We start from the raw sequence: 53,364 nt of genomic DNA, 5'->3' as shown, positions 1-53,364 counted from the left end.
CGACGCGAAGGGCGACTGGGAGGACGGGGAACGGCGCACCGCGACGAAGATCGGCGAAGCCGCCGACGCCGGGCTCGGCAAGCAGTCCACGTGGGACAAGATCTTCGGCTCCGAGGCGTGGGAGACCATCGTGTCGGTGGCGAAGGTCGTCGTCGCGGTCGGCGGGATCATCGCGATGATCATCCCCGGACCGTGGACGTTGATCATCGCCGCGATCGCCCTCGTCGTGCTCGCGGACACGTTGTACAGGATGAGCAAGGGCACCGCCGACGGGTGGGACCTCGCCTTCGCACTGCTCGACTGCGTCCCCGCCGGCGGCGCCGTCGGCACGCTCCTGAAGAGCACCCGGATCGCGACGCAGATCTCACGAGTCGGATCGATCAGCATGAAGGGTGTCGCGGTCGTCGGGCGGTCGACTGGTCCGTTCAGCATGGCGTCTCGGACCGCTCGGGCGTACCTGACGAGAGTGCAACGCCCTCTCGCGAGTGCCGGGAAGGTCGTCTCGGCACCAGTGCGGCGGATCACCGACGTCGTGAACCCCACTGGTCACTCGATCTCGCGTCTCGCGTCGAACAAGGCCAAGGCCGAGTTCGGCGAGGCGCAGACGAAGGCTCTGTTCGAGTCGCACGGCTACGTTGATGTCACTGTCCCGAAGAGCGTGTTCAAGAACGGCGTGGACCACGTCTTCCACCACCCGGAGACCGGGCAGTACGTCGTGGTGGAGTCGAAGTTCTCCTCAAACGCAGGGAAGTCGGGTGTAGATCTACTCGGCATGACGAAACGGCACGGTCGTCAGATGTCTGACGGCTGGCTCAACGGCATCCTTCAAGGAGAGGCTGGCTCGCGACTCAGGGTGGGTACGCAATTCGCTCACCGTAATGCCGTAGCAAATGCGCTCGAGGACGGCACTCTCGAGCGCGCAGTTGTCAAGATCAGTCCGGACGGCTCCTGTTTGCCGCAACTGCTCGACGCAGCGGCTCGTCTACGGTGAAGAACATGATTCCGCGCGACGACCGAGTGAGTACCGCCTACTGGACCAACGCGATCGAAGTCCTGACGCGCAGTGTCGAGGAGTTCCGTCCGTTCAGCCACCGGTTCCGGGCCGAGGACGTGCGAGCTGGGATCATCCGGACCACAGCGAACTTCGACAACGCTCTCTTCCTGCTCGGCGCGCGGTACTCAGCGGGCCATCCGGCGTCCGAGCTTGCCGATGATGTCGCATCAGTTGTGACTATCTGGGAGACCTGGAACCACTACGCTGCCCAGTCAGCCGATGGCTTCCCCCTTGACCCGCTGACCTTCGACGACAAGCCGCCGTATTACTACGCACTATGGCTGTCGTCGGTGGCGCGGTGTGTCGGCGTCGATCCGGACGTGAGAGTCCGGATGATCGAGATCGTCACCGCCGGTGGCGGCGCTGATCCGGTGCTCGGGACGCTGTTGGGGATCGAGCCTGTGCGGGATTCGGTCTGGCACAAGCGGCCGTTCCAGAACCTGTTGACGGCTGCGGTGGGGGAGCCTGCTCGTGCGGAGGCGGCGTTGCTGAGGTACGTTCAGGCGTGGGAGAAGAACATCTCGTTCATCTGGTGGGCGCCCGCACTGAAGGCGGTGCAGGGGGATCAGTTCGAGACCTACTTCGGGTACTGGGCGTGGGAGGCTGCTGGGCTCGTCGTGGCCCGCGGCCTGGACGACACGGCATTGCGGGCGTCGCCGTACTACCCGGCCGACCTCGTCGACGGCATGCAGGATAGATGAGCCGACCGCCAGCACGCGTGACGACCTCGGGCCTGGCTAGGCCACAAGCGGCGCAAGGTCTTGTCGTCCGGACGCCGGAATCCGTCATGGTCGACATCAACCCGGACAATCCTGTCTCAACACCTGCTCGACGCGCCGGCCGGCTGCGCTGATCGCGATGATGCCACGTGATGACCGAGTGACTGCTGCTTACTGGGGCGACGCCTTGCGGATCCTCACGCAGGATGTCGAGGAATTTCGTCCGCTCAGTCACACTTTCCGGTCCGATGACGTCCGGGCTGGCATCATCGGAACCACTGGGTTTCTCCGAGCAGCCCGTTGAGGAACATGAAGCTGAGCGGGCGGCAGCTGAGCGACCGATGGATCGACTCGTTGGCCGGGCGAGGGACCGAGACTCGACTCGAGCAAGCCGTGAACGCGAAGCACTGTGAAGCAATTCAACGGCTACTCGAAGACGGCAAGCTCCCGCGGAGCGTGGTAGGCGTGGGTCATGACGGAGGGGCAACTCAATTCCCGGTTGACTTCGCGGGCCAGGTGCACTGAGCCGTGGCGTTCCTGCGACGGAGGACAGCGCTGCGCCCTCGGGCGCGGGAGGTCGACGAGCGGTACTGGCGAAGCGCCCTCGACGTGACCTCGACGAACTGGGAGGGGCGGAAGAGTGCGTACGCCCGTGCTGTCGAGCCGGAGCGGCGGACGAAGGGTGCCCGGGATTCGTGGCACACCGGCTTGAAGTACCTGGCGGTGCAGTACTCCGCCGGGGTCGAATTGGCCGAGATCGGTGCCGCAGTCGGCTCCGTTGCCGAGTCCTACTCGAGCTGGGTCGAGCTCGCCATTGATCTTCCGGACAGGTCCCCGAGTCTCTCGGACGGAAACGACTACTACGTGAGTGTGCTGCGTCTGCTTGGGCTCGCGGTGGGGAGCTCCAGGTCGGACAGTGCTGCAACCATCCTCGATGCCGTGTCGCGCCAGGGCAACGACGCATTGTTCGACGGACTCTCTGCCAGGCTCGGCGGACGGCACCGAACAGGTGACGTCGAAGTGTCGACCCCCCGCCTCGCACGCCCGCTCATGGCAGCCCTCGACCAACCGTCGTCGGCCCCGCAGCAGCTCCGGAAGTACCTGCAGGACTGGCCATCCCGGATGAAGCCGTTGTCCTGGATGGGGTCCTTGGACCATGTCCGACCGGGCGTCGAGTACGGCGAGGGGTTTGTCGGCTATTGGGCGTTCGAAGTGCCTGCGATCGTACGGTCGGCAGGTGTTGACCTCGATGGCGTCGAGTCGCCCTTCTTGCCGATCGATCTCCTGTGAGCTCCTGACATCTTCGCAAGCATGCTCGGTGGGAGCCGTTGGGAAGGTGTGCGCTGTCAGCGTTCGCTCCGTTGCCCAGTCAGTGGTGGGGGCAAGGCAGACCCAATGAGCGATCGCAGACGAAAGGGTGAAGGACATAGTCGACCGCCGGCATGAGTGACGGCCTCGGGGCTGAGTAGGCCACAAGCGGCGCCGGCCAACGCGGCTCACGACTTCAGATCGGCACTGCTGGGAGCACTCCTACGCTGCCGTAGATGCTCTGCTTGCGGTAACTCTCGAGTGAGTAGTGGTGAAGATCAGTCCCGATGGCACATGTCTCCCGCAGCTACTCGACGCGGCGGCACGACTACGCTGAACAGCATGATCTCGCGCGATCGACGAGTAAGTGCTGCGTACTGGGATGATGCGTTACGGATTTTGACGCGCAATGTTGAGCAGTTCCGTCCTTTCAGTCACAAATTCCGCTCAGACGACGTCCGGGCCGGAATCCTGCGGACGACTGCGAACTTCGAGGGCACATTCTTTCTGTTGGGCGCGCGGTACTCGGCGGGTGTGTCCGTGGAAGAGTTGGCGGAGGACGTCGAGTCGGGGGTGACGGTGTGGGAGACCTGGAACCGGTACGCGGCGGTGCCGGATGCGGGGTTCCCCCTCGACCCGATGGAGTTCGGCAACAAGTCGACGTACTACTACGCGTTGTGGTTGGCGTCGGTGGCGCGGTGTGTGGGGGGCGAGTCGGTTCTGATGGATCGGCTGGTCGGGGTGGTTGCTGCTGCTGGTGGTGCGGATCCCGTGTTGGGGGTGCTGCTGGGGGTGGAGCCAGTGCGGGAGTCGGTGTGGCACAAGCGGCCGTTCCAGAACCTGTTGACGGCTGCGGTGGGGAAGCCGGATCGTGCGGAGGCGGCGTTGCTGCGGTACGTGCAGGCGTGGGAGAAGAACATCTCCTTCATCTGGTGGGCGCCCGCACTGAAGGCCGTGCAGGGCGACCGCTTTGCGACGTACTTCGGGTACTGGGCGTGGGAGGCTGCGGGGCTCGTCGTCGCGCGCGGGTTGGACGACACGGCGCTGCGAGCATCGCCTTACTACCCAGCCGACCTCGTCGACAGCAAGCAGGACAGATGAATCGACCACCAGCACGAACGCGGACCTCGGGGGAGGAGCGACAGCATTCTCGGATCCCGCAAGACTTCTGGGCCGAGTTCCGATCTCCCCACGGTCGCCGCACCTGAGCGTGCCCGGGTCGGGGAAGGTTCTTCCGGGATGACCCCCTTTCTTCGACGCAAAACTGTGCTTCGGCAGCGAGCCGCCGAGTTCGATTCGCGATATTGGCAGAGCGCCATCGAGGTGACCTCGACGAATTGGGAAGGTCGCAAGGCCGCCGCGCAGCGGGCAACCGATCCGACGAAACTGCTGCGTGCCGTGCGTGGTGAGTGGCACATGGGCCTTCGTTACCTCGCCGCGCAGTATTCCGCAGGCGTTGGCCGCGACGCCATCGGAGACGTGGCGGAATCGGTGGCGGGCGCGTACTGCAGGTGGGTCGATCTGGCGTTTTCCGACCGCGGGCCGTCGCCGAGCCTCAGCGGCGGGAGCGAGTACTACATCAGTGTGTTGCGGCTTCTCGGCATCACGATGGGCTGCGGCCGGGAGCACAGTGCGAGGGCCCTCCTCGAGATGGTCGTTCGGCAGGGGGCGGACCCGCTGTTCGCGGTGCTCGCGTCTGCATCTGGGATCCACAGCCGCGGAGAGGACATGCCGTCCACGCCGCAGTTCGCGCGACCCCTGCTCACGGCGCTCGAGCAGCCAGGCGACGCCACCCGAGCAATCGAGGCGTACCTCTCGGACTGGCCCTCACGCATGAGGCCGATGGACTGGATGGGGTCGCTGGAAGCAGTCCTCCCAGGCGAAGGTTACGGTGCAGGCTTCTTCGGGTACTGGGCACTGGAACTCTCGGCGATCGCACGAGCGACCGATGTGCGGCTCGATCGCCTGAGATCGCCGTTCCTGCCGGTCGATCTCCTGTGAGGGTGTGACCCGCTCCAGGTCGGGTTGCGACGATCGGATGCGTTCCGCGTCGCGGGACGACGGTTCGCCGGTCTCGTCGCTTTCGTCGGCCGGTGTCCGGTGGGGACGACCGCGCACGCAGGTGGTCGGTCGTCCGAGTCCCGGCTGACACGGCACTCTGATCCATGGTCGTGACGATCAGCCCGGTTGGTTCCGTTGCGCTGCGACGATCCGGGGCGGCGGTCCGTCTACGGTGAAGGACGTGATCCCGCGCGACAACCGAGTGAGTGCCGCCTACTGGACCAACGCGATCAAGGTCTTGACGCGCAGTGTCGAGGAGTTCCGACCATCCAGCCATCGGTTCCAGCCGGACGACCTACGGGTCGGGATCGTCCGGACCCAGACGAACTTCGAGAGCACGTTCTTCCTGCTGGGCGCACGATATTCGGCGGGATACCCGATTGAATCGCTTGAGGATGATCTCGGGTCGGCGGTGACCGTCTGGGAGACCTGGAACCTTTATTCGGCCGTCTCTGACGCGACCCTCCCACTGGATCCGATGACGTTTGAGAACAAGTCGACGTACTACTACGCGTTGTGGTTGGCGTCGGTGGCGCGGTGTGTGGGTGTTGATCCGGCGTTGCTGGGTCGGCTGGTCAGGGTGGTTGCTGCTGCTGGTGGTGCGGATCCGGTATTGGGGGTGTTGTTGGGGGTGGAGCCAGTCCGGGATTCGGTGTGGCACAAGCGGCCCTTCCAGAACCTCTTGACGGCTGCGGAGGGGGAGCCTGCTCTTGCGGAGGCGGCGTTGCTGAGGTACGTGCAGGCGTGGGAGAAGAACATCTCCTTCATCTGGTGGGCGCCGGCACTGCAGGCAGTGCAGGGTGACCGGTTCGCGAAGTACTTCGGGTACTGGGCGTGGGAGGCTGCCGGGCTCGTCGTGGCGCGGGGGTTGGACGACACAGCCTTGCGGTCGGCGCCGTACTACCCAGTCGACCTCAGCGTTGTCCCCTAAATGTCGGCATCGTGACTGCGCCCCGAGACTTCGTCCAAGCCGGGAGATGTTGATGTTCAGATTCGGCCGAGCCGAGAAGTCGAGCACCGTCGAGGAGCCCGTGATCGAGCACGGATACCTTTACATGCAGAAGTGGAACCACTCCACTCGAACACCGGATCCGAGAGGGTTTCTGAGCGAGCAACAGTGTCGCGGGCGTTGGGACGAGCATCAGGCCGATCAGATCGACTGGTTCACTGTGGTCCCTGCCGAACCGAGCGTGGGCAGCTTCGTCAGGCGGGACGACGGCGGCTTTGCGATCGATCCCGCATCTGCCGTGCCGTCTTGGACCTTGGAGGTCACGCCTCGGGGCGGTTTTGCCGTCGACGGGCCAGCGTTCCAAGTGTTCGTTTGGGACGAAGACAATCGCAACGTGACCATTGGTACGTATTCGAATCGGTGGGGCGGGCGGTTGTTCCTCAGCGAAGTGATCTACAAGATCTTCCCCGACCCCGATGACTTCAGGCCGAAGGAACGCGCTCTGGCCAACAAGCCCCTGTTCTCCGATCAATTGCACCTGTCTCCGAACGGCGATGGGCAGCTCACGCGGGTCGATCACTTCAGGCAGACAAGAGACTTGGAGCAGTTCCACGGAGTCGACGTTGGTCCGAACTGGGTGAACACGCCAGATTTTGGTGATTGGGAAACGTTGTCCAAGAAGGTCCTCGAGGGCAATCCCCTCGTCTGATCCATCAGCTGACCCGGCGGAACGACCCATGACGTTCCTGTGGCGAAGGGCAACCTGATGGCCAGACCAGATGGATAGCTGGATAGCATCATCCGATGAGCACAGCGATGGACAGTTCTGCGTTCTGGGATGCAATCATCGCGGATGATCCGCAGGCGATCATGAGGATCGCGGCGGAAGGCTTCGAAGTGTTTTCAGCCTCACGCGCCAATGCCGACGCCCTCACGCCCCTCCACTTCGCGGCTCGGAGCGGCGCGGTGCATGCGATGCGAGCACTCCTGGACCTCGGGGTGCAGGTGGACTCGCCGGACCGTTGAAGGACGACGCCGCTGCAGCTCGCGGTGGCGAGCTCAGGCGACGGCGGACTCGATCCGGTCGCCGTCTTGCTCGACGCCGGCGCGGATCCCCGCCACGTCAACGACCTCGGGGCGACCCCACTGAGCTACGCCCGAATCCTCGGAAACGCACCCGCCGGGCTCATCACCGTGCTGCAGCAGGGTCGGGTGTTCGAGGATGACGAGTCGGGCGTATCGGCTGTGTTCGAGGCCGCTACGCATGGATCCCTCATCGACATCCAAGCAGCAATTCGTGTCGATGCGGCTCTGCTCAACTCTGCCGTGGTTGGAGAGACTCCGCTCCGACTGCTCGTTCGACGTTCTCTTCCCGTGCGACCGAATCGTTCGAACCCACATCCGGTCTCCGTGGACGACGCGGTGGCTGGCGCCAGTGCAATGCTGAGTGCCGGAGCGAAGGCCAGGTTGGTCGGAGCCGACGGCTTCACCGCTCAAGGGCTGGCACGAGCGTTCCTGGCGCCGAAGCCGTTGATCAAGGTGCTCGATCGTGCGGCGAAGCTCGAGCGGAGGCAGACAGCGTGAAGGAGCCCGAGGCGACGAAGGGCGCTGTCGCGGCGGATGCTCCTGGTCGCTCCACGAACGAAGGTGGCCTTGGATGATCGACGTCGAACTGCTCCGCACAGCGCTCGGTCCGTCCTCGATGGACGTTCTGAAGCAGGTCCGGAACGCCTTCGAGAAGGCGGCCCGGGTGAGGTCGTTCGTCATGGTTCCGGGCGGGGCTGCGCTGATCCGGGGATCGGTGTTGATCGCGGTCTACGGGGACGTTCGTCGTGCGAGTACGGCAGCGCGCGCTGCGCGTCCCTGACAAGGGTGTGTCCCACACTCAATGGACGAGGCAGCGTGGCGCATACGCGGCGGTGGCTTTCAAAGCCGCTCGCGACTCCGACTCACCGTCGGTTGCGGCACAACTGCCGGATGGATGGTCAGGGAGCCGTTGATGCAAGGGAAGGCGCTTCGGCACCACATCGGCCGGTCCGCCGAGGAACGCGAGATGGACGACTTCATGCCGGTTTCGGGGCACCTCACGGCGTTCGCATCGGACATGGTGATCCTGGCGACCATGTGGCTGTTCGGCGGCTCTGACGCGTGGCCGATCGGGCGGATCGCAACGGAGTGGGACCGCAACGCCGAAGCCGTGCGCGCGCTCCCCGGGTACTCCGACGCATGAGCCGTCGCCCCGAGGGCGACCCGCCCACAGTCAGGAGATCGACGCGTCGTCCTCGTCCGCCCGCAGCGGTTCGCTGACGGTCCGGGGCAGGGGCGCGCCGGGAGTGGCCGGCCACGGCAGTCGGGTGACGGGCCAGTCGGACGCGGAGAGCTCGCGCCGCAGAGCGTCGAACTCCTGCACGGTCTTGAGCTCGTCGTAGACCACGGCGTAGGCCGCGCGGAGGTTGTCGAAGTAGTCGTCCCACGAGTCGAACACCGTGAAGGCGACGTTCGACACGAGGTCGATCGACGCCCAGGCGTCCTCGGCGCTGAGCAGCCCCGCGACGTAGGCGCCGCGGACGGCGGCGATGGCGTTCTTCACGTCCATCGACCACAGCAGCTTCGGTGGTCGCCCGGAACCCGCCTCGAGCAGGTTCGACGCCGCCCACGGGTCCGTGCCGAGCAGGGACGACACCCGCGTCAGACGTGCCTCGCCCTCGCGCGAACGGCTCAGGGCGAGGAACTGCCACGAGGCGCTCTTCGGTCCGAGCAGGTCGACGGCGAACACCTGGGCGTCACGGCCGCTGGCGATCTTGTAGGTCTCGTCGAGTTCGCGGCGCAGGAAGGTCACGGCGGGCAGGGGGATGGTGACGAAGGGTGACGGGGTGGTGTCCTGCAGGTACTCGCCGCCGAGCTCGACCCGCGCTCCGTACGGGGCGAGCGACGTCGGCCACCAGCCGTCGTGGAAGTCCCCGAAGGACGCCAGGGCGAGCTGCTGTTGGCGACGGACCGGCAGCTCGGCGGCCCCGGTGCGCTGGCGGTAGCGCCGCTGCTCGCGGACGGGCAGGCCGATGTCCCGCAGCGAAGCGACGAAGGTCAGCACGAACCAGACCACGACGGCGATGAGCAGACAGCGCCAGGCGGCCTGGGCGCCGTAGCCGAAGTGTTCCCGGACGTCGTACGGGCCGGCGGTGGCGGCGACGAGGGCGACGAAGAACGCCACGATCGCGATCGCCATGATGACCCAGGCGGCCGACCGGTCCCGCCGACGCCCGGTCTGCTTGCGCGCTGTGGCGACCATCGCGCGGTGTCGCCATCGGGCGCGGACCGGGAACTCGCGGTCGCCGGGATGGTTCTGCAGTGCTTCCCCCATGACGGAGGAGCCTACCGACCTGGTCGGTCCTCCTCGACGGCGCCGACGAGTTCCGGCGCCGTGAGCAGTCGTGGCTCGTCCTCGATCGACGCCGGGTCGGCGATGACCTTCGACTCGTCGAGCAGTGACAGGCGTCGGGCGCTCGGCAGCACCTGCCGTTCGAGCGAGCCGACGAAGCGGTTGTAGTCGACGACGGTGGTCCGGATCGACCGGCCCAGCTTGTCGACGTGCCCGGCCATGGTCGACAGCCGTCCGTAGAGCTCGCGGGACACCTTGAAGAGCTCGTGTGCCTCTTGCGAGACGACGTCCTGCTGCCACGAGAAGGCCACGGTCTTGAGCACCGACCAGAGCGTCACCGGGGACGCGAGCGCGATCCGCTTCCGGAACGCGTGGTCGAGCAGGCCCGGGTCGGCGGCGAGGGCGCTGGAGATGAGCGACTCGGACGGGATGAACGCGATCGTCAGTTCGGGGGAGGCGTCGTACCCGGTCCAGTACTCGCGGGCGGCGAGTGCGTCGATGTGCGCACGGAGTGCCTTGACGTGCTGTGCGACGAGCTGGTCACGGCGAGCGGCCTCTGCCCCCGTGGCGGTCGCGGGGATCTCGGCGGCCTGCAGGTAGGCGCTGAACGGGACCTTCGCGTCGACGGCGATGGTCTTGCCGCCGGGCAGGTGCACGACCATGTCCGGGCGGGCGGTGCCGACGGCGGTCGTCACGGAGGACTGCACGTCGAAGTCGACGCGTTCGAGCAACCCGGCCGCCTCGACGACGTTGCGGAGCTGCGTCTCGCCCCAGACGCCGCGGGTGCTGTTCGACGACAGGGCGCCGGCGAGGACGTCGGCGGTGGCGCGGAGTCGTTCCTCGGACTCCGCGGCGGAGCGCAGCTGTGCGGAGAGTGCGCCGTACTGCTCGCTCCGGGACTGCTCGAGCTCGGCGATCTTCGCGCGCATCGCGTCGAGGGTCTGCGCCACCGGGCTGAGCGCGGAGAGCACCTTCGACTCGTTCTGGTTGCGGGCCGTGTCGGCACCGTGCATCCGCTGCACCAGGTGTTCGAGTTCGGCGGAGCGCCGCTCGAGGGAGTCGACCTGCCGCCGGTACTGGGCGTCCTGCGCGTCGAGGCGCTCCTCGGCGTCGCGGCGGACGGCGTCGAGCTGGTCGCGCAGGCCCTCGGCCGTGGCGCGGGACGCGGCCGCGTCGACGCCCGCGCGCGAGCGGGCGAGCGACCAGGCGACGACCGCACCGACGGCGACGCCGATCAGGAGTCCGATGACCAGGGCGAGGATCTGCATGACGCGACCCTGGCAGGATCCACCGACACCGCGCCTCCCGGCTCACCGGAGCTGTCGCGGAACCAGCGCGACGGCTGTCGCGTTCCATGTCATGACATTAGGGCAAACGAGGTGTACAGTCGTGGTCGTCCGCCGATGAAGCCGCACGGAAGGTCCACCGCGTCGCATGACGAACGAAGCACCCCACGCCTACGACGTGATCACGATGGGACGCGTCAGCGTCGACGTCTACCCGCAGCAGACCGGCCCGCTCGAGGACGTCTCGACCTTCTCGAAGTCCGTCGGCGGCAGCGCCACGAACGTCGCGATCGCAGCAGCCCGGCACGGAGCCGACGCCGCGGTCATCACCCGCACGGGCAACGATCCGTTCGGCCGGTACGTCGCCCGGACCCTGCCGGAGTTCGGCGTCGCGAACGCCTTCGTCGAGACGGTCGAGGGGCTGAACACCCCGGTCGCGTTCTGCGAGATCTTCCCGCCGGACGACTTCCCGCTGTACTTCTACCGGGCCCCGAAGGCGCCGGACCTGATGATCACCGCGAAGTCCCTGCCGCTGCACGAGATCGAGCGGGCGAGGATCTTCTGGACCACGGTGACGGGCCTGAGCGAGGAGCCGAGCCGCCAGGCGCACCACGTGGCGAACGAAGCGCGAAGCGCCGCCGCGTCCCCGACCGCCCGGCACACCGTGCTCGACCTCGACTACCGGTCGATGTTCTGGTCGAGCCCCGAGGCCGCGACGCGCGAGGTCGCCGTTGCGCTCGAACACGCCACGGTGGCCGTCGGCAACCGCGAGGAGTGCGAGGTCGCCGTCGGTGAGACCGACCCCGTCCGCGCCGCCGACGCCCTGCTCGACCGCGGCGTCGAGATCGCGATCGTCAAGCAGGGTCCGAGGGGCGTGCTGGCGAAGACCCGCGACGAGTTCGTCGAGTTCCGGCCGCACCACATCGACGTCGTGAACGGGCTCGGCTCGGGCGACGGCTTCGGCGGCGCGCTCGTCCACGGACTGCTGCAGGGCTGGGGCCTCGAACGGACCCTCGCGTTCTGCAACGCGGCCGGCGCGATCGTCGCCACCCGGTTCGAGTGCTCGACCGCGATGCCGACGACTGACGAGGTCGAGCAGTTCCTGCAGGACAACCCCACGGAGGAGGCCGTCGATGCCTGAGATCAGCACCGCCGACTTCGCGCGGCTGCGGGACGTCCGCGCCGGGCAGCCCGAGCTCGTGCGGGCCGTGCTCGACGCCCGGCGCAAGCGCTCCCTGCTCGCCGACGACGGCAAGCTCTTCATCGTGGCCGCCGACCACCCGGCGCGCGGTGCCCTGGCCGTCCGGGACGACGAGTCCGCCATGGCCGACCGGTACGACCTGCTCGAGCGGCTCGTCACGGCGCTCGGTCGCCCCGGGGTGGACGGGGTGCTCGGCACGCCGGACGTCCTCGAGGACCTCGCGCTCCTGGGCGCCCTCGACGACAAGGTCGTGGTCGGCTCGATGAACCGCGGGGGCCTGCGGGGCGCGACGTTCGAGATGGACGACCGCTACACGGCGTACTCGGCGCAGGCCATCAAGGACTCGGGGCTGGACTTCGCCAAGCTCCTGGTGCGCATCGCCCTGGACGACCCGCACACCGCCCCGACCCTCGAGGCCACGGCGCGGGCGGTCAGCGAGGCGGCCGCGCTCCGGCTGCCGATCATGCTCGAGCCGTTCATGTCGGCGTGGCAGGACGGCCGGGTGGTCAACGACCTGACCGCCGACGCCGTGATCACCTCGATGGCGATCGCCGCCGGGCTGGGGGAGTCGAGCGCGTACAGCTGGCTCAAGATCCCGGTCGTGGACGACATGGAGCGGGTGATGGCCGCGACGACGCTGCCGACCCTGCTGCTCGGCGGGGACCCGTCGTCCCGCCCGCTCGAGACCTACGGCAGGTGGGCCGACGCGCTGGCACTCCCCGGGGTGCGTGGCCTGGTCGTCGGACGCACGCTGCTGTACCCGCCGGACGGCGACGTCGCCGCGGCCGTCGACGTGGCCGCGGGGCTCGTCCACACCCAGGAGGCCCGTGCCGGGTCCTCCACAGGAACCCACGACCCAGCCGCTCGGCTCCACGGCACCACCACCATGGACTCGTCCGTCCCGGAAGGAAGCAACGCATGACCACCACCGAGACCGCCACCACGACCATCGGGCACTGGATCGACGGGGCACGCGTCGCGTCGACGTCCGGCAACACAGCCCCCGTGTACGACCCGGCGCTGGGCGTCGTGACGAAGCAGGTCGCCCTCGCGAACGAGGAGGAGATCCGGGCGGCGATCGCAAGCGCGAAGGCGGCGTTCCCGGCGTGGAGCAACCTGTCGCTGTCGAAGCGGCAGCAGATCCTCTTCGCGTTCCGCGAGGTCCTCAACCGCGACAAGGCGGAGCTCGCCGAGATCATCACGAGCGAGCACGGCAAGGTCATCGACGACGCCCTCGGCGAGATCGCCCGCGGGCAAGAGGTCGTCGAGCTCGCGACGAACATCCCGAGCCTCATGAAGGGCGAGTTCTCGGACCAGGTCTCGACCGGCATCGACGTCTACTCGATCCGCCAGCCGCTCGGCGTCGTCGGCATCATCAGCCCGTTCAACTTCCCCGCCATGGTGCCGCTGTGGTTCCTGCCGATCGCGATCGCCGCCGGCAACACCGTCGTGTTGAAGCCGAGCGAGAAGGACCCGAGCGCCGCGATCTGGCTCGCGTCGAAGTTCCGGGAGGCAGGGCTCCCGGACGGCGTGTTCAACGTCCTCAACGGCGACAAGCTGAGCGTCGACGGCCTCCTCACGAGCCCCGACGTCGAGTCCATCTCCTTCGTCGGCTCGACCCCGATCGCGCAGTACGTCTACGAGACCGGCACGAAGCACGGCAAGCGCGTGCAGGCCCTCGGCGGTGCGAAGAACCACATGCTCGTCCTGCCCGACGCCGACCTCGACCTCGTCGCGGACAACGCCATCAACGCCGGCTTCGGTTCGGCCGGTGAGCGCTGCATGGCGATCTCGGTCGTCGTCGCCGTCGAGCCGGTGGCCGACGAGCTCATCCAGAAGATCACGGAGCGCGCCGCGACCCTGCGCATCGGCGACGGTCGTCGCGGGTGCGACATGGGCCCGCTCGTGACGGAACAGCACCGTGACAAGGTCGCCTCGTACATCGAGGTCGCAGAGCAGGACGGTGCGGTGGTCGTGGTGGACGGCCGCACCGTCCGACCCGACGGCGACGAGAACGGCTTCTGGCTGGGCCCGACGCTGATCGACCGGGTCCCCACCACGAGCCGCGTCTACACCGAGGAGATCTTCGGTCCGGTGCTCTCGGTCGTCCGGGTCCAGTCCTACGAAGAGGGCCTCGAGCTCATCAACTCCGGCGCGTACGGCAACGGCACCGCCATCTTCACGAACGACGGCGGCGCGGCCCGACGGTTCCAGCGCGACGTGCAGGTCGGCATGATCGGCATCAACGTCCCGATCCCGGTGCCCGTCGCCTACTACTCGTTCGGTGGCTGGAAGAACTCGCTGTTCGGCGACCACAAGGCGTACGGGGCCGACGGCGTGAGCTTCTTCACCCGCCAGAAGGCGATCACGAGCCGGTGGCTCGACCCGTCGCACGGCGGCATCAACCTCGGCTTCCCGTCGAACGGCTGAGCGCTCGTGACCACCGACACCTGGTTCAACCCCGCCGGCTCCCGCCCCGAGGCCGGCTGGACGGACGTCATCGACGGCCGTGTCGCGGGGTGGGCGCACACCGGTCTGCGGACCGGCGCGCTGACCGACGGGGGCGAGCTGCGCCTCCCGGCCGACGCCGTGGAACGCATCGTCGTCCCCCTCGCCGGCAGCTTCACCGTGGCGTACGACGACACGACACAGGCCCTCGACGGACGCGCCAGCGTCTTCGAGGGACCGACCGACGTCCTGTACCTCGGTTCCGGGACGGCGGCGCGGATCACCGGATCCGGTCGGCTCGCGGTCGCCGAGGCGCCCACCGCGACCGTCAAGCCGACCACGTACGTGGCCCGGCAGGACGTGCCGGTGGAGCTCCGCGGCGCCGGGCAGTCCAGCCGGCAGGTGCACAACTTCGGCACCCCGGCGGCGCTCGACGCGGACAGGTTCATCGTGTGCGAGGTGATCACGCCGGCCGGCAACTGGTCGTCGTACCCACCGCACAAGCACGACACGTCCGTGCCCGGCGAGGAGTCGGACCTCGAGGAGATCTACTACTACGAGTCCGCGGTGGCCCGCGGTGTCCCCGCTCCGCCCACGGCAGACCCGTTCGCGCTGCACCGGACGTACGCGTCCGACGACCGTGCGATCGACGAGTTCCGACAGGTGCGGACCGGCGACATCGCCCTCGTGCCGTACGGCTGGCACGGGCCCGCGGTCGCGGCGCCGGGCTACGACATGTACTACCTCAACGTGATGGCCGGGCCCGACCCGGAGCGCGTCTGGAACATCACCGACGACCCGGCGCACGGCTGGGTCCGCCAGACGTGGGAGAGCGAGCAGCTCGACCCGCGCCTGCCCTACCGGAAGGAGTCCTCCCGATGAGCGACACGCGTCGGATGACCGTCGGTCAGGCACTCGTCGAGTTCCTGGCCGCCCAGTGGACCGTCGACGGCGACGTCCGCGAGCGCACGGTCCCGGGCATCTTCGGCATCTTCGGGCACGGCAACGTCGCCGGTGTCGGCCAGGCCGTCAAGCAGCTCCACGTCGAGCAGCCCGGGCTGCTGCCGTACCACCAGGCCCGGAACGAGCAGGCGATGGTGCACGAGGCCGTCGGCTTCGCCCGCATGCGCCGCCGCCGTGCGACCTTCGCGGCGACGGCCTCGGTCGGCCCCGGTGCCGCGAACATGCTCACCGCCGCGGCGCTCGCGACGACGAACCGGCTGCCGGCACTCCTGCTGCCGTCGGACACCTTCGCCACGCGCACGACCGACCCGGTGCTGCAGCAGATCGAGCTGCCGCACGACACCTCGCTGCAGGTGACCGACGCGTTCCGGCCGCTGTCCCGCTACTTCGACCGCGTCGAGCGTCCGGAGCAGCTGTTCTCGATCGCGCTCGCGGCGATGCGGGTGCTCACCGACCCGGCCGAGACCGGCGCCGTGACCATCGCCCTGCCCGAGGACGTCCAGGCCGAGCAGCTCGACGTCCCCGTCGCCTTCCTGCAGCCGCGCGAGTGGCACGTCCGCCGGCCGCTGCCCGAGCACGGGCCGCTTGCGCGTGCGGTGGCGGCGATCCGGTCGGCGAAGCGTCCCGTCATCGTCGCCGGCGGTGGCGTGCTGTACTCCGGAGCGGAGCAGGAGCTCGCCGCCTTCGTCGAGGCGACCGGCATCCCGGTCGGCACCTCGCAGGCCGGCGGCGGGTCGCTCGTCTGGGACCACCCGCAGTACCTCGGCGGCATCGGTGCGACCGGCACCGCCGCGGCGAACGCGATCGCCGCGCAGGCCGACGTCGTCATCGGGATCGGCACGCGGTACAGCGACTTCACGACGGCCTCGCGCACCGCGTTCCAGGACCCGGACGTCACGTTCGTGAACGTCAACGTCGCCGCGTTCGACGCCTACAAGCACGGCACGCAGCTGCCGCTGGTCGCGGACGCCCGGAAGGCACTGGTCGCCTTGACCACGTCGCTCACGTCCGACTCGTCGTACGCGGTCGACGCCGGCTACGCGGCCGAGATCGCCCAGCGCAAGCAGGAGTGGGACGCCGTCGTCGACGCCGCGTTCGCGCCCTCGGGTCTGGCCGTGCCCGGTCAGTCCGAGATCATCGGCGCGGTGCAGGCAGCGACGGACCCGCGCGACGTCGTCATCCAGGCGGCGGGGTCGTTGCCGGGTGACCTGCACAAGCTGTGGCGGGTGCGGGACGCGCTCGGCTACCACGTCGAGTACGCGTTCTCGTGCATGGGCTACGAGATCGCCGGCGGTCTCGGCGTCCGACGCGCCGCCCCGGACCGCGACGCGATCGTCATGGTCGGGGACGGCAGCTACCTCATGCTGCACACCGAGCTCGTCACGGCCGTGGCCGAGGGCATCAAGATCGTGGTCGTCCTCGTCCAGAACAACGGGTACGCCTCCATCGGGCACCTGTCCGAGACCGTCGGGTCCGAGCGGTACGGCACGAGGTACCGCTACCTCGACGAGACCGGCTCGTTCGACGGCGGTGACGTGCTCCCCGTCGACCTCGCCGCGAACGCCCGCTCCTACGGCGTCGACGTCATCGAGGTGCAGCCGGGGCCGGACGCGATCGAGGACCTCACGGCCGCGGTGCGGCAGGCCAAGGCGAACGACCACACCACGCTCGTGCACGTCCACTCGGACCCGCTCGTCCACGCCCCCGACGGCGGCGGCTGGTGGGACGTCCCGGTCGCCCAGACCTCCACGCTGCCGAGCACGCAGCAGGCCCGCGCCGCGTACGAGCAGCATGTCGCGGCGCAGCGGCCCCTGCTCGGCTGAACACCTCCCACCACACCCTCCAGAGAGAAGACGACCCTCGTCATGACCGACACCGCCACCGCCACCGACGCCATCCGGATCGGCACCGCTCCCGACTCGTGGGGCGTCTGGTTCCCGGACGACCCGAAGCAGGTCCCGTGGCAGCGCTTCCTCGACGAGGCGACCGCGGCCGGGTACGAGTGGATCGAGCTCGGTCCGTACGGGTACCTGCCCACCGACCCCTCGCAGCTGCGAGACGAACTGGAGTCCCGCGGGCTCCGGCTGTCCGCCGGCACCGTGTTCACGGGCTTCCACAAGGGCGACGACCAGTTCCAGCGCGCGTGGGACCAGGCCGTGAAGGTCGCGGGGCTCGCCGCCGCGCTCGGCGCCGAGCACCTCGTGACCATCCCGGACCTCTGGCGCTCGGACGCCACGGAAGAGGTGCTCGAGTCCCGCACCCTGACGGACGAGCAGTGGGAGCGCCTGGGCGCGGGCCACGACCAGCTCGGCAAGGCACTGCTCGAGGAGTTCGGCGTCCACCAGCAGTTCCACACCCACGCGGACAGCCACGTCGGCACCCACACGGAGACCGTGCGGTTCCTGTCGGAGACGAACCCCGAGTACACGAACCTCTGCCTCGACACCGGCCACTTCGCGTACTACGGCGGCGACAACCTCCGGCTCATCGCCGAGCACCCCGAGCGCATCGGCTACCTGCACCTCAAGCAGGTCGACACCGACCTGCTCCCCGACGTGCTGAAGAACGACGTCCCGTTCGCCACCGCGGTGGCGCAGGGCATCATGACCGAGCCGCCGCACGGCACCCCGGAACTCGCGCCGGTCATCGAGGCCGTCGCGAAGATCAACCCGGACGTCTTCGGCATCGTCGAGCAGGACATGTACGGCTGCTCCGTCGACGCTCCGGGCCCGATCGCCGAGCGCACGTTCCAGCACATCTTCGGCTCGACCGCCGCCGCCCGAGCACGCTGACCCGGGGTCCGTCCACCACCAGTCGTCACCCCAGTCGTCACCCCGCAGTCGTCACCCCCAGGAGAACCCAGCATGAGCACCACTGACAACCTCCGCGTCGCCGTCGTCGGAGCGGGCGCGATGGGCAGCGACCACGTGCGTCGCATCACGTCGACGATCGCGGGCGCCGACGTCGTCGCGATCGTCGACCCGGACACCGCGCGCGCCACGGCGGCCGCGGCGCAAGCGCCGGGAGCGATCACCGCGTCGTCGTTCGAGGACGCCCTCGGCGCCACCGCGATCGACGCCGTCATCGTCGCGACGCCGGGCTTCCTGCACGAGCCGGTCCTGGTGCCGGCGCTCGAACGAGGCCTGGCCGTGCTGTGCGAGAAGCCGCTCACGACGTCGGCCGAGGACTCCCTGCGGATCGTCGAGCTCGAGCAGCAGCACGCCGACCGCCCGAGGATCCAGGTCGGCTTCATGCGCCGCTTCGACAAGGGGTACCAGGAGCTCCGCGCGTTGCGGGAGTCCGGCTCGAACGGTGCCCTGCTCGCGCTGCACCACGCCCACCGCAACCCGACCACGCCGCCGAACTTCAGCGAGTCGATGCTCATCCACGACTCGGTGATCCACGAGATCGACATCATCCCGTTCATCACGGGGGAGCCGATCGTCGCGGTCGAGGTGAAGAAGCCCCGGAAGAACTCCCCCGCACCGGCCGACCTGCCCGAGCCGCAGTTCGTCCTGTTCACCACGGAGTCGGGCACGATGGCGATCGTTGAGATCAACGTCAACGCCCAGTTCGGCTACCAGGTCACGACCGACGCGGTCTTCGAGTCGGGTGTCGCCTACATCGGCCGCGAGACCTCGCTCACCCTCGTGTCGCAGGGCGTGTCCGGCCAGGGCGTCACGCCGTCGTTCGTCGAGCGGTTCGGCGCCGCCTACGACGAGGAGGTCCAGCGCTGGGTCGACGCCGCCAGGACCGGGGGCATCGACGGGCCGAGCGCCTGGGACGGCTACACCGCGTCCGTCGTCGCCGAGGTGGCCGTGCGCGCGCAGCAGACCGGTGCGCTGGAGCAGGTCGCCTACGCCACCGCGAAGCCGGCGTTCTACGAGACGGCCTGACCGATGCCGAAGATCGCACTCGACCCGACGCCGTTCCACCACGACCTGTCACTGCTGGAGTTCCCGCAGAAGGTCTCGGACCTCGGCTACGAGCACCTTCAGCTCACCCCGCACCGCGACTTCATCCCCTTCCACCGGCACCCGAAGGCCGACGACGACCTCGTCGACGCCTTCGCGGCCGCGTGCCGGAAGGCCGGGGTCCAGGTCGCGTCGGTCCTGCCGGTCCTCCGGTGGTCGGGGCCCGACCGTGCCGCCCGCGAAGCCGCGGTGACGAAGTGGAAGCGGGTCATCGAGATCACGAAGCGCCTCGGCGTCGACACGATCAACACCGAGTTCTCCGGCCGCCCCGAGCTCCCCGAGGAGTCCGAGGACGCCTTCTACCGCTCGATGGAGGAGCTCCTGCCGATCATCGAGGACTCCGGGCTCCGCGTGCTCATCGACCCGCATCCCGACGACTTCGTCGAGGACGGCCTCGAGGCGCTCCGGGTGATCCGCGGCCTGAACTCGAAGCACGTCGGGTTCGTCTACGTCGCCTGCCACACCTTCCACTACGGCGGCAACATGGATGAGATCATCGACGCCGCGGGTGACTCGCTGCAGTTGGTCCACGTCGCCGACGCCTACGACCACCGACGGTCGCACGGCCTCCGCTACATCACGAACCCGCCGGGCAACCCCGTGCGCGTGCACCAGCACCTGCCCGTGGGGCAGGCGGACGTCGACTTCGACGCCTTCTGGGCCGCGCTCGACCGGGTCGGCTTCACGGCGCGCGAGGACACCGTCGCGGTGTCGAGCGTCTTCGCCGAGGACGAGAACGCCGACGAGGTCTCACGCTTCCAGCTCGACACGATCACGAAGGGACTGAACCGATGACGACTGCCCTCGAGGCCCCGACGCCCACCGGCGCCGACGTCCGACCCGTCACGCTGCAGGCCGCGTCGCAGACCGTGACCGCGCTGTGGAACGACTCCGCCGATCCGCGCGAGCTGTCCACCGCGATCCACGAGTACGGCGCCGTCGGGGCGACGTGCAACCCGGTGATCGCCTACACGTGCATCCAGCAGGACCCGGAGACGTGGGTGCCGCGCATCCGCGAGATCGCCGCCGAGCACCCGACCGCGGGGGAGTCCTGGATCGGCTGGAAGGCCGTCGAGGAGCTCTCGATCGCCGCCGCCGAGCAGCTGCTGCCCGCCTTCGAGGCGTCGGGTGGCCGCGACGGCCGGCTGAGCATGCAGACCGATCCGCGGTTCCACCGCGACCAGGACGCGCTCGTCGAGCAGGCCGTGCGGTTCTCGCAGCTCGCCCCGAACATCATCGTGAAGATCCCCGCCACGAAGGTCGGCATCGCCGCGATCGAGGAGGCCGCGTACCGCGGTGTCTCGATCAACGCCACCGTGTCGTTCACCGTGCCGCAGGTCGTCACCGTGGGTGAGGCGATCGAGCGGGCGCTCGACCGTCGCGCTGCCGAGGGCCGGCCCGGGCAGGAGTTCGGCCACGTCGTCACGCTGATGGCCGGGCGCTTCGACGACTGGTTGAAGACGGTCGTCGAACGCGACCACGTCATGGTCGACCCCGGCATCCTCGAGTGGGCCGGCGTCGCCGCGGTGAAGCAGGCGTACCGGGTCTTCCAGGAGCGCGGCTTCCGGTCGCGCGTGCTCGTGGCTGCCTTCCGCAACCCGCTGCAGTGGTCGGAGTTCCAGGGCGGTGACCTCGTCGTGTCCCCACCGTTCCAGTGGACGAAGGACATCAACGAGAACGCGTTCCCCTTCCGGCCGGACGCCATCCACGACGAGGTCCCCGCCCACGTCATCGACGCGCTGCGGGCGGCCACGCCGGAGTTCGCCCGGGGCTACGACGTCGACGGCATGACCATCGACGAGTTCGACCGCTTCGGTGCCACGGTGACCACCTTGCGGCAGTTCCTCGACGCCGACGCGAAGCTCGACGCCCTGGTCCGCGACATCATCGTGCCGGCAGCATGAGCGCAGACGCACCCGCAGCGGCAGCCGCAGCCGCGCCGGCCCCCGCACGCCCTGCCACGATCGGCGTCGGCCTCATCTCGGTCGGCTGGATGGGCCGGTTGCACTCCCGTGCCTACCGCGCCCTGCCCGACCACTTCCCGGAGCTCGGCGTGCAGCCCCGGCTCGTGGTCGCCGCCGACCCGATCGAGGCGGCGCGCGACCAGGCCGTCACCCGCCTGGGCTACGAGCGCGCCGTCGCCGACCACCACGAGGTCCTCGCCGACCCCGAGGTCGACGTCGTCTCGATCTGCTCGCCGAACTTCCTGCACCGCGAGATGGCGGTCGCCGCCGCCGAGGCGGGCAAGCCGTTCTGGATCGAGAAGCCGATGGGCCGGTACGCCAGCGACTCCCGGCAGATCCACGAGGCGGTCCAGCGCGCGGGCGTCATCACGAGCGTCGGCTTCAACTACCGGCACGCCCCGGCGATCCAACGGGCACGGGACCTCGTCCGCAGCGGGCGGCTGGGCCGCATCACGAACGTCCGCGGGTCGCTCCTGGCCGACTACTCGTCCGACCCGGCGGCGCCGCTGACCTGGCGCTTCGAGCGGGAGCGTGCCGGCTCGGGCGTCCTCGGCGACCTGCTCTCGCACGGGCTCGACCTGGCGCAGTACGTCGTCGGCCGGATCTCGTCCGTGACGGCGCTCGCCGAGACCTTCATCACTGACCGCCCGCTGCCCGGCGCCGGCATCGTCGACCGCAGCGCCGCCGCGACGGGGGAGCGGAAGCCCGTCGAGAACGAGGACTACGCGGCCCTGCTCTTCCGCTTCGAGGACGGCGCCGTCGGCACCATGGACTCCAGCCGGGTGATGCGGGGTCCGCACGCCGAGTACACGCTCGAGGTCTACGGCACGAGGGGCTCGGTGCGGTGGGACTTCCAGCGCCTCAACGAGCTCGAGGTCTTCCTCGACGGGCAAGAGGTCGACGGGTACGCGACGCACTACGTGGCCGCGGGGGACGGTGAGTTCGCCCGCTTCCAGCCGGGCGCCGGCACCGCCATGGGGTACGACGACCTGAAGACCGTCGAGGCCGCGCAGTTCATCGCGAGCGTCCGGCGCGGGGAGCAGCTCGCGCCGTCGGTCGCCGACGGCCTGGCGGCGGCGTCGATCGTGGAAGCGGCAGAGGCCTCGCTCGGAGACGGGGCGTGGCACGACGTCGCGCGGGTCGACGGGCCGCTCACCTACGCGGCGGCGACCCCGGTGATCTAGGCCCCCGATCTCCCGGGCGTGCGCGGTCCGCCGAGTGCCGACGGCCTCGCAGGCTCGGCCTCGCGGGGGTCGGTGTCGCCTCCGAGGACGTCTTCATCGGGTACGTCGTGCTCGGGCCGGATGACTGGTCGTTCGGCTTCGGCCGGGCGCAGCACGTCACCGGCGAAGTCGGGATCCCATCGTTCGCCTGATGGTCAATCAGGCTCTATTTGGCTGGGCGCGGGCCCAGGTCGACCACTCCGGTCGCCGAATTCTGCGGCTCGCCCCTGGTAGAAGTAGGTGTCTTCCACTTCGTGCAGCCGCGAGACGAGATCTTCGACTGAAGCGAGGAACGCAATCTCGCGGTTCGTGTCGCCCTCGATGTCAGGAACGCCTTCGTCAGGCTCTGTGGGGAACTTGTAGTGCACGAATTCGTTCCTTCGCTCGAACACCGCCCGAGCGACCGCGAGCAAGTCGGGTGGAAGCGGTGCCTCTTCGGCCTTGCGCCAGCTGATCCGGAGCTTCTCGACCGGACTCTTGTGTCTGAGAACCGGACGCGCCGCAACCTCGTCGTCTTCGGCATCGAGTATGAAGCCGTTACACCAGTGCTCTAGGAAGATCGCGTAGAAGACGATCGAGTAATCCCATTCCCCAGAGTCCCGGAATTCACGTGCCTTTCGGAGGACGTCTTCGGTGTGGTCGATGACCATACCAATGCTTCCACGGTCCTTCGTGTGCTCGAGGAAGAAGCGGCCAGCTTCCCATTCGGTCTGTTCGCGGGTCTTGCCGACCGGATCGATGAAGCCCTTGCGGATCACCGACCTCGTGAGGCTCGCCATGATGGCCCTCGTAAGGTCCCGGCCCTCCTCCGATTCGAAGTACTCGGTGCGGTCTTTCATTTGTCGACGAGCGTGACCTCGAACGAGTAGCGGTCCGGGCGGTAGCAGTGCACGCCGTACTCGACCGCCCGGCCCGAGGCGTCGTACGCGGTGCGGCTCATGGTGAGCACCGGGTCGCCGTCCTCGATCTCGAGCAGGTCGGCCTCGTCGTCCGTGACCGCACGGGCGCCGATCCGCTGCTTCGCCACCCGCATCGTGACGCCCCGGCCGCGCAGCAGCTGGTACAGCCCGTGTGCCTGCAGGTCGTCGTCGGTCAGGTCGAGGAACTCCGGCGGCAGGTAGTTCTCGAGGATCGCCATCGGGACGTCCTCGGCGAACCGCACGCGTCGGATGTGCGCGACGGTCGTGCCGGGCTCGATGCTGAGCGCCGCGGCGACGGCGTCGGATGCGGGGACGTCGTTGCGCTCGAGGAGCTTCGTCGCCGGCGCCTGTGCACCCTGCGCCAGGTCGTCGTACAGGCTCGTGAGCTCGACCTTGCGCGTCACCGGGCCGTGCACGACCTGGGTCCCGATGCCGCGACGGCGGACCAGCAGGCCCTTGTCGACGAGGTCCTGGATCGCGCGACGGATCGTCGGCCGCGACAGCCCGAGCCGCTCACCGAGGGCGATCTCGTTCTCGAGCCGGGCCCCGGGGGGCATCGCACCGGAGCGGATCGACTCCTCGATGCGCGAGGCGACCTGGAAGTAGAGGGGCATGGGACCCGACCGGTCCAGGTCCATGAACAGGTCGGACGGCAGCTGGCCTTCGTTGGGCATCGCGGTCCTCCACACCTGCGGGACACCGGCGTCGGAGCCGACGGCATTGTCGTGACAATACCACCGGGGGTGCGGCGCCCCGGCTGGGGCCGTCAGTCGGAGAAGACCATCGGTCGGTTCGACAGCCGCGGCTGCGCGGTGCCCTTCGGCTTCTCGTCGCGCGCCCGGACCGGCGCGATCGACACCCGGGTCGCGGCGCCGAGCGCCTCGACGGTGTCGGCGCCGTGGTGCCCTGCGGCGTGCACGACGATCGCGGCGCAGGCCTCGGCGTCGGCGGCTGCGTCGTGGTGCTGGAAGCCCGCGAACCCGGCGGCCATCGCGGCGCTGGGCAGCCGGTACGAGTCGAGCGTGTAGGTCTTGCGGGCGACCGCGAGCGAGCACAGCGAGTGGTGCTCGGCGAGGTCGGTGCCGGTCGCGGAGCACCCGCCGGCGATGACACCCATGTCGAAGCGGGCGTTGTGCGCCACGAGCACGTCGCCCTCGGCGAACGCCACGATGTCCGGGTACTGCTGCTCCCACGACTTCGCGCCGACGACGTCGGACGCGACGATGCCGTGGATCCGGGTGTTCCACTCGAGGAACGCGTCGTGGCCGAGCGGCGGCCGGATGAACCACGACGCCCGGTCGACGACCCGGCCCGCGCGGACCTTGACGAGTCCGACCGAGCACGCGCTGGCGGGCGAGCTGTTCGCGGTCTCGAAGTCGATCGCAGTGAAGTTCAACGGCACGCCCTCGATCGTCGCACGCGGTGCCGACATCGCCGGAACGCGCGCCCGGCGTTGCGTCAGCGGCGTCGTGAACGACGCGAGCCCCGACGACGCCGCGCGGTGAGCGCCCACGTCGACCGCCGGCGGGCGTGTTCGCGCACCGAGTGGGGGAGCAGGACCCGGCCGACGACCTCGAAGACGATCGCCGCGGCATCGAGGCGCCAGCGCTCCGGCACCGACGCGACGTGCGCCGCGAACGCGGTCGCGAACGCCGCCGCGGAGTCCGCCGTCGTGGTGGGGAACGCCACGTTGCGCGGCGGGGCCACCATGCGGAACCGGTCCTCCTCGTCGTGATCGATCCCGTCGTCCTCGGGGTCGAGGTCGACGAGCAGGGCGATCTCCACGTCGCGGAGAGCCTCGTGCAGGTCGTCGAGTTCGCCCGGTGGCAGCTGCTCGAGCGCCGCGACCGTCTGCCGGGTGACGTACCGCTGCTGCTCGCGGTGGGACAGCCCGAGCGTGTGCACCCCGAGTCGATCACGTTCGAACCACATCGTCGTCCTCCACTCCCGCCACCCGGTGGGGCGACGACCCCCACGGTGCCACTGCCGGAAGGGACACGTGCCGCCCTACTCTGGACGCCATGGGGAACGAGGACGACCGACGACCGCTCGTGCTGCTGCTCGCCGGGTCCGGCTACGGCCAGCAGGCGCCGCTGCTCTGGTGGTCGCGGTTCGTCGCCGAGGCCGCCGGCTGCGAGGTCGTCGCCCCCTCGTGGGTCGTCGACGACGCAGCGGGAGCCGACCCGGTCGGGTTCGTCGAACGCGCCGTCGACGCCGCCCTCGGCGGCCGGCTGCCCGACCTCGTCGTCGCGAAGTCCTTCGGCTGCTGCGCACTGCCGTGGGCGGTCCGGAACGGCGTGCCCGGCGTCTGGCTGACCCCCGTCCTCTCCCTCGACGCCGTCGCGACGGCGCTCGCCGCCGCACCCGACGTGCACGACGCGATCGGGGGTTCCGACGATCCCCTCTGGCAACCGCAGCGCGTCCCGGGGACGGCAGCGCGCCTCCAGACCGTCGACCGTGCCGACCACGCGCTCCAGGTGGCGGGCGACTGGCGACGGTCCCAGCGCCTGCAGGCGGACGTCTTCGCCCTGGTGGAACGCCGCGTGGCCGGCCTGGGCGGGCCGCGTCCCGTCTCCTGACGGTCGGACGGGAGGCCCGGGTCGGCCCCGACGGGCGGCCGCCGGTAGGCTGTGCTCCCGTGGCTCTCACCATCGGAATCGTCGGTCTCCCGAACGTCGGCAAGTCGACCCTGTTCAACGCCCTGACCAAGAACCAGGTGCTCGCGGCGAACTACCCGTTCGCGACCATCGAGCCGAACGTCGGCGTGGTGAACCTGCCCGACCCGCGGCTCGACCAGCTCGCGGAGCTGTTCCACTCCGAGAAGACCGTGCCCGCGCCGGTGTCGTTCGTCGACATCGCCGGCATCGTCAAGGGCGCCAGCGAGGGCGAGGGGCTCGGCAACAAGTTCCTCGCGAACATCCGCGAAGCCGACGCCATCGCGCAGGTCGTCCGCGGCTTCACCGACGACGACGTCGTGCACGTGGCGAACAAGGTCTCGCCGAAGGACGACCTCGAGGTCATCAACACCGAGCTGATCCTCGCCGACATGGAGACCATCGACAAGGCGCTCCCGCGCTACGAGAAGACGGTCAAGCTGAAGCAGGCCGAGCCGATCGTGCTCGAGACCGCCCGCGAGGCCCGCGCCGCGCTCGAGCAGGGCACCCTGCTGTCCGCGACCTCGATCGACCTCGCGCCGATCGCCGAGCTCGGACTGCTCTCCGCCAAGCCCTTCATCTTCGTCTTCAACGTCGACGAGGCGATCCTGACCGACGGCACCCGCAAGGCCGAGCTCGCCGCACTCGTCGCCCCCGCCCAGGCGGTCTTCCTCGACGCCCAGGTCGAGTCGGAGCTCATCGACCTCGACCCGGCGGACGCCGCCGAACTGCTCGAGTCGACCGGCCAGACCGAGTCCGGCCTCGACCAGCTCGCCCGCATCGGCTTCGACACCCTCGGCCTGCAGACCTACCTGACGGCCGGTCCGAAGGAAGCCCGCGCGTGGACGATCGGCAAGGGCTGGAAGGCTCCCCAGGCAGCCGGCGTCATCCACACCGACTTCGAGAAGGGCTTCATCAAGGCCGAGGTCATCTCGTTCGACGACCTGGTCGAGACCGGCTCCATCGCCGATGCCCGCGCCGCCGGCAAGGCCCGGATCGAGGGCAAGGACTACGTCATGCAGGACGGCGACGTGGTGGAGTTCCGCTTCAACAACTGAGACGGGGGCCGCATGAGCCAGCAGTTCGCCTTCTGGCGCACGAGTGAGCGGCTCGACTCCGCTCGGGTGTACGAGCGACTCGTGAACGGCGAGGTCGTCCCCGAGGTTGAGGCACTCGAGCCCGCTGCGATCGAGGCGGCGCTCATCGCGGCGTTCCCGGACTGGGAGGCCGAGCCCACCCTGGCCGGCGGTTCCGGCCAGACGATGCTCGCCGCTCCGGGGGACGGCGGCGCGATCGACGTCGGCTACGGCGCGCAGATGGTGACCGCGACCTGCTACGGCCTGGAGCCGGAGCAGTGGAACGTCGTCATCTCGGCGGTGGTCGACCTGGGACTGCCGCTCTACGACCCGCAGATCGGTCACCGGTTCGACGGCCACGAGTGAGGCGCTCGAGTCGGAGCGCGGACCCCGGAACCCCCGTCGGTGGGGGAGGGCGGCTGCTTCCGCAGGTCCTCACGGTTCTGGTGCACGATCCCCGTGGTCGATGAACCGGGACCGTCAGCGCGTGCGAGCCCTCCGTGCCGGCCGGTAGCCTGCGACGCATGGGGTCCGATCAGCAGCAGGGGTATCCGTTCACGCCGCGGTCCGCGACCGCACTGACCGTCGGGGACCTGATCCCGGTGCAGGGCGACACGGCCGGCTGGGCGTGCCTGCAGGTGCTCGAACTCGCTCCGCGTGCGCGGTCGTACTTCATCGTCGGTCTGCTCGACTGGCGCGGATCGCTGCCGCCCGGCCCTGCGGACGTCCGGACAGCGGCTCCCCTCCGACGGGCGATGACGCGCATCGAGGTGTTCACCGAGGGCGGTCTCGAGGTCGTCGGGAACAGCCCGCCGGCAGACGAGGGCCAGGAACGGTTCTTCGGACCTGGCTACATCGGGAAGCGCACGCAGACCTGGGGGTGGATGGCAGCCGTCACGCGGGGGAAGCGGCAGGCCGATGGGCTCGAGGTCCTGTAGGACGCTGCGGGTGTCGCCACGTCACGCCTCCTGAGCGGTGCGGGAGCCGTGGAGGGTCGGGCGCTCCCTCCGGCGAACCGGAGGGAGCGCCCCGTGCATCAGACCAGCGCCGTGAAGGACGCGTCGCGGACGAGCAGCGATGCCGCAGTTCCCGAGACCTCCTGGTCGGGGTCGCTCGACAGGCCGAGCGACCAGCTGCCGCCACCCGGACGCTCCGGCAGGGTGAACTCGACGGTCGTCTCGGAGGCGTTCAGCAGCACCGCGACGGTGTCGTCGCCCTGCGTGAGCAGGAGGATCACCGCGCGGTTGCCGACGTCCGCCCAGTCGCCGTCCTCGAAGCCCTGCGCGTCCGCGCGGAGCACCTGCACGGTCGACTCGGAGTCACCGGGAGCAGTGCGGTACCACTCGGGCCGGAGTGCCGGGTGCTGCTTCCGGAACGCGATCGCCGCGGTCGTGAACGCGAGCAGGTCCTGGTCCGCCGCGGCCCAGTCGAACCACGAGATCTCGTCGTCCTGGCAGTAGGCGTTGTTGTTGCCGCCCTGGGAGCGCGCGATCTCGTCGCCGCCCAGGATCATCGGGACACCGGCCGAGAGCAGGAGCGTGCCGAGGAAGTTGCGCCGCTGGCGGTCGCGGTAGTCGTTCACCGCGCCGTCGTCGGTCGGGCCCTCGATGCCGCCGTTGAACGAGGTGTTGTTGCTCTCGCCGTCGTTGTTGTCCTCGCCGTTCGCCTCGTTGTGCTTCTCGGCGTACATGGTGAGGTCGGCGAGGGTGAAGCCGTCGTGTGCGGTGACGAAGTCGACCGAGCAGAGGGGCGAGCGCCGCGACCCCTCGTAGACGTCCGGGCTGCCGAGGACGCGCTGCACGGCGTCGCCGAGCGTGCCCTCGTCCCCGCGCCAGAACGCGCGGAGGTCGTCGCGGTACTTGCCGTTCCACTCCGACCAGTCGGCCGGGAAGCCGCCGACCTGGTAGCCCGCGGTGTCCCAGGGCTCGGCGATCATCTTGACCTCGCGGAGCACCGGGTCCTGGTGGATGATGTCGAGGAACGCGGAGTGCTTCTCGGCCTCGCCGTCCTGGCGGGTCAGGGTCGTCGCGAGGTCGAAGCGGAAGCCGTCGACGTGCATCTCCTCGACCCAGTAGCGGAGCGAGTCGGTGATGAGGCCGAGCGCCGACGGGTGCGACACGTTGAGGCTGTTGCCGGTACCGGTGGTGTCGAAGTAGTTCGCCTCGTCGCCCTCGACCAGGCGGTAGTACGAGGCGTTGTCGATGCCCTTGAAGGACAGCGTCGGGCCCATGTGGTTGCCCTCGGCCGTGTGGTTGTAGACGACGTCCATGATGACCTCGAGCCCGGCGGCGTGCAGGGCCTTGACCATCTCCTTGAACTCGGCCACCTGCTGCCCGGCGCTGCCCGAGGCCGAGTACTCGTCGTGCGGCGCGAAGAACCCGATCGAGTTGTAGCCCCAGTAGTTCCGCAGGCCCTTGTCGGCGAGCGTCGAGTCCTGGACGAACTGGTGCGTCGGCAGGAGCTCGACGGCGGTGACCCCGAGGTCGGTGAGGTGCTTGATCGCTGCCGGGTGCGCGAGTCCGGCGTAGGTGCCGCGGATCTCCTCGGGCACGTCCGGGTGCTGCTTCGTGAAGCCCTTCACGTGGACCTCGTAGAACACGGTGTCCGTCAGCGGCGTGGCGGGGCGGACGTCGTCGGCCCAGTCGAAGGAGCGGTCCGCGACCACGGACTTCGGCATCGCGCTCGCCGAGTCGGTCTCGTCGATCTGCTCGGGGTCGTCCATGTCGTGGCCGAACAGGGCCTGGCCCCACTCGTAGGTCCCGTCGACGGCGGTCGCGTACGGGTCGAGCAGCAGCTTGGCTGCGTTGTGGCGGAGGCCGTTGGCCGGGTCCCAGGCGCCGTGGACGCGGAAGCCGTAGCGGGTGCCCACGGCGACGTCGGGGACGACGTCGTGGAAGGTGTAGCCGGTGCGGTTGCGGAGCTCGGTGCGGTGCTCGGTGCCGTCGTCGTCGAAGGTGCAGAACTCGACGCGTTCGGCCGTGCTCGAGAACAGGGCGACGTTGGCGCCGCCGTCCACGAGCGTGACGCCGAGCGGAGTGCGGGAAGAGAGGGGCATGACGTCCTTCTACCGGTCGGCGACTGTGCCCTCGGCCGGAGGACGTACCCCGAGCCCTCGCGATCGATCGTGGCGGGCGGGCAGCGTGGGCTAGATTCGCCTCGTCGCGCTTCCCGAGGAAGCCGCGCGAGGAAGCTGCCCGAGGAGGCCCCATGTCGTACGTCGTCGACTTCGTGAACGTCTCCACGGTGGGGCTCGAGCGCTCCCCGGTCGCCGATGCCCTGGCGGGCCTGCGGGCGAACGAGGCGCGGTACTTCTCGAACAAGTACGCGCACGTGTTCACCACGGACCCGGCCGCCGAGGTGCCGGAACTGGTCGAGTACGTGCGCCGGGTCCTCGCCGAGGAGCGGGGGATCGTCATCGCCTCGCCACCGCTCGAGGCGACCGAGGCGCTGGTGGACGGCCTCCGCTGGACGTACGTCTTCCACGAGTCCGGCCTCGTGGTCAACGTGCTCTACGCCCTCGAACCGGGCGGCAAGCGGGCGGTGGGCTTCAAGCTGTCCGACGGCATGGAGGTGCCGGACGAGCTGGCGGACACGTTCAAGTTCGCGCGGCAGAAGTCGAAGCTTGCCGGCACCATCCGTGGTTCGTACTTCGTGGTGAAGGGCGAGTACTGACGGGCCGACACACGGCGTCGACGGGGCTCCTGCAATGCGGCACACCCGAACGAGGGTCACGAGGAATCGTCATGCTTCGGTAGGTTGACCGCGTGCCACTGCTGTCCTCGCGCCTGTTCCTCCCGCTCGCCGGGCTCCTGTTGTCATCGATCGCCCTCGCGGGGTGCTCGGCGACCGCAGAGCCGAAGAAGGTCGACCTGGCGGCTCCGTTCTCGGCCGACGCTGCAGTGACCCCTGAGTGGTCCCTCGACATCACCCCGGTCAGCAGCCCGGCGTTCGTGGCAGGGACCGCCCTCGTGTACGACGGCACCGACGAGCTGCGCATGGTCGCAGTCGACACGGCGACCGGGGAAGAGCGCTGGTCGAGGCGGTCGAGCACCGGCGCCGTCGTGCCGAAGTGGACCGGCTTCTCGGTCGTCACGACCGAGGGCGCCGGAGGCAAGGACCTGGTCGCCTACCTGACTCCGGCGGAGCTCGACGCCTCGATCGACTACTACCAGCACACGCTCGTCGTCGCCGACGTGCAGACCGGCGAAGTGATCTGGCACGCCCCGAAGGACTGGGTCGCCGGTGTGTGGAACTGCGGACTGAACCGCGACGTCTGCTACTCGACGTGGGACCTCGCGTCCGAGTCGTGGGTCTCCAAGGAGCTCAACGTCGACACAGGGCAGGTCGGGCCCGTGACCACCGAGGTGGACGGGCGGCCCACCGACGTCATCGACGAGGGCGTCTACAGCTACACCGACGCATCGGGAACGGCGTGGTTCGGGCGTCGTGTGGACGGGCAGGACCTCTGGAAGGTCGAGGCGGAAGGACTCGTCGGGAAGGACATCGACTCTGCCGGGCGGCTCCGCGCCGTCGACACCGTCCCCGACAGCGACGACCTCTTGCTGAACATGACCGAGGCAAAGACGGCGGACGGCAAGACGATGTCCGTCGACGACTTCACGCTCGTGTCCATCGACGGGAAGACAGGTTCCCGCAACTGGTCGACGACGGGGGCGCTCTGCACGGGGGCTGACCTGATGGTCTGCCGCGGAGCGGTGTCGTTCAGCGCCGCGGACGACGACGCCGGCTTCGACCTGGGCAAGGGTGCGCTCGTCGTTGCCGGGATCGACGCCTCGTCCGGGAAGGACCGGTGGTCGAAGGACCTCGCAGGCGTCACGTCGCTCGCCAACGCCCGTGGCCAAGCGGGTCGTGGCAACCTCGAAGACGCGTGGGTCTACCAGGACGCGAAGGGCGCGGCGATCCTCTCGACCGACGGGCAGAGCGGACGGGTGCCCGCGGACGACCTCACCGCGTGCAAGAGTCCGACCCGCTGGAACGGGCCCGAGTCGTCGAACCCCCAGAACCCCGTGACCGAGTTCCAGCTCGGGATCGTCTGGAGCCCGTGTGACGCAGCGGGACGGGCGTCGGGGGAGTCGTGGACCGACGGTTCCGTGCGGGCGGCGTCCGACATGCCCGACGACTGGAAGACGGGGCAGAAGGTCGTGCAGACGAAGGAAGCGCTGCTGGGCTTCCAGATCGAGGGCTGACGGCCCGGACGTGACGGAGCGCCGCCGGGCGGACCCGGCGGCGCTCCGCGGTGGTGCTGGTGCTGGTCCCTGGGGCCTAGGCCGCCAGCGCCATCTCGCCGGCGTGCACGGACTGTGCCTGCAGCAGGGTGCGGCTGGCCTCGCCCTGCCAGGAGCGGCCCGGCACGGTCCAGCCGGCTTCGCCGACGGCGTCGAGGCGTGAGCCCCGGGTGATGAAGACCGACAGGTCGTCGGCGTCGATGCGGACGAGGTACTCGCGCTGCGAGCGGTCGTCGCGCACCGGGAACTCGGCGATGCGGTCGGGGGTGATGGTCGGGGCCGCGAGGGCGGTCCCGGAGACGGTGATTCGTTCGTTGCTGGTCATGGTGTTGCGGTACTTCCTGGTCGTTCGGCGCCAGGGCGACTCGGTGTCGGCGGACGGCTGAGTCCGGCGCGACGCATCGAGTGCGGGGCGCACACGTCGAGTTTCAACGTGCAGCTCGTCCGTTCGGATCGAGCGGTGGTCTCGTGGGAATGCGACTCGGGTGAGTCGGTTCGAGACGATGGTGTGCGCGAGTCAGATGGGTTCGCTGCAGTGCACCAAAGAAACACTATACGCAGCGACTGCGGGCTTGTCCAGGTCGATCGCGGTGTAACCGGGCGGAAACGCGCGGGGTCGGTCCCCGAAACAGCGCCCCGTTAGCTTTCGGACCACTGAGTACCCGCTCAGGACCCGATCCCCCCTTCCGAAGGACCTGCGCCCATGCAGCACCGAACACGGCTGCGCCCCCGCGCGACGATCGTCTCCTCGACGCTCGTCGCAGCCGGGGCGATCGGCCTCGCCGCCCTGACGGCCTCCCCGGCCCTGGCAGCGCCCACCGCGTCGACGGCCACCATCGACGCGCCCGCCTCGGCGACCGTCGGCACCGCGTTCGACGTCGACCTCTCGATCCCGGCGACCGAGGACGTCTACGCCTACGAGATCACCCTCGACGCCGACGCCGACCTCGTGCGCTACCAGGACGACAGTGTGACCGGTCCGGACGGCGGGTTCGACAGCGTCGAGCAGGACGGCGACACCCTGACGATCCTGCACACCCGCCTCGGCACGTCGCCCGCGCTCGACGGCGACCTCGCAGCGTCGGTCACGCTCGAGCCGACCGCTGCCGGTTCCGCGGACCTGTCGGTCACCCGCATCACCCTCGTCGACCCGGACGGCGGGACCACGACGCTCACCGACCCGGCGAGCACCTTGGTGACGATCGCGGCCGCACCCACCGCGGGTCCGGCGCCGACGAGCGCGCCGACCGCTCCCGCCCAGCCGACGCCGAGCGCCAGCGCGCAGCCCGGCGACGGCGACGGGGACGACCCGAGCGACCCCACCGACCCGACCGACCCCACCGACCCGACGAGCGGTGCCACCGCCGTCCCCGCGGGCGGAGCGGACGAGCGTCCGACCGGCGGCGAACTCGCGTGGACGGGCGCCGACGTCGCCCCGTGGGTCGCGGCGTCCCTCGCCCTCCTCGCCGCGGGCGGCACCCTGATCACCCTGCGGGCACGTCGTGCCCGCCGCGAGCGCACCGGAGCAGCCGAATGACCGCCAGCACGCAGGCCCGCAGCAAGCGACGCTCCGCCGTCGCCGGCGCCTCGCTCATCGCCCTCGTCGGCGCAGCCCTCGCGGCGACGCCCGCGATCACGGCCGCCGCAGCACCCGCAGCCGTCGACGCCAGCCCGGCCGCCATGCTCGCGCCGTACTACACGGACCTCGACCTGACCGGCGACGACCAGGTCACCCAGGCCGACCTGACCGTGCTCACCGACCACCTCGGCGCGACGAGCACGAGCCCCGACTGGGCGACGGTCAGCGCCGCGGACACCGACGCGGACGGCACGATCACGGTCGACGACCTGGCCGCGCTGTCCCAGCGGATGATCTACGACGACGGCCCCTTCCAACTCGTCGAGGCGTCGACCGTCGACATGCAGGCCGCGATGAACGCCGGCGTCACGACCTCGGTCGCGATCACGCAGGACTACCTCGACCGCATCGCCGCCTACGACCGCACCACGGTCGACACCGCGTCGACCGGGCGTGCGCTGAACTCGATCATCACCACGAACGCCGACGCCCTCGCCGCTGCCAAGACGGCGGACGCGGAGCGCGCCGAGCACGGCATGACGAGCATGCTGCTCGGCGTGCCGATCGCGGTGAAGGACAACTACGACACGAAGGACATGCCGACCACCGGTGGCTGCGGCTGCTGGGACGACAACCAGACGGACACCGACGCCGCCATGGTCACCGGCCTGCGCGACGCGGGTGCCGTGATCCTGGCGAAGGCCAGTCTCGACGAGTTCGCCTACGGGTTCGTCTCGGAGTTCTCGTCGAACCAGCCCGCCGGCTCGTCGCTCCTGGTCGCCAGCCCGTACGACACGGCGCAGACCGCCGGTGGCTCGAGCGGCGGCACCGGCGCGGCGATCTCCGCGAACCTCGCCGGGATCGGCTTCGGCACCGACACCGGCGGCTCGATCCGCGTGCCGTCGACCTACAACCAGCTCGTCGGCATCCGGCCCACGGTCGGCCTGACCAGCCGCGACGGCATCATCCCGCTCGCCCTGTCGCAGGACACCGGCGGCCCGATCACGCGTTCGGTGACCGACGCGGCGGTCGCGCTCGACGCCGTCACCGGCGTGGACGCGGCCGACCCGGCGACGAGTGCCCAGGCCGGCAAGGTGCCGACCTCGTACACGTCGTCGCTCGACGCCGACTCGCTGCAGGGCGCCCGCATCGGCTACGTGACGAGCATGGTCGGCACGAACGCCACCACGAAGCGTCTGTTCGACGCCTCGGTCGCGAAGCTGCAGGCAGCCGGGGCCACGGTGGTCCCGATCACCCCGACGACGGCCTTCAACCGGGTCCTGTCCGAGGGCAGCGGCAGCACGAACGAGTTCAAGCACGACCTGGACGAGTACGTCGCGAAGCACCTCGACCCCGACGTGACCGCCCGGTCGCTGCAGGGCATCGTGGCCTCGGGCGAGTACGTGCCGGGCCGCAAGGGCACGTACCAGTCGCGCGACGTGATCACCGACGCGCAGTACCAGGCGTGGGCCGGCCCGACCGGGTCGCACACGACGCAGCTCGCCACCGGCAAGCAGCTCGTGACGCAGATGCTCGACGACCAGGACCTCGACGCGCTCGTCTACCCGTCGGGCACGCCGTACGGCACGCAGTCGACGAACATGCGCCTCAGCCCGAACACCGGCATGCCGGCGATCACCGTCCCGATGGGGCAGGCGATCGCAGCCGACGACACCATCACCGGTGCCGGTGTGAACCTGGAGTTCCTCGGCCGCTCGTTCGACGAGAGCACGGTCATCGGCCTCGGCTACGCCTTCGAGCAGGAGACGCACGCACGCACCACGCCCGCGCTGTACCCGGCGCTCGGCTGAGCCGAGCGGGTCGCGATCGGGACCACAGGACGGACGGGAGGCCCGGTGCCAGCTGGCACCGGGCCTCCCGTCCGTCTGCTCCGTCAGTTCAGGGTCGGGGTGTCCTCCGGCACGACGCCGTCGGCGTACAGGTCGGTCGCCAGGTCGCGCAGCGCACGCAGCGCGACGCGCTGCGTGAGCGGACCGTAGGAGATGCGGGCGACGCCGAGCGCCTCGTACTCGGCGGCGGGCAGGGCGCCGGGCAGGCCGATGACCGACAGCTTGCCGCGGCCGAGCCCGTCGACGAGCCGCTCGACGACGTCCCGCTGGATCGCGCCCGGCACGAAGACGAGCGGGGCGCCGACATCGAGGAACGCCTTGCCGCGGGCGATCGCGTCCGCGATGCTCTCGTCGATCGGACGGTCGCCGCCGCGGGCGATCGCGTCGGTGCGGGCGTTCAGCTGGAAGTCGATGCCCTCGGCCTCCACCGCCTTCGTGATCGCGGCGACCCTGGCGACGGCCTCGTCGAACGGGCGGAGCCGGTCCTCGACGTTCGCGCCGACGATGCCGGCGGCGATGGCGCGCCGGATCGTCTCGGCCGGGTCCTCGTAGCCGTCGTCGAGGTCCGCGGTGACCGGCAGGTCGGTCGCGGCGGCGATGGTGGCGGCGCCGGCGAGGGCGACGTCGAGCGGCATCCCGCCGTCGTCGTACCCGAACGAGGCCGCGATCGAGTGCCCGGCGGTGGCGATCGCCCTGGTGTCGGGCAGGTCGCTCACGGTCCTGGCGCTGATCGCGTCCCACACGTTCACGACGCGCAGGATCTCGGGGGCTTGGTGCAGCTGCTTGAGGGTGGTCGCCTTCTCGGCGGTGCTCGTGCTCATGGAAGCGAATGTAGGCGGGTCGTGCGTCCGGGGTCACGCGCACCCGGTGAGCAGCGATGGTCGAGTCGGCGAACGCGACCCGACCGTTCCTGCTCACGATGCGACCGCGACCGCGCACCGACCCGGAGACGACGCAGGATGACGGCCGGAGTCGCGCCGGGCCTGGTGTCCGATGCATGCTGGGACGCATGGCGAACGACGAGCAGGACCCGGTCGGGACGCTCCGTGGGGTGCGCACGAGCATCAAGTGGACGCGGTACGCGCCCGACGTGCTGCCGCTGTTCGTCGCGGAGATGGACCACGACGTCGCGCCGGCGATCCGGCAGGCGCTGATCGAACGGGTCTCGCAGTCCGACCTCGGGTACCTCGACGGCCCCGGGCCGCTCGCTCCCGCGTTCGCGCAGTTCGCGCTCGACCGCTGGGGCTGGGAGGTCGACCCGACCCGCATCCACCTGGCCACCGACGTCAGCGTCGGGATCGTCGAGTCGCTGCGGCTCGCGCTGCCCGACGGCGGCCGGGTGGCGATCACGCCGCCCGTGTACCCGCCGTTCTTCGAGCTCGTCGACGAGGCGCGGTGTCAGGTCGAGGAGGTCCCGCTGCTCGAGCAGTGGGGGCGGTACCGGCTCGACCTCGAGGGCCTCGAGCGCGCGTTCGCCGGCGGGGTCGGCGTCTTCCTGCTCTGCAACCCGCACAACCCCGTCGGCCTCGTGCACGACCGCGCCGACCTCGTCGCGATCGCCGAACTGGCCGCGAAGTACGACGTCCTCGTCATCAGCGACGAGATCCACGCGCCGTTGACCCACCCCGGTGTGCAGTTCACGCCGTTCGCGATGGTCGCCGAGCCGCTCGGTGCGCGGAGCGTGTGCGTGACCTCGGCGAGCAAGGGATGGAACCTCGCCGGGGTGAAGTGCTCGGTCATCGTCGCCGGCGACGCCCGGACCGCGGCCCTGCTCGACACCCTGTGGGAGGAAGTGGCGTGCCGGACGAGCATCCTCGGGCTGCACGCCAACCTGGCGGCGTTCACCCTGGCGACGGACTGGCTCGACGACGTCGTCGCCCGGATCGTCGCGAACGACCGGCTGCTCGCCAAACTGCTGGCGGAGCACCTGCCCGGGGTCGTCTACACGCGGCCGCGCGCCGGCTACCTGGCCTGGCTCGACTTCCGGGGGATCGGACTCGGCGACGACCCGGCGGTGCCGATCCGGGAGCACGCCTACGTCGCCCTCAACTCGGGGCTCGGCTTCGGGGCGCAGGGCCGCGGCTTCGTGCGCCTCAACCTGGCGTGCTCACCGGAGACCCTGCGCGAGGCCGTGTTCCGGATCGCGTCGGCGTACCCGTCGAGCACGCAGGAGGGGCTGGTCTGGCACGTCGCGTGAGAACGGGCGCTTCGTGGCTGCCGTCGGCATCGAGTGAGCAGGAGGTGTCGGGTCTGCGGCGCGCACTCGACGTCTTCTGCTCACTCGCGGAGCTGCGCGGAGCCGCGCGCAGCGCAGAGAGGCGGGAGAGGCGCGGCGGTCAGGCGACGTACTGGTTGCGCCCGACGACGCTGATGTGCAGCTCGTCGTCGCGGTCCATCGCCAGGAGCTCGCGGGCCACGAAACCGACGGAGGGCCAGCGGGACACCTCGGTCACCATGAAGCCGTCGATGAACACCTGCCACGCGCCGCGCTCGCGGACCGCCTGCACCTCGTAGGTCGCCATGCCGCGAGCGTACCCGTCAGCCGACGCGCTTCGCGTAGTAGCGCATCGTGGGGACCTCGCCGGTCGGCTTGCACCAGTCGGCGGGACCGCGGCCGGTGAGCCGCCAGCCGTGCCGCTCGTAGAGGCGCCAGGCGGCCGGGGTCTCCTCGGTGACGTCGAGCCGCACGTGCGTGCCGGGGCAGGCGCGTTCGGCGGCCTCGAGCAGGGCGTCGGCGACACCGGCGCCGCGGCGGTCCGGTTCGACGAACAGCCGTGTCACCGTGGGCATCCGGCCGGGTTCGGGCACCGCGAGTCCGACGTGGCCGATGACGAGGTCGTCGTCGTCGACGGCGACCCAGGCGCCGAGCGACCCGTCGGGGCAGAGCCACGCGGCCGGGTCCTCGGGCCAGGACGCCGGGTACCCACCGAGGTGCACGCGCCAGAGCACCTCGACCAGGGGGTCCAGGTGCGTGTCGGCGCGCTCGGTGATGTGCATCTCCTGGACGCTATCGACCGCGGGCGTCCCGTGGTCAGCGTTCCGGCGATCGTGGTGTGGGGGCGTCAGTCGAGGGCGAGGGTCATGTGCACGTCGGCGCGGGCGTACGGGCTCGGGGCGACCTCGTCGGCGCGCAGGTGCCGGAAGCCGAACGCCTCGTACAGGTGGACCGCGCTGGCGAGCTTCGCGTTGCTCTCGAGGTCGACCCGGTGCGCCCCGAGCGCACGAGCGCGGTCGAGGGCCGCGGCGATGAGGCGACGGCCGAGCCCGTGCCCTTGGTGCTCGGGGGAGACGGCCATCTTGACGAGCTCGAAGACACCGGGTGCGGTCGGGGCGATGCCGATGCACCCGACGACCTCGTCGTCGAGGCGGGCGACGAACACCGCGCCGCCGGGCTCGACCACATGGCCGACCGGGTCGGCGAGGATCGCACGGTCCGCGTCCTCGAGGGTGAAGTGGCGCGTGACCCAGTCCTCGTTGAGCACGCGGAACGCCTCCGCGTCGGCGGGGCTCGCGAGGTCGGTGATGGTGACGGTGGGGGTCGCTTCGGTCATGTCCTGATCCTCCACCGAGCATGGAGTCGCGTCCAATACTCGTTCCGTCGGATCGATACGCTGGGTGCATGGATCACGACCCGGACGTCGACCTCCGCCAGCTCCGTGCGTTCCTCGCCGTCGCCGACGAGCTGCACTTCGGGCGGGCGGCCGAGCGGCTGCACGTCGCGCAGCCGGCCCTGTCCCAGCAGATCCGACGCACCGAGCGTGCACTCGGCGTCGACCTCTTCGTCCGCACGAGCCGGAGCGTCGCGCTCACGGCGGCGGGGCGGGTGCTGCACGGACGGGCACGGTCGCTCGTCGAGCAGGCACGCCGGGACCTCGACGAGACGGTCCGGGTCGGCCGCGGCGAGGCCGGGCGGCTCGACCTCGGCTTCGTGGTGTCGGCGTTGCCGCTCGGGCCGATCGAGCGGGTGCAGGCCTTCCGGGCGCGGTACCCGTCGGTGCGCGTCGAGCTGACCGAGGGGTACTCGTCGACCCTGCTCGCCCGCATCGTCCGCGGCGAACTCGACCTCGCCGTCGTCCGCGACGCGGACCCCGACTCCGCCGTCCGGCTGTTGCCGTTCCGCACCGAGGCGTTCCTGGCGGCCGTCCCGCGCGACCACCGCCTCGCCGGGCGGACGGCGATCCGGGGGACCGAGCTCGTCGACGACCCCTTCGTGTTCTTCCCGGCCGCGGCGGGCTCGCTCGCCACCGAGCGGAACCTCGCCCCGGTCACCGCCGGGGGTCGACGGCCCGTCGTCGTGCAGGAGGCCACCACCTGGGCGACCGTCCTGCACCTGGTCGGTGCCGGCCTCGGCGTGACCGTCCTGCCGGAGAGCGCTGCGCTCGCCGCGCCGGACACGGTCGCGCTGCTGCCCCTGCGGGGGAGCGAGCACCGCAGCGAACTGTCGTGGGCGATGCGCGCCGACGACGACCGCGAGATCCTGCGCAACTTCGTCGACGCCGACTGAGCAGGAGACGCCGGGTCGGACGCCGGGTCTCCCACTCTCGAGCAGCAGCGGACGGGTCAGCCGAGCGCGAGCACCGGCGCACGGTGGTCGCCGAGCTCGTCGACGGACCACGGCCGCGCGCCCCGCAGCGTGAGCCCGAGCTGCACGAGGACGAAGCCGACGTGCGGCTCGACGTCCGGGTCCCACGGCCCCTCGACGCCGAGGCCGAACGCCCCGAGCTCGTCGTCGGCCTCGTCGCGCAGGGTCAGCCGCCAGCGGCCGTCACCGAGTTCCTCGACGACGGCCCAGTGGGCGGTGCTGAAGCGGCTCACGCGGCCACGGTGCCGATCCGGCTCAGGCCGTCTTCATGATGTCGGCGGTGAAGTTCTGCACCCGCTGGAGCAGGGCCTCACCGCGCATCGCGATCGTCGCGGGCGGGTTGAGGTGCGGCGGCGCGGTGCGGATGAGCATCGAGCAGCCGAGGTCCTCGCAGATGTACGACCCGATGGTGTTCCCGTTCCGGCCGGACTCGCCGGCACGTGCCGCCGAGAAGAGGCGCACCTGGGTGGCCGGCTGCGGCGAGTGGCAGAACGAGCACATCGCGGCGATGCCGGCGCGCAACGACCCGCCGGCCGAGCGGACGACGATCCCGACGGGGCGGTCGTCGATCCAGGAGACGATGTAGCCGCGGCGAGCGGCCTGCGGGTCACGCCAGCCCAGGAACTCGCGTTCGTCCCAGAGCATCTCGTGCAGGCCGGGGATCGGCAGCTGCGCGAGCTCGTCGGGGGTGGCGTTCACGAACGACGATCGGATGTCGGCTTCGGTCAGTGGCTTCACGGTGCGACCACTGTATGCCTCGCCCCCGACAGCGCGCTGCTCCAGGACAGGCGCGCCGGTGTGGGTGCTGTCTCGGATCGTCCGCGGTGGCGCTGCTCAGGACAGGCGGGAGGCGCGGATCGCCCCGAGCGCACCCGTCCCGTCCGCCACCAGCACCGCCCGGCGCAGGGCGTCGCGTCCGACGCGACGGGCCGCGGCGTCGTCGGCTGCGAACTCGACGAGCACACGCGTCGAGCGCGCCATGGCGCGCGCGCCCGGCACCCACGGGACCGCACGCTCGATCGATTCGGCGACCCCGACCGCGATCGCGTGGTGCTGGGTCAGGTGGGCGCGTTCGTGGGCGACCACGGCCTCCAGTTCGTCGGTGCGCAACCGGTCTGCCAAGCCGGTGCTGACGAGCACGCCACCGCTCCGACCGGGCACGGCGCACGCCAGTGCGTGGTCGGCCTCGACCACGGCGACGGGCGTGCCGTCGATCTCGCGGTGCGGCGCGACGCCGGAGCGCATCGCCCGACGGACGGCCTCGTGTTCGGGGCCGGGGCGCACCCGGACCGCGACGACGAACGCGAGCACCGCGAGCACGGCGACGCCGACGTTGAAGCCGTGGGTGGGCGACCCGTCTCCGCCCAGGAGGTCGGTGACCGGACGGTCCGCGACCACGACGAGGGCGATGCCGACGACGAAGCCGACCACGCCGAGCAGGACGGCGACGGACCAGCACACCAGGGCGGTCCGCGGCCGGTCGATCGTCCAGGCGGACCGGGTCAGCACCCGCGGCGCGAACACGACGACCAGCAGGGCGAGGACGACGAGCACGATGCCGGTGACGACCACGGTGCAGTGCCGGTCAGGAGCGGGCGCGGGCGTCGAGCGCGCGGCGCAGGGCCTCGAGGTCGTCGGAGGCGAGCGAACCCGTGAAGCGCAGCAGTGCGGCCTCGCGGTCGGACGAGGCGGCGAGCGCACTCGACATGAGCGAGGCGGTCTGCTCGTCGCGGCTGTGCACGGCACGGAAGGTCAGGGGAGCGTCGTCGTGCTGCTCCCGTTCCACCTGGCCCTTGCGCCCGAGCCGGTCGAGCACGGTGAGGACGGTCGTCAGCGCGGGGCGGGGCTCCGGGAACGCGTCGAGCACCTGGCGTGCGGTGAGCCCGGCATCGGCGGAGCGGAGCGCGTCGAGCACCGCCTGCTCCAGCTGCCCACGGGGGCGCGATCGTTGTCCGGCCATCCCCGCATTCTACGAGATGTCGAAGGCCCGGCCCCGACACACGCCCGTAACGCGGCCTCGCTATGCTCGTCGGCGGACAACTGAACACACCGGCCGCTCATCCGTCGCGGGAGACGCCGTGCACGTGCCCCCGGGCACGCCGTGCCCTCGGGCGCACGCACGGCACCGAAGGAGCAATCCCCCCGTCAATCTCTCAGGTCCCACACCGCAGCGGACAGGCCACTCTGAAAAGCAGACGCTCGGTCGTCTCGCCCACGGTGAAAGCCGCCGGACCTCACGGGCCGCGGTGAAACTCTCAGGCCCATGACAGAGGGGGAGTTCCACCCGGCGATCGTCGCCGGGTCCTGTCGATGCCAGGAGAACTCCGCCATGAGTCCGTCCCCGTTGCGATCCTCACCGCTCGAAGCCGCGCACGAAGCCGCCGGTGCCACGTTCACCGACTTCGCCGGCTACCGCATGCCCGTCCGGTACTCGTCCGACCTCGCCGAGCACCACGCGGTGCGCTCGGCCGCCGGCGTGTTCGACCTGTCGCACATGGCCGAGGTCGGGGTGACCGGCCCCGAGGCGGTCGCGTTCCTCGACCACGCGCTCGCCGGCTCCTTCGGCGCGATGCCGGTCGGCCGCGCGAAGTACTCGCTCCTGCTCGCGGACGACGGCGGGATCCTCGACGACCTCGTCGTGTACCGCACGGACACGGACGTCTTCCTCGTCGTCGCCAACGCGTCGAACCGCGACGTCGCGGTCGCGGCGTTGCAGGAGCGCAGCAGCGGGTTCGACGTCGAGGTCTCCGACGACTCCGACACCACCGCGCTCGTCGCGATCCAGGGCCCCGCCGCCGCCGGCACGCTCGACGCCCTCGTGGTCGCCGACCGCCTGCAGCCGGAGACCCCGCTCGACGAGCTCGGCTACTACCGCGCCCTGCACGCGCTGTTCGACGGCGCCGAGGTCCTCGTCGCCCGCACCGGGTACACCGGCGAGGACGGCTTCGAGCTGTACGTCGACCCGACGGTCGCCGGCACCCTGTGGGACGCCCTGCTCGAGGCCGGTGCCGACCGTGGTGTCGTCCCCGCCGGGCTGGCAGCACGCGACACCCTGCGCCTCGAGGCCGGCATGCCGCTCTACGGGCACGAGCTCGGCACCGACGTCCGTCCGGCACAGGCCGGGCTCGGCCGGGTCGTGGCGAAGGACGGCGACTTCGTCGGTGCCGCCGGGGTGACCCCCGCCGAGGACGCCCGCGTGCTCACCGGCCTGGTGACCGAGGGTCGCCGCGCACCCCGCGCCGGGTACGACGTCGTGCTCGACGGCACGGTCGTCGGCACCGTCACCTCCGGGGCGCTCTCGCCGACGCTCGGGCACCCCGTCGCCATGGCCTACGTCGACCCGGCCGCGCTCGCCGCGGTGTCCGACGGGGGACAGGTCCTGCACATCGACGTCCGCGGTACGGCCATCCCCAGCGCCGTCACCGCGTTCCCCTTCTACCGCCGCGCCACGAAAGGCTGAAGCCATGACCGACCAGACCGCACTGCAGTACACCGCCGACCACGAGTGGCTGCTCGTCGAGGGCGACACCGTCACCGTCGGCATCACCGACCACGCCGCCGAGCAGCTGGGGGACGTCGTCTTCGTCGAGCTCCCCGCCGTCGGCACGGCGACCACCGCCGGCGAGCAGATCGGCGAGATCGAGTCGACCAAGAGCGTCGGCGAACTGTTCGCACCGATCGAGGGCGAGGTCGTCGCGATCAACGACGCCGTCGTCGACGCCCCGGACACCGTCAACCACGACCCGTTCGGCACCGGCTGGCTCGTGAAGATCAAGGTCGAGGGCACGTCCTTCCCCGAGGACCTCATGGACCACGACGCGTACCGGGCCTCCATCGCATGACCGCGTCCGAGAACCTCCAGACGTCCTTCGCCGACCGCCACATCGGCACCACCCCGGCCGACCAGCAGACCATGCTCGAGGCCGTCGGGCAGTCCTCGCTCGACGCCCTGGTCCGGGCCGCGATCCCGGAGTCGATCCACGTCGGTCCGGTCACCGACTCGGTGATCCCGGCCGCCGTCGGCGAGACCGAGGCGCTCGCCGAGCTCCGTGCGAAGGCCGGCCGCAACACGGTCCGCCGCGCCATGATCGGTCTCGGCTACCACGGCACGCACACCCCCGCGGTGATCCAGCGCAACGTGCTCGAGAACCCGAGCTGGTACACGGCCTACACGCCGTACCAGCCCGAGATCTCGCAGGGTCGGCTCGAGGCGCTCATCAACTTCCAGACCATGGTGTCGGACCTGACCGGCATGGCCACCGCCGGTGCCTCGATGCTCGACGAGGGCACCGCCGTGGTCGAGGGCATGCTCCTCGCCCGCCGCGCCTCGAAGGTCAAGGGCGACGCGTTCCTCGTCGACGCCGACCTGCTGCCGCAGACCCGCGCGCTGCTCGACCACCGCGCGGACGCCGTCGGCATCGAGCTCCGCACCTTCGCGGTCGACGCCGGCCCGTCCGACGAGCAGCTCGAGGGCGCCTTCGGCGTCATCGTGCAGTACCCGGGTGCCTCCGGCCGCGTCGTCGACCCCTCGTCGGTGATCGAGCGCGTCCACGCCGGTGGCGGCATCGCCGTCGTCGCCGCCGACCTGCTCGCGATGACGCTGCTCGCCAGCCCCGGCGACCTCGGCGCCGACGTCGCCGTCGGTACGAGCCAGCGCTTCGGCGTCCCGCTCGGCTTCGGCGGCCCGCACGCCGGGTACCTCGCCGTCCGCGCCGGGCTCGAGCGCCAGCTGCCCGGTCGCCTGGTCGGGGTGTCCTTCGACGCCGACGGCGCGATGGCCTACCGCCTCAGCCTGCAGACCCGCGAGCAGCACATCCGTCGCGAGAAGGCGACGAGCAACATCTGCACGGCGCAGGTCCTGCTCGCCGTGATGGCCTCGATGTACGCGGTCTACCACGGGCCCGAGGGCCTGCGCTTCATCGCGCACCGCGTCGCCCGCACGACGTCCGCGCTCGCCGCGGTCGCCCGTGACGCCGGCGTGCAGGTCGTGCACGCCGCCTTCTTCGACACGCTGACCCTGCGTGCCGACGGCCGCGCCGAGGCGATCGTCGCCGACGCCCAGCGTGCCGGCTACCTGCTGCACGTGGTGGACACCGACACGTTCCAGCTGTCCGTCGACGAGACGACCACGCCGGACGACGTCGTCGCCCTCGCCGGTGTGTTCGGGGCGGTGGACGCGACCGTCCCCGCGACCGAGACCGCCGTGCGCGACGCGGCCACGGGCCTCCCGACCGGGCTGGAGCGCGCGAGCGAGTACCTGACGCACCCGGTGTTCAGCGCGCACCGCAGCGAGACCCGCATGATGCGGTACCTCAAGCACCTGGCGGACAAGGACTACGCGCTCGACCGCGGCATGATCCCGCTCGGCAGCTGCACGATGAAGCTCAACGCGGCGACCGAGATGGCCGCCGTGACCTGGCCGGAGTTCGCGAACATCCACCCGTTCGCACCGCGTGAGGACGTCGAGGGGTACCTCGACATGATCGGCGACCTCGAGTCCTGGCTCGCCGAGGTCACCGGGTACGACACGGTGTCGCTGCAGCCGAACGCCGGCAGCCAGGGCGAGCTCGCCGGCCTCCTCGCCATCCGCGGGTACCACCTGGCGAACGGCGACGCCGCCCGCACCGTCTGCCTCATCCCGTCGAGCGCGCACGGCACGAACGCCGCGTCCGCCGTCCTCGCCGGCATGAAGGTCGTCGTGGTCGCGTGCGACGAGAACGGCAACGTCGACCTCGAGGACCTGCGCGCCAAGACCGCGCAGCACGGGGAGCAGCTCGCGGCGCTCATGATCACGTACCCGTCGACGCACGGTGTGTACGAGCACGACATCCGCGAGGTCTGCGACGCCGTGCACGACGCCGGCGGCCAGGTGTACGTCGACGGTGCGAACCTCAACGCGCTGCTCGGGCACGCGCGGTTCGGGGACTTCGGCGGCGACGTGTCGCACCTCAACCTGCACAAGACCTTCTGCATCCCGCACGGCGGCGGCGGGCCCGGTGTCGGTCCGGTCGCGGCGAAGGCGCACCTCGCGCCCTACCTGCCGGGGCACCCGTTCGCGCAGCAGGCCGACCGGCGGTCCGGCTCGACCGGAGCCGAGGCCGACGACCGCCTGGCACACGCCGGAGGCCCGGTCAGCGCGGCGCCGTACGGCAGCCCGAGCATCCTGCCCATCACCTGGACCTACGTGCGGATGATGGGACTCGAGGGGCTCACCCGTGCGACCGAGGCGGCCGTGCTCGGGGCGAACTACATCGCGGCCCGGCTGCGCGACGCGTTCCCCGTGCTCTACACGGGCGAGAACGGGCTCGTGGCGCACGAGTGCATCCTCGACCTGCGCCCGCTGCGCGACACGACGGGCATCACGGTGGACGACGTCGCGAAGCGGCTCGTCGACTACGGCTTCCACGCCCCGACGATGTCGTTCCCGGTGGCGGGCACGCTCATGGTCGAGCCCACGGAGAGCGAGGACCTCGCCGAGCTGGACCGCTTCGTCGACGCGATGCTCGCCATCCGGGCCGAGGCCGCTGCCGTGGAGCGCGGCGAGTGGCCGGCGGACGACAACCCGCTCGTGCACGCCCCGCACACGGCGTCGTCGGTCATCTCGGGGGAGTGGACCCACGCCTACACCCGCGAGCAGGCCGTCTACCCGCTGCCCGGCATCAGCGGACGGAAGTACTGGCCGCCGGTGCGGCGCATCGACCAGGCCTACGGCGACCGCAACCTGGTGTGCGCCTGCCCGCCGATCGAGGCCTTCGCCTGACCGGTGTCGCCTGACCGTGTCGTGCCCCGTCCGGACCACTCCGGGCGGGGCACGACCGCGTCCGGGGGAGTACGGCGGGGCTGGCCGACTCCCCGCCGGTGGGCCGTTCCCGGACAGGTGTCGCTTGCACAAGGTGGTGCTGGAGCGCAACGATGTCGATGCAGATGCAACAAAGTCGCGGTTGCTCCCGACGGGCGCGCGAATCTTGCATCCTCCCGCAACGATCGTGCAAGTTGGTTACCGGCTTGTAACCGATCGCCCCAGGGTTTGGAGGGTCCTCCCGTCCTTGCCTACAGTGCAAGGGTCAAACGCGCCGGGCGACACCGCTGTGCCCTGCGCGTCCCATGCACCAGGAGGAACCTTGATCAAGAAGCGCGCCGGGCTCGCAGCCCTCGCCGTGCTCGGGGCCACAGCACTCGCCCTGACCGCCTGCTCCAGCAACAACAACAACGGAGGTGGCTCCGGGGCGGCGAACGCGTCGGGCATCGTCACCACCAACGGCAGCGAGCCGCAGAACCCCCTCATCCCGTCGAACACCACCGAGACCGGTGGCGGCAAGATCATCGACTCGCTCTTCGAGGGCCTCGTCTCGTACGACGCCGACGGCAAGCCGGTCAACGAGGTCGCGAAGAGCATCGACACCGATGACTCGAAGACCTTCGACATCACGCTGAACACGAACTACACGTTCACGAACGGCGAGAAGGTCACCGCGGAGTCCTTCACGAAGGCGTGGGACTGGGCTGCCCAGTACTCCAACAAGCAGAGCGCGAGCTACTTCTTCGAGAACATCGAGGGGTTCAACGCCGAGAAGGACTCGGAGCTCACCGGCCTCAAGGTCGTGGACGACGACGAGTTCACCGTCACGCTGAAGTCGGCGCAGTCGGACTTCCCGCTGTCGCTCGGCTACACGGCCTTCGTGCCGCTGCCCTCGGCCTTCTACGACGACACCAAGGCCTTCGGTGAGAACCCGATCGGCAACGGCCCGTACAAGCTCGACGGCAAGTCCGCCTGGACCCACAACCAGTCGATCAAGCTGGTCACCAACAAGGACTACGAGGGCAAGCGCAAGCCGAAGAACGGTGGTCTGACGATCACGTTCTACACCTCGCAGGACACCGCCTACGCCGACGCGCAGGGCGGCAACCTCGACGTCCTCGACGCCGTGCCGGACAGCGCCTTCCAGACGTACAAGTCCGACTTCCCGGACTCGAACGTCAACCAGCCGGCCGCGATCTTCCAGGGCATCTACCTGCCCTACTACCTCGACCACTGGAAGGGCGAGGAAGGCAAGCTCCGCCGCGAGGCCGTCTCGATGGCCATCAACCGCAAGGAGATCACCGACAAGATCTTCGACGGCACCCGCACCCCGGCCAAGGACTTCACGTCCCCGGTCATCGCCGGCTGGAACGGCGACCTCGAGGGCTCGGACGTCCTGGACTACAACGCCGACGAGGCGAAGAAGCTCTGGAAGCAGGCCGACGAGATCTCGCCGTACAACGACACCCTCACCATCTCGTACAACGCTGACGGCGGCCACGAGGCATGGGTGACCGCGGTCACGAACTCGATCGCCAGCACGCTGGGCATCAAGGCCGAGGGCAACGCGATCCCGACGTTCCAGGAAGCGCTGGACATCCAGACGAACGACAAGCTCAAGGGCGGCAGCCGCACCGGTTGGCAGGCGGACTACCCGTCGCTGTACAACTTCCTCGGCCCGACCATGGGTGAGGGCTCGTCGAGCAACTACGCGCGCTACGACTCCAAGGAGTACAACGAGCTGCTCGCCAAGGGCCGTTCGTCCGCGACCGTCGAAGAGGGCAACAAGGTCTTCGACCAGGCTCAGGAGCTCCTGTTCCAGGACCTGCCGGAGATCCCGCTCTGGTACTCCAACGTGACCGGTGTCTGGAACGCCGACAACGTGTCGAACGTCAAGTTCGGCTGGAACTCGGTGCCGCTGTACTACGACATCGAGGTCAAGAACTGATCTAGGTCTCCTCGAGACCGAACGCGGAGCAGGTATCCTGCTCCGCGACCACCGGACGGGGGTTCGGGGACCACACAGGTCTCCGAGCCCCCGTACCTCGGCGGCAACACCTTCCCCCACAACGCGGGCGCCGTCGCCCGCACCGGACACCCGTGCCGACCCTCGGACCGTCCACCCCACACGACATGAACCTGATCGACATCGCTCCGGACCGGGCAGGGATCTGATGCTCTGGTACCTCGGCAAGCGCCTCCTGCAACTCATCCCCGTGTTCTTCGGGGCCACGTTCCTCATCTACTTCATGGTCTTCTCGCTGCCCGGCGACCCGATCGCCGCGCTGTTCGGCGACCGACAGCCGTCGCCGCAGGTGATCGAGCAGCTGCGCCAGCAGTACAACCTCGACAAGCCCTTCCTGGTGCAGTACCTGCTCTGGATCGGCGGCGTCTTCCGCGGCGACCTCGGCCTGACGTACTCGGGTCTGCCGGTCAGCTCGCAGCTCGCCCAGGCGTTCCCGATCACGGCTCGCCTGGCGATCCTGGCGCTCGTCTTCGAGTCGGTCGCCGGCATCGTCGTCGGTGTCATCGCCGGCCTCCGCAAGGGCAAGCTGTTCGACGCCACCGCGCTCGTCGTGAGCCTGCTGCTCATCTCGGTGCCGACCTTCGTCGTCGGCTTCCTGCTGCAGTACGTGCTCGGCATCAACCTCGGCCTGTTCCGCGTGACCGTGTCCGGTGACGCGCCGTGGTCCGAGCTGGTCCTGCCCGCGATCGTGCTGGCGTCGGTGTCCTTCGCGTACATCGTCCGCCTGACCCGGGCGAGCGTCGCCGAGAACACGAGCGCCGACTTCGTCCGCACCGCGACGGCCAAGGGCCTGCCGCGGCGCCGGGTGATCGGGGTGCACATCTTCCGCAACTCGCTCATCCCCGTGGTGACCTACCTGGGCGTCGACATCGGCAGCCTGATGGTCGGTGCGGTCGTCACCGAGGGAATCTTCAACATCAACGGTGTCGGCGGCACGGTCTTCCGCGCCGTCAAGCTCGGCGAGGGCCCCACGGTCGTGTCGTTCGTCGCCGTGATGGTCATCATCTTCATGCTCGCCAACCTCCTGGTCGACCTGCTCTACGCCGTCCTGGACCCGAGGATCCGCTATGCCAAGTAACGCCGCACCCCGTTCGGCGACGCACTACGTCGCCCCGATCGAGGAGACCCCGCTCCAGGCGGTCGACCAGGTCAACGAGGACGAGAAGACCCGCTCCACCTGGACCGACGCCTGGGACGCGATGCGCACCCGACCGATGTTCTGGGTGTCCGCGATCCTCATCCTGCTCGTCCTCGTCGTGGCGGTCTTCCCCGGGCTGTTCACGCACGTCGACCCGCGCGCCGCGACCCTGGCGAAGAGCAACGAGGGCCCGGAGCCCGGGCACATCCTCGGCTACAACCGCCAGGGCTACGACGTGTTCTCGCGCACCATCTGGGGCGCCCGGAACTCGGTCATCGTCGGTCTCGTCGCGACGCTGCTGGTCTCGATCGTCGGCATCGTCGTCGGTGCCATCGCCGGTTTCTACGGCGGCTGGATCGACACGATCGTGTCCCGCATCGCGGACATCTTCTTCTCGATCCCGACCATCCTCGGCGCGATCGTCATCATGTCGGTGATCCCGGCCCGGAACGCCATCACGGTGGCCCTGGTGCTCGCGGCGTTCGCCTGGCCGCAGATCGCCCGCATCATGCGCGGTGCCGTGCTCAGTGCGAAGCAGTCCGACTACGTGATGGCCTCGGCCGCGCTCGGCGTCGGCCGGTTCACCACGCTCGTCCGCCACGTCATCCCGAACGCACTCGCGCCGGTCATCGTCGTCGCGACCGTCTCGCTCGGCACGTTCATCGTGGCCGAGGCGACCCTGTCGTTCCTCGGCATCGGGCTGCCGACCTCGGCGCTCAGCTGGGGTCTCGACATCGGCACCGCGCAGACGTCGATCCGCACGACGCCGTCGACGATCTTCTGGCCGTCGGCCGCCCTGTCCATCACCGTGCTCGCGTTCCTGCTCCTCGGCGACGTGGTCCGCGACGCACTCGACCCGAAGGCGAGGGCCCGTCGATGACCGGAACGCTCACCGATCCCAGCACCCGGCGCGCCGGCGCCGAGGGCGCTCCGCTCCTCGAGATCACCGACCTGCAGGTCGGCTTCCGGACGCAGAGCGGCCTCGTCCAGGCCGTGCGCGGCGTCAACCTCACCCTTGAGCAGGGCGAGCGCCTGGCCATCGTCGGCGAGTCCGGTTCGGGCAAGTCGACCAGCGCCCAGGCGATCATCAAGCTCCTGCCCGGCACCGGTCAGGTGACCGGCGGGTCGATCAAGTTCAACGGGCGCGAGCTCGTCGGGCTGAACGACAAGGAGATGTCGGAGATCCGCGGGAAGGAGATCGGCTACGTCCCGCAGGACCCGATGTCGAACCTCAACCCGCTGTGGTCGATCGGCTTCCAGGTCGAAGAGGCCATCCGCGCGAACGGGCAGGCCACCGGCAAGAAGGCCGTCCGGGAGCGTGCCATCGAGGTGCTGAAGGAGGCGGGCCTCGGCGATGCCGCGAACCGCCTCAAGCAGTACCCGCACGAGTTCTCCGGCGGCATGCGGCAGCGCGTGCTCATCGGCATCGGTCTGTCGAGCCGCCCGCAGCTGCTCATCGCCGACGAGCCGACGAGCGCGCTCGACGTCACCGTGCAGCGCGTCATCCTCGACCACCTCGAGACCCTGACGCGCGACTACGGCACGAGCGTGCTGTTCATCACGCACGACCTCGGCCTCGCCGCCGAGCGCGCCGAGAAGCTCGTCGTGATGTACAAGGGCCAGGTCGTCGAGGCGGGTCCCTCCAAGGAGATCCTCGCCAACCCGCAGCACCCGTACACGCAGCGCCTCGTCGCGGCGGCTCCGTCGCTGGCCAGCCGTCGCATCCAGTCGAAGGTGCAGCACGAGCAGATCTCGATCGCCGACGTCGGCAGCGACGACGCCGAGCTCATCGCCCGGGCACAGGAGCGGGAGCAGCGTCCGGCCGAGGACCTCATCGTGGTGAAGAACCTGCAGAAGGTCTACAAGCTCCGCGGCAAGAACCTCGCCTCGCGCGAGCTGAAGGCCGTCGACGACGTGTCGTTCGCGATCCCGAAGGGCACCACCACGGCGCTCGTCGGCGAGTCGGGCTCGGGCAAGTCGACCGTGGCGAAGCTCGTCCTGCAGCTCGAGAGCATCACGAGCGGCACCGTGCAGTTCGACGGCACCGACATCGGCGCGCTGAAGGGCAAGGCGCTCTTCGACTTCCGTCGTCGCGTGCAGCCCGTCTTCCAGGACCCGTACGGCTCGCTGGACCCGATGTACAACGTCGGGAACACGATCGCGGAGCCGCTGTCCACGCACAAGGTCGGCGACAAGGCGTCCCGCCGCGCGCGGGTGCTCGAGCTGCTCGACCAGGTCGCCCTGCCGAAGTCGATGGTGAACCGCTACCCGAACGAGCTCTCGGGCGGGCAGCGGCAGCGCATCGCCGTCGCCCGTGCGCTCGCGTTGAAGCCCGACGTCATCGTCCTCGACGAGGCCGTCTCCGCACTCGACGTGCTCGTGCAGGGGCAGATCCTCGACCTGCTCACCGAACTGCAGACCGAGCTCGGGCTGACGTACCTGTTCATCACGCACGACCTCGCGGTCGTCCGCCTCGTCGCGGACAACGTGTGCGTCATGCGCCGAGGGCAGATCGTCGAGAAGGCGACGACCGACGAGGTCTTCGCCGACCCGAAGGAGCAGTACACGAAGGACCTCCTGGCAGCCATCCCCGGCGCCGGGTTCGAGTTCGGACGCTGATCCACCTGGACACCAACGAGGCCGGACGCCCCGTCACCCTGCGCAGTGGTCGCGGGGGAGCGGTGGCGGCCGGCCTCGTCGCCGTCCTGGGCGCCTTCCTGCTCGTCGACGCGGGCGTCCGCGGCAGCTGGGACGTCGTGCTCCGTGCCCTCGGACCGATCGTCGTCCTCGTCTGGGTCCTCTGGGTCCTGACGTACCGCCCGCACATCCGCATCGACGACGCGGCCGTCACGGTCGTCAACCCGCTCCGGCGCACGGTGGTGCCGTGGTCGGCGGTCGCCGATGTGCGGCTCCGCTGGCAGATCGTCGTCGAGACGACCTCCGGCCGTCGCGTGCAGTGCTGGGG

At 70.0% G+C, this 53,364-nt stretch carries 55 protein-coding genes, 1 pseudogene and 1 riboswitch (1 of these 57 only partly in view); of the genes and pseudogenes, 40 read left to right on the top strand and 16 right to left on the bottom strand.

Annotated elements, in window-relative coordinates:
- The 11 genes from BIU94_RS17950 to BIU94_RS17945 all read left to right on the top strand — a co-directional run.
- On the top strand, positions 1-991 hold a 991-nt coding region (locus BIU94_RS17950; RefSeq protein ID WP_217639520.1), incomplete at its 5' end, for a hypothetical protein.
- 5 nt (positions 992-996) lie between these two features.
- Entirely contained in the window at positions 997-1,755 is a 759-nt protein-coding gene (locus tag BIU94_RS16875) for a PoNe immunity protein domain-containing protein (RefSeq protein ID WP_139196436.1), read from the top strand.
- A gap of 627 nt (positions 1,756-2,382) precedes the next feature.
- Positions 2,383-3,063: a PoNe immunity protein domain-containing protein gene (locus BIU94_RS16870; RefSeq protein WP_175472148.1), complete on the top strand. Its 681-nt coding sequence runs from the start codon at positions 2,383-2,385 to the stop codon at positions 3,061-3,063.
- A gap of 360 nt (positions 3,064-3,423) precedes the next feature.
- On the top strand, positions 3,424-4,182 hold the full coding sequence (locus BIU94_RS16865) for a PoNe immunity protein domain-containing protein (protein WP_175472149.1): 759 nt from the start codon (positions 3,424-3,426) through the stop codon (positions 4,180-4,182).
- Positions 4,183-4,320: 138 nt separating this feature from the next.
- A complete protein-coding gene (locus tag BIU94_RS16860) occupies positions 4,321-5,082 on the top strand; it encodes a PoNe immunity protein domain-containing protein (RefSeq protein ID WP_139195915.1) in 762 nt (253 codons plus the stop codon).
- A 241-nt stretch (positions 5,083-5,323) separates the two neighbouring features.
- Entirely contained in the window at positions 5,324-6,073 is a 750-nt protein-coding gene (locus tag BIU94_RS16855) for a PoNe immunity protein domain-containing protein (protein WP_139195914.1), read from the top strand.
- A gap of 52 nt (positions 6,074-6,125) precedes the next feature.
- Positions 6,126-6,800: a hypothetical protein gene (locus tag BIU94_RS16850; RefSeq protein ID WP_139195913.1), complete on the top strand. Its 675-nt coding sequence runs from the start codon at positions 6,126-6,128 to the stop codon at positions 6,798-6,800.
- A 95-nt stretch (positions 6,801-6,895) separates the two neighbouring features.
- Complete coding sequence (locus BIU94_RS16845; RefSeq protein WP_071290540.1) at positions 6,896-7,117, top strand: hypothetical protein; 222 nt, start codon at positions 6,896-6,898, stop codon at positions 7,115-7,117.
- A 66-nt stretch (positions 7,118-7,183) separates the two neighbouring features.
- On the top strand, positions 7,184-7,675 hold the full coding sequence (locus BIU94_RS17550) for a hypothetical protein (protein WP_139195912.1): 492 nt from the start codon (positions 7,184-7,186) through the stop codon (positions 7,673-7,675).
- A 73-nt stretch (positions 7,676-7,748) separates the two neighbouring features.
- Positions 7,749-7,958, top strand: coding sequence for a hypothetical protein (locus BIU94_RS16835; protein WP_071263559.1), 210 nt, complete (start codon positions 7,749-7,751; stop codon positions 7,956-7,958).
- Between the two features lie 186 nt (positions 7,959-8,144).
- A complete protein-coding gene (locus BIU94_RS17945; RefSeq protein WP_175472150.1) occupies positions 8,145-8,321 on the top strand; it encodes a hypothetical protein in 177 nt (58 codons plus the stop codon).
- A 30-nt stretch (positions 8,322-8,351) separates the two neighbouring features.
- Here BIU94_RS17945 and BIU94_RS16825 read toward each other — a convergent pair whose 3' ends face one another.
- Together BIU94_RS16825 and BIU94_RS16820 are read right to left on the bottom strand one after the other, a co-directional pair.
- Positions 8,352-9,452 (bottom strand): DUF1266 domain-containing protein, encoded by a 1,101-nt coding sequence (locus tag BIU94_RS16825; protein WP_071263539.1) that lies wholly within the window; start codon positions 9,450-9,452, stop codon positions 8,352-8,354.
- Positions 9,453-9,463: 11 nt separating this feature from the next.
- Positions 9,464-10,738: a DNA recombination protein RmuC gene (locus BIU94_RS16820; RefSeq protein ID WP_071263535.1), complete on the bottom strand. Its 1,275-nt coding sequence runs from the start codon at positions 10,736-10,738 to the stop codon at positions 9,464-9,466.
- Between the two features lie 166 nt (positions 10,739-10,904).
- Between BIU94_RS16820 and iolC the strand changes: the two genes are divergently transcribed.
- The 11 genes and pseudogenes from iolC to BIU94_RS18165 form a co-directional block, all read left to right on the top strand.
- Positions 10,905-11,897, top strand: a complete 993-nt coding sequence (gene iolC, locus BIU94_RS16815) for a 5-dehydro-2-deoxygluconokinase (protein ID WP_071263533.1) — start codon at positions 10,905-10,907, stop codon at positions 11,895-11,897.
- Positions 11,890-12,879 (top strand): class I fructose-bisphosphate aldolase, encoded by a 990-nt coding sequence (locus BIU94_RS16810; RefSeq protein WP_071263530.1) that lies wholly within the window; start codon positions 11,890-11,892, stop codon positions 12,877-12,879. The genes iolC and BIU94_RS16810 overlap by 8 nt, the downstream gene beginning before the upstream one ends.
- Positions 12,876-14,387, top strand: coding sequence for a CoA-acylating methylmalonate-semialdehyde dehydrogenase (locus BIU94_RS16805; RefSeq protein WP_071263527.1), 1,512 nt, complete (start codon positions 12,876-12,878; stop codon positions 14,385-14,387). Before BIU94_RS16810 ends, BIU94_RS16805 begins: the two co-directional genes overlap by 4 nt.
- A gap of 6 nt (positions 14,388-14,393) precedes the next feature.
- Positions 14,394-15,287 (top strand): 5-deoxy-glucuronate isomerase, encoded by an 894-nt coding sequence (gene iolB / locus BIU94_RS16800; protein WP_071263525.1) that lies wholly within the window; start codon positions 14,394-14,396, stop codon positions 15,285-15,287.
- Complete coding sequence (gene iolD, locus BIU94_RS16795) at positions 15,284-17,191, top strand: 3D-(3,5/4)-trihydroxycyclohexane-1,2-dione acylhydrolase (decyclizing) (RefSeq protein ID WP_071263523.1); 1,908 nt, start codon at positions 15,284-15,286, stop codon at positions 17,189-17,191. The genes iolB and iolD overlap by 4 nt, the downstream gene beginning before the upstream one ends.
- 42 nt (positions 17,192-17,233) lie before the next feature.
- Complete coding sequence (locus BIU94_RS16790) at positions 17,234-18,160, top strand: sugar phosphate isomerase/epimerase (RefSeq protein ID WP_071263521.1); 927 nt, start codon at positions 17,234-17,236, stop codon at positions 18,158-18,160.
- A 72-nt stretch (positions 18,161-18,232) separates the two neighbouring features.
- Positions 18,233-19,264 (top strand): Gfo/Idh/MocA family protein, encoded by a 1,032-nt coding sequence (locus tag BIU94_RS16785; RefSeq protein ID WP_071263519.1) that lies wholly within the window; start codon positions 18,233-18,235, stop codon positions 19,262-19,264.
- A gap of 3 nt (positions 19,265-19,267) precedes the next feature.
- Positions 19,268-20,137, top strand: coding sequence for a sugar phosphate isomerase/epimerase family protein (locus BIU94_RS16780; RefSeq protein WP_071263517.1), 870 nt, complete (start codon positions 19,268-19,270; stop codon positions 20,135-20,137).
- On the top strand, positions 20,134-21,246 hold the full coding sequence (locus BIU94_RS16775; RefSeq protein ID WP_071263515.1) for a transaldolase family protein: 1,113 nt from the start codon (positions 20,134-20,136) through the stop codon (positions 21,244-21,246). Before BIU94_RS16780 ends, BIU94_RS16775 begins: the two co-directional genes overlap by 4 nt.
- Entirely contained in the window at positions 21,243-22,490 is a 1,248-nt protein-coding gene (locus BIU94_RS16770; protein WP_083404933.1) for a Gfo/Idh/MocA family protein, read from the top strand. Before BIU94_RS16775 ends, BIU94_RS16770 begins: the two co-directional genes overlap by 4 nt.
- Positions 22,491-22,549: 59 nt before the next feature.
- Positions 22,550-22,681 (top strand): annotated as a pseudogene (locus BIU94_RS18165) (tautomerase family protein); the annotation flags it as partial.
- Positions 22,682-22,684: 3 nt separating this feature from the next.
- Here the strand turns inward: BIU94_RS18165 and BIU94_RS16760 are convergent.
- The 4 genes from BIU94_RS16760 to BIU94_RS16745 all read right to left on the bottom strand — a co-directional run bounded on the left by BIU94_RS16760 (position 22,685) and on the right by BIU94_RS16745 (position 25,381).
- Positions 22,685-23,368, bottom strand: coding sequence for a hypothetical protein (locus tag BIU94_RS16760; RefSeq protein ID WP_071263505.1), 684 nt, complete (start codon positions 23,366-23,368; stop codon positions 22,685-22,687).
- Positions 23,365-24,123 (bottom strand): GntR family transcriptional regulator, encoded by a 759-nt coding sequence (locus tag BIU94_RS16755; protein ID WP_071263503.1) that lies wholly within the window; start codon positions 24,121-24,123, stop codon positions 23,365-23,367. Before BIU94_RS16755 ends, BIU94_RS16760 begins: the two co-directional genes overlap by 4 nt.
- A gap of 92 nt (positions 24,124-24,215) precedes the next feature.
- Positions 24,216-24,851, bottom strand: coding sequence for an exonuclease domain-containing protein (locus tag BIU94_RS16750; protein ID WP_083404942.1), 636 nt, complete (start codon positions 24,849-24,851; stop codon positions 24,216-24,218).
- Between the two features lie 56 nt (positions 24,852-24,907).
- The gene (locus BIU94_RS16745; protein WP_071263499.1) at positions 24,908-25,381 is read right to left on the bottom strand and encodes a hypothetical protein; all 474 of its coding nucleotides are present in this window, start codon (positions 25,379-25,381) and stop codon (positions 24,908-24,910) included.
- Positions 25,382-25,470: 89 nt separating this feature from the next.
- Here BIU94_RS16745 and BIU94_RS16740 point away from each other — a divergent pair, with 89 nt between their 5' ends.
- The 4 genes from BIU94_RS16740 to BIU94_RS16725 all read left to right on the top strand — a co-directional run bounded on the left by BIU94_RS16740 (position 25,471) and on the right by BIU94_RS16725 (position 28,117).
- Positions 25,471-26,028 (top strand): hypothetical protein, encoded by a 558-nt coding sequence (locus BIU94_RS16740; RefSeq protein WP_071263497.1) that lies wholly within the window; start codon positions 25,471-25,473, stop codon positions 26,026-26,028.
- A gap of 59 nt (positions 26,029-26,087) precedes the next feature.
- Entirely contained in the window at positions 26,088-27,161 is a 1,074-nt protein-coding gene (gene ychF, locus BIU94_RS16735; protein ID WP_071263493.1) for a redox-regulated ATPase YchF, read from the top strand.
- A gap of 12 nt (positions 27,162-27,173) precedes the next feature.
- Entirely contained in the window at positions 27,174-27,545 is a 372-nt protein-coding gene (locus BIU94_RS16730; protein ID WP_071263491.1) for a hypothetical protein, read from the top strand.
- A 158-nt stretch (positions 27,546-27,703) separates the two neighbouring features.
- Entirely contained in the window at positions 27,704-28,117 is a 414-nt protein-coding gene (locus BIU94_RS16725) for a hypothetical protein (RefSeq protein WP_071263489.1), read from the top strand.
- A gap of 98 nt (positions 28,118-28,215) precedes the next feature.
- Here BIU94_RS16725 and glgX read toward each other — a convergent pair whose 3' ends face one another.
- Positions 28,216-30,234 (bottom strand): glycogen debranching protein GlgX, encoded by a 2,019-nt coding sequence (gene glgX / locus BIU94_RS16720; protein WP_071263486.1) that lies wholly within the window; start codon positions 30,232-30,234, stop codon positions 28,216-28,218.
- A 152-nt stretch (positions 30,235-30,386) separates the two neighbouring features.
- Between glgX and BIU94_RS16715 the strand changes: the two genes are divergently transcribed.
- A complete protein-coding gene (locus tag BIU94_RS16715) occupies positions 30,387-30,851 on the top strand; it encodes a phage tail protein (protein ID WP_071263484.1) in 465 nt (154 codons plus the stop codon).
- Positions 30,852-30,943: 92 nt separating this feature from the next.
- Positions 30,944-32,386 (top strand): PQQ-binding-like beta-propeller repeat protein, encoded by a 1,443-nt coding sequence (locus BIU94_RS16710; RefSeq protein ID WP_071263483.1) that lies wholly within the window; start codon positions 30,944-30,946, stop codon positions 32,384-32,386.
- Positions 32,387-32,462: 76 nt separating this feature from the next.
- Here the strand turns inward: BIU94_RS16710 and BIU94_RS16705 are convergent, their stop codons facing one another.
- On the bottom strand, positions 32,463-32,750 hold the full coding sequence (locus BIU94_RS16705; RefSeq protein WP_071263482.1) for a hypothetical protein: 288 nt from the start codon (positions 32,748-32,750) through the stop codon (positions 32,463-32,465).
- Between the two features lie 378 nt (positions 32,751-33,128).
- Between BIU94_RS16705 and BIU94_RS16700 the strand changes: the two genes are divergently transcribed.
- Positions 33,129-33,962, top strand: coding sequence for a cohesin domain-containing protein (locus BIU94_RS16700; RefSeq protein WP_071263480.1), 834 nt, complete (start codon positions 33,129-33,131; stop codon positions 33,960-33,962).
- Positions 33,959-35,815 carry an amidase family protein gene (locus BIU94_RS16695; protein WP_071263478.1) on the top strand — a complete coding sequence of 619 codons (1,857 nt, stop codon included), beginning with the start codon at positions 33,959-33,961 and terminating at the stop codon, positions 35,813-35,815. The genes BIU94_RS16700 and BIU94_RS16695 overlap by 4 nt, the downstream gene beginning before the upstream one ends.
- A gap of 83 nt (positions 35,816-35,898) precedes the next feature.
- On the opposite strand, the gene BIU94_RS16690 is transcribed toward BIU94_RS16695, so the two are convergent.
- On the bottom strand, positions 35,899-36,675 hold the full coding sequence (locus tag BIU94_RS16690) for an isocitrate lyase/phosphoenolpyruvate mutase family protein (protein WP_071263475.1): 777 nt from the start codon (positions 36,673-36,675) through the stop codon (positions 35,899-35,901).
- A gap of 188 nt (positions 36,676-36,863) precedes the next feature.
- Between BIU94_RS16690 and BIU94_RS16685 the strand changes: the two genes are divergently transcribed.
- The gene (locus BIU94_RS16685) at positions 36,864-38,051 is read left to right on the top strand and encodes a MalY/PatB family protein (RefSeq protein WP_071263648.1); all 1,188 of its coding nucleotides are present in this window, start codon (positions 36,864-36,866) and stop codon (positions 38,049-38,051) included.
- 139 nt (positions 38,052-38,190) lie between these two features.
- On the opposite strand, the gene BIU94_RS16680 is transcribed toward BIU94_RS16685, so the two are convergent.
- The 3 genes from BIU94_RS16680 to BIU94_RS16670 form a co-directional block, all read right to left on the bottom strand.
- Positions 38,191-38,376, bottom strand: a complete 186-nt coding sequence (locus BIU94_RS16680) for a hypothetical protein (protein WP_071263473.1) — start codon at positions 38,374-38,376, stop codon at positions 38,191-38,193.
- Between the two features lie 16 nt (positions 38,377-38,392).
- Positions 38,393-38,851, bottom strand: coding sequence for a GNAT family N-acetyltransferase (locus BIU94_RS16675; RefSeq protein ID WP_071263471.1), 459 nt, complete (start codon positions 38,849-38,851; stop codon positions 38,393-38,395).
- Positions 38,852-38,916: 65 nt separating this feature from the next.
- A complete protein-coding gene (locus BIU94_RS16670) occupies positions 38,917-39,405 on the bottom strand; it encodes a GNAT family N-acetyltransferase (protein WP_071263469.1) in 489 nt (162 codons plus the stop codon).
- Between the two features lie 68 nt (positions 39,406-39,473).
- Between BIU94_RS16670 and BIU94_RS16665 the strand changes: the two genes are divergently transcribed.
- Positions 39,474-40,358, top strand: a complete 885-nt coding sequence (locus tag BIU94_RS16665; protein WP_071263460.1) for a LysR substrate-binding domain-containing protein — start codon at positions 39,474-39,476, stop codon at positions 40,356-40,358.
- 56 nt (positions 40,359-40,414) lie between these two features.
- Here the strand turns inward: BIU94_RS16665 and BIU94_RS16660 are convergent, their stop codons facing one another.
- From BIU94_RS16660 to BIU94_RS16645, 4 genes are all read right to left on the bottom strand, one after another.
- Positions 40,415-40,669 (bottom strand): hypothetical protein, encoded by a 255-nt coding sequence (locus BIU94_RS16660; protein WP_071263457.1) that lies wholly within the window; start codon positions 40,667-40,669, stop codon positions 40,415-40,417.
- Between the two features lie 22 nt (positions 40,670-40,691).
- Entirely contained in the window at positions 40,692-41,174 is a 483-nt protein-coding gene (locus tag BIU94_RS16655; protein ID WP_071263454.1) for an FBP domain-containing protein, read from the bottom strand.
- A 96-nt stretch (positions 41,175-41,270) separates the two neighbouring features.
- A complete protein-coding gene (locus BIU94_RS18020; RefSeq protein WP_071263452.1) occupies positions 41,271-42,008 on the bottom strand; it encodes a M56 family metallopeptidase in 738 nt (245 codons plus the stop codon).
- Between the two features lie 13 nt (positions 42,009-42,021).
- Positions 42,022-42,396 (bottom strand): BlaI/MecI/CopY family transcriptional regulator, encoded by a 375-nt coding sequence (locus tag BIU94_RS16645; RefSeq protein ID WP_071263450.1) that lies wholly within the window; start codon positions 42,394-42,396, stop codon positions 42,022-42,024.
- A gap of 214 nt (positions 42,397-42,610) precedes the next feature.
- Positions 42,611-42,716, top strand: a riboswitch (glycine riboswitch).
- A 49-nt stretch (positions 42,717-42,765) separates the two neighbouring features.
- Here BIU94_RS16645 and gcvT point away from each other — a divergent pair.
- The 8 genes from gcvT to BIU94_RS16605 all read left to right on the top strand — a co-directional run.
- Complete coding sequence (gcvT, locus tag BIU94_RS16640) at positions 42,766-43,896, top strand: glycine cleavage system aminomethyltransferase GcvT (RefSeq protein ID WP_071263448.1); 1,131 nt, start codon at positions 42,766-42,768, stop codon at positions 43,894-43,896.
- 4 nt (positions 43,897-43,900) lie between these two features.
- The gene (gene gcvH / locus BIU94_RS16635) at positions 43,901-44,278 is read left to right on the top strand and encodes a glycine cleavage system protein GcvH (RefSeq protein ID WP_071263446.1); all 378 of its coding nucleotides are present in this window, start codon (positions 43,901-43,903) and stop codon (positions 44,276-44,278) included.
- Positions 44,275-47,196: an aminomethyl-transferring glycine dehydrogenase gene (gcvP, locus tag BIU94_RS16630; protein WP_071263444.1), complete on the top strand. Its 2,922-nt coding sequence runs from the start codon at positions 44,275-44,277 to the stop codon at positions 47,194-47,196. The genes gcvH and gcvP overlap by 4 nt, the downstream gene beginning before the upstream one ends.
- Before the next feature lie 361 nt (positions 47,197-47,557).
- Entirely contained in the window at positions 47,558-49,183 is a 1,626-nt protein-coding gene (locus BIU94_RS16625) for an ABC transporter substrate-binding protein (RefSeq protein WP_071263434.1), read from the top strand.
- Between the two features lie 226 nt (positions 49,184-49,409).
- Positions 49,410-50,339 (top strand): ABC transporter permease, encoded by a 930-nt coding sequence (locus BIU94_RS16620; protein ID WP_071263431.1) that lies wholly within the window; start codon positions 49,410-49,412, stop codon positions 50,337-50,339.
- Positions 50,329-51,279 carry an ABC transporter permease gene (locus BIU94_RS16615; protein ID WP_071263411.1) on the top strand — a complete coding sequence of 317 codons (951 nt, stop codon included), beginning with the start codon at positions 50,329-50,331 and terminating at the stop codon, positions 51,277-51,279. The genes BIU94_RS16620 and BIU94_RS16615 overlap by 11 nt, the downstream gene beginning before the upstream one ends.
- The gene (locus tag BIU94_RS16610; protein ID WP_071263409.1) at positions 51,276-53,018 is read left to right on the top strand and encodes an ABC transporter ATP-binding protein; all 1,743 of its coding nucleotides are present in this window, start codon (positions 51,276-51,278) and stop codon (positions 53,016-53,018) included. Before BIU94_RS16615 ends, BIU94_RS16610 begins: the two co-directional genes overlap by 4 nt.
- Positions 53,019-53,080: 62 nt before the next feature.
- A protein-coding gene (locus BIU94_RS16605) for a PH domain-containing protein (RefSeq protein ID WP_071263407.1) crosses the window boundary here: on the top strand, positions 53,081-53,364 show its 5' portion. 220 nt of this gene lie beyond the right edge of the window; 284 of the gene's 504 nt are visible here — the first part of the coding sequence; it begins with the start codon at positions 53,081-53,083; its stop codon lies beyond the right edge, outside the window.

The organism is Curtobacterium sp. MMLR14_006 (genome assembly GCF_001864985.1).
Taxonomy (GTDB): Bacteria; Actinomycetota; Actinomycetes; order Actinomycetales; family Microbacteriaceae; genus Curtobacterium.
The sequence above is the reverse complement of the archived record's forward strand: the minus strand, read 5'-3'. Positions and strand labels throughout refer to the sequence as shown.

What these genes read in the sequence shown, in the direction of transcription:
- BIU94_RS16810 (WP_071263530.1), top strand. Translation starts at nt 11,890, where the DNA reads ATGCCTGAGATCAGCACCGCCGACTTCGCGCGGCTGCGGGACGTCCGC.
- BIU94_RS16760 (WP_071263505.1), bottom strand. Translation starts at nt 23,368, where the DNA reads ATGAAAGACCGCACCGAGTACTTCGAATCGGAGGAGGGCCGGGACCTT.
- BIU94_RS16685 (WP_071263648.1), top strand. Translation starts at nt 36,864, where the DNA reads ATGGCGAACGACGAGCAGGACCCGGTCGGGACGCTCCGTGGGGTGCGC.
- BIU94_RS16615 (WP_071263411.1), top strand. Translation starts at nt 50,329, where the DNA reads ATGCCAAGTAACGCCGCACCCCGTTCGGCGACGCACTACGTCGCCCCG.
- BIU94_RS16680 (WP_071263473.1), bottom strand. Translation starts at nt 38,376, where the DNA reads ATGGCGACCTACGAGGTGCAGGCGGTCCGCGAGCGCGGCGCGTGGCAG.
- BIU94_RS16820 (WP_071263535.1), bottom strand. Translation starts at nt 10,738, where the DNA reads ATGCAGATCCTCGCCCTGGTCATCGGACTCCTGATCGGCGTCGCCGTC.
- BIU94_RS16845 (WP_071290540.1), top strand. Translation starts at nt 6,896, where the DNA reads ATGAGCACAGCGATGGACAGTTCTGCGTTCTGGGATGCAATCATCGCG.
- BIU94_RS16825 (WP_071263539.1), bottom strand. Translation starts at nt 9,452, where the DNA reads ATGGGGGAAGCACTGCAGAACCATCCCGGCGACCGCGAGTTCCCGGTC.
- BIU94_RS16705 (WP_071263482.1), bottom strand. Translation starts at nt 32,750, where the DNA reads ATGACCAGCAACGAACGAATCACCGTCTCCGGGACCGCCCTCGCGGCC.
- BIU94_RS16865 (WP_175472149.1), top strand. Translation starts at nt 3,424, where the DNA reads ATGATCTCGCGCGATCGACGAGTAAGTGCTGCGTACTGGGATGATGCG.
- gcvT (WP_071263448.1), top strand. Translation starts at nt 42,766, where the DNA reads ATGAGTCCGTCCCCGTTGCGATCCTCACCGCTCGAAGCCGCGCACGAA.
- BIU94_RS16725 (WP_071263489.1), top strand. Translation starts at nt 27,704, where the DNA reads ATGGGGTCCGATCAGCAGCAGGGGTATCCGTTCACGCCGCGGTCCGCG.
- BIU94_RS16805 (WP_071263527.1), top strand. Translation starts at nt 12,876, where the DNA reads ATGACCACCACCGAGACCGCCACCACGACCATCGGGCACTGGATCGAC.
- glgX (WP_071263486.1), bottom strand. Translation starts at nt 30,234, where the DNA reads ATGCCCCTCTCTTCCCGCACTCCGCTCGGCGTCACGCTCGTGGACGGC.
- iolC (WP_071263533.1), top strand. Translation starts at nt 10,905, where the DNA reads ATGACGAACGAAGCACCCCACGCCTACGACGTGATCACGATGGGACGC.
- BIU94_RS16670 (WP_071263469.1), bottom strand. Translation starts at nt 39,405, where the DNA reads ATGACCGAAGCGACCCCCACCGTCACCATCACCGACCTCGCGAGCCCC.
- BIU94_RS16780 (WP_071263517.1), top strand. Translation starts at nt 19,268, where the DNA reads ATGCCGAAGATCGCACTCGACCCGACGCCGTTCCACCACGACCTGTCA.
- BIU94_RS17945 (WP_175472150.1), top strand. Translation starts at nt 8,145, where the DNA reads ATGGACGACTTCATGCCGGTTTCGGGGCACCTCACGGCGTTCGCATCG.
- BIU94_RS16695 (WP_071263478.1), top strand. Translation starts at nt 33,959, where the DNA reads ATGACCGCCAGCACGCAGGCCCGCAGCAAGCGACGCTCCGCCGTCGCC.
- BIU94_RS16775 (WP_071263515.1), top strand. Translation starts at nt 20,134, where the DNA reads ATGACGACTGCCCTCGAGGCCCCGACGCCCACCGGCGCCGACGTCCGA.
- gcvH (WP_071263446.1), top strand. Translation starts at nt 43,901, where the DNA reads ATGACCGACCAGACCGCACTGCAGTACACCGCCGACCACGAGTGGCTG.
- BIU94_RS16645 (WP_071263450.1), bottom strand. Translation starts at nt 42,396, where the DNA reads ATGGCCGGACAACGATCGCGCCCCCGTGGGCAGCTGGAGCAGGCGGTG.
- BIU94_RS16770 (WP_083404933.1), top strand. Translation starts at nt 21,243, where the DNA reads ATGAGCGCAGACGCACCCGCAGCGGCAGCCGCAGCCGCGCCGGCCCCC.
- BIU94_RS16610 (WP_071263409.1), top strand. Translation starts at nt 51,276, where the DNA reads ATGACCGGAACGCTCACCGATCCCAGCACCCGGCGCGCCGGCGCCGAG.
- BIU94_RS16875 (WP_139196436.1), top strand. Translation starts at nt 997, where the DNA reads ATGATTCCGCGCGACGACCGAGTGAGTACCGCCTACTGGACCAACGCG.
- BIU94_RS16755 (WP_071263503.1), bottom strand. Translation starts at nt 24,123, where the DNA reads ATGCCCAACGAAGGCCAGCTGCCGTCCGACCTGTTCATGGACCTGGAC.
- BIU94_RS16620 (WP_071263431.1), top strand. Translation starts at nt 49,410, where the DNA reads ATGCTCTGGTACCTCGGCAAGCGCCTCCTGCAACTCATCCCCGTGTTC.
- gcvP (WP_071263444.1), top strand. Translation starts at nt 44,275, where the DNA reads ATGACCGCGTCCGAGAACCTCCAGACGTCCTTCGCCGACCGCCACATC.
- BIU94_RS16745 (WP_071263499.1), bottom strand. Translation starts at nt 25,381, where the DNA reads ATGTGGTTCGAACGTGATCGACTCGGGGTGCACACGCTCGGGCTGTCC.
- BIU94_RS16665 (WP_071263460.1), top strand. Translation starts at nt 39,474, where the DNA reads ATGGATCACGACCCGGACGTCGACCTCCGCCAGCTCCGTGCGTTCCTC.
- BIU94_RS16850 (WP_139195913.1), top strand. Translation starts at nt 6,126, where the DNA reads ATGTTCAGATTCGGCCGAGCCGAGAAGTCGAGCACCGTCGAGGAGCCC.
- BIU94_RS16740 (WP_071263497.1), top strand. Translation starts at nt 25,471, where the DNA reads ATGGGGAACGAGGACGACCGACGACCGCTCGTGCTGCTGCTCGCCGGG.
- BIU94_RS16785 (WP_071263519.1), top strand. Translation starts at nt 18,233, where the DNA reads ATGAGCACCACTGACAACCTCCGCGTCGCCGTCGTCGGAGCGGGCGCG.
- BIU94_RS16835 (WP_071263559.1), top strand. Translation starts at nt 7,749, where the DNA reads ATGATCGACGTCGAACTGCTCCGCACAGCGCTCGGTCCGTCCTCGATG.
- BIU94_RS16715 (WP_071263484.1), top strand. Translation starts at nt 30,387, where the DNA reads ATGTCGTACGTCGTCGACTTCGTGAACGTCTCCACGGTGGGGCTCGAG.
- BIU94_RS16675 (WP_071263471.1), bottom strand. Translation starts at nt 38,851, where the DNA reads ATGCACATCACCGAGCGCGCCGACACGCACCTGGACCCCCTGGTCGAG.
- BIU94_RS16700 (WP_071263480.1), top strand. Translation starts at nt 33,129, where the DNA reads ATGCAGCACCGAACACGGCTGCGCCCCCGCGCGACGATCGTCTCCTCG.
- BIU94_RS16690 (WP_071263475.1), bottom strand. Translation starts at nt 36,675, where the DNA reads ATGAGCACGAGCACCGCCGAGAAGGCGACCACCCTCAAGCAGCTGCAC.
- BIU94_RS16860 (WP_139195915.1), top strand. Translation starts at nt 4,321, where the DNA reads ATGACCCCCTTTCTTCGACGCAAAACTGTGCTTCGGCAGCGAGCCGCC.
- iolD (WP_071263523.1), top strand. Translation starts at nt 15,284, where the DNA reads ATGAGCGACACGCGTCGGATGACCGTCGGTCAGGCACTCGTCGAGTTC.
- BIU94_RS16790 (WP_071263521.1), top strand. Translation starts at nt 17,234, where the DNA reads ATGACCGACACCGCCACCGCCACCGACGCCATCCGGATCGGCACCGCT.
- BIU94_RS16730 (WP_071263491.1), top strand. Translation starts at nt 27,174, where the DNA reads ATGAGCCAGCAGTTCGCCTTCTGGCGCACGAGTGAGCGGCTCGACTCC.